Annotated in this window: 57 protein-coding genes and 1 pseudogene (1 of these 58 only partly in view); 35 read left to right on the forward strand and 23 right to left on the reverse strand. The window is 70.1% G+C overall.

Going from position 1 to position 54,138, the window contains the following annotated elements:
• The 3 genes and pseudogenes from AC16DP_RS19245 to AC16DP_RS19255 all read left to right on the forward strand — a co-directional run.
• On the forward strand, positions 1–1,264 hold a 1,264-nt coding region (locus tag AC16DP_RS19245), incomplete at its 5' end, for a DUF2380 domain-containing protein (RefSeq protein ID WP_329727495.1).
• Complete coding sequence (locus AC16DP_RS19250; protein WP_329727494.1) at positions 1,264–1,731, forward strand: NUDIX hydrolase; 468 nt, start codon at positions 1,264–1,266, stop codon at positions 1,729–1,731. The genes AC16DP_RS19245 and AC16DP_RS19250, both read left to right, overlap by 1 nt.
• Positions 1,732–1,753: 22 nt before the next feature.
• Positions 1,754–2,225 (forward strand): annotated as a pseudogene (locus AC16DP_RS19255) (NUDIX hydrolase).
• A 54-nt stretch (positions 2,226–2,279) separates the two neighbouring features.
• Here AC16DP_RS19255 and AC16DP_RS19260 read toward each other — a convergent pair.
• A complete protein-coding gene (locus AC16DP_RS19260) occupies positions 2,280–3,443 on the reverse strand; it encodes a M20 family metallopeptidase (protein WP_329727493.1) in 1,164 nt (387 codons plus the stop codon).
• A gap of 197 nt (positions 3,444–3,640) precedes the next feature.
• Between AC16DP_RS19260 and AC16DP_RS19265 the strand changes: the two genes are divergently transcribed.
• The 3 genes from AC16DP_RS19265 to AC16DP_RS19275 all read left to right on the forward strand — a co-directional run bounded on the left by AC16DP_RS19265 (position 3,641) and on the right by AC16DP_RS19275 (position 6,780).
• Positions 3,641–4,075 carry a host attachment protein gene (locus tag AC16DP_RS19265; protein WP_329727492.1) on the forward strand — a complete coding sequence of 145 codons (435 nt, stop codon included), beginning with the start codon at positions 3,641–3,643 and terminating at the stop codon, positions 4,073–4,075.
• Between the two features lie 196 nt (positions 4,076–4,271).
• A complete protein-coding gene (locus AC16DP_RS19270; protein ID WP_329727491.1) occupies positions 4,272–6,167 on the forward strand; it encodes a methyl-accepting chemotaxis protein in 1,896 nt (631 codons plus the stop codon).
• Between the two features lie 10 nt (positions 6,168–6,177).
• On the forward strand, positions 6,178–6,780 hold the full coding sequence (locus tag AC16DP_RS19275; protein WP_329727490.1) for an HAD family hydrolase: 603 nt from the start codon (positions 6,178–6,180) through the stop codon (positions 6,778–6,780).
• A gap of 3 nt (positions 6,781–6,783) precedes the next feature.
• On the opposite strand, the gene AC16DP_RS19280 is transcribed toward AC16DP_RS19275, so the two are convergent.
• A complete protein-coding gene (locus AC16DP_RS19280) occupies positions 6,784–7,437 on the reverse strand; it encodes a glutathione S-transferase family protein (RefSeq protein WP_329727489.1) in 654 nt (217 codons plus the stop codon).
• 37 nt (positions 7,438–7,474) lie between these two features.
• On the reverse strand, positions 7,475–8,071 hold the full coding sequence (locus tag AC16DP_RS19285) for an adenylate/guanylate cyclase domain-containing protein (RefSeq protein WP_483956815.1): 597 nt from the start codon (positions 8,069–8,071) through the stop codon (positions 7,475–7,477).
• A gap of 230 nt (positions 8,072–8,301) precedes the next feature.
• Here AC16DP_RS19285 and AC16DP_RS19290 point away from each other — a divergent pair, with 230 nt between their 5' ends.
• Positions 8,302–8,697, forward strand: a complete 396-nt coding sequence (locus AC16DP_RS19290) for a hypothetical protein (protein ID WP_329727488.1) — start codon at positions 8,302–8,304, stop codon at positions 8,695–8,697.
• 107 nt (positions 8,698–8,804) lie between these two features.
• On the forward strand, positions 8,805–9,347 hold the full coding sequence (locus AC16DP_RS19295; protein ID WP_329727487.1) for an OsmC family protein: 543 nt from the start codon (positions 8,805–8,807) through the stop codon (positions 9,345–9,347).
• A 37-nt stretch (positions 9,348–9,384) separates the two neighbouring features.
• Here AC16DP_RS19295 and AC16DP_RS19300 read toward each other — a convergent pair whose 3' ends face one another.
• Positions 9,385–11,382 (reverse strand): S46 family peptidase, encoded by a 1,998-nt coding sequence (locus AC16DP_RS19300; RefSeq protein ID WP_329727498.1) that lies wholly within the window; start codon positions 11,380–11,382, stop codon positions 9,385–9,387.
• Between the two features lie 193 nt (positions 11,383–11,575).
• Here AC16DP_RS19300 and AC16DP_RS19305 point away from each other — a divergent pair, with 193 nt between their 5' ends.
• Together AC16DP_RS19305 and AC16DP_RS19310 are read left to right on the forward strand one after the other, a co-directional pair.
• Positions 11,576–12,709 (forward strand): esterase/lipase family protein, encoded by a 1,134-nt coding sequence (locus AC16DP_RS19305; protein ID WP_329727486.1) that lies wholly within the window; start codon positions 11,576–11,578, stop codon positions 12,707–12,709.
• A gap of 46 nt (positions 12,710–12,755) precedes the next feature.
• Entirely contained in the window at positions 12,756–13,175 is a 420-nt protein-coding gene (locus tag AC16DP_RS19310; RefSeq protein WP_329727485.1) for a lipase family alpha/beta hydrolase, read from the forward strand.
• A gap of 12 nt (positions 13,176–13,187) precedes the next feature.
• Here the strand turns inward: AC16DP_RS19310 and AC16DP_RS19315 are convergent, their stop codons facing one another.
• Both AC16DP_RS19315 and AC16DP_RS19320 read right to left on the reverse strand, forming a co-directional pair.
• Positions 13,188–13,730: a hypothetical protein gene (locus tag AC16DP_RS19315; protein ID WP_329727484.1), complete on the reverse strand. Its 543-nt coding sequence runs from the start codon at positions 13,728–13,730 to the stop codon at positions 13,188–13,190.
• A gap of 278 nt (positions 13,731–14,008) precedes the next feature.
• A complete protein-coding gene (locus tag AC16DP_RS19320; RefSeq protein WP_329727483.1) occupies positions 14,009–14,332 on the reverse strand; it encodes a hypothetical protein in 324 nt (107 codons plus the stop codon).
• A gap of 188 nt (positions 14,333–14,520) precedes the next feature.
• On the opposite strand from AC16DP_RS19320, the gene dps reads away from it, so the two are divergent.
• From dps to AC16DP_RS19350, 6 genes are all read left to right on the forward strand, one after another.
• Positions 14,521–15,078, forward strand: a complete 558-nt coding sequence (gene dps / locus AC16DP_RS19325) for a DNA starvation/stationary phase protection protein Dps (protein WP_329727482.1) — start codon at positions 14,521–14,523, stop codon at positions 15,076–15,078.
• 100 nt (positions 15,079–15,178) lie between these two features.
• Entirely contained in the window at positions 15,179–16,027 is an 849-nt protein-coding gene (locus tag AC16DP_RS19330) for an SDR family oxidoreductase (protein WP_329727481.1), read from the forward strand.
• Complete coding sequence (locus tag AC16DP_RS19335) at positions 16,024–16,650, forward strand: glutathione S-transferase N-terminal domain-containing protein (protein WP_329727480.1); 627 nt, start codon at positions 16,024–16,026, stop codon at positions 16,648–16,650. Before AC16DP_RS19330 ends, AC16DP_RS19335 begins: the two co-directional genes overlap by 4 nt.
• A 136-nt stretch (positions 16,651–16,786) precedes the next feature.
• Positions 16,787–17,335, forward strand: coding sequence for an inorganic diphosphatase (locus AC16DP_RS19340; RefSeq protein WP_329727479.1), 549 nt, complete (start codon positions 16,787–16,789; stop codon positions 17,333–17,335).
• Between the two features lie 13 nt (positions 17,336–17,348).
• On the forward strand, positions 17,349–18,239 hold the full coding sequence (locus AC16DP_RS19345) for a CHAD domain-containing protein (RefSeq protein ID WP_329727478.1): 891 nt from the start codon (positions 17,349–17,351) through the stop codon (positions 18,237–18,239).
• 59 nt (positions 18,240–18,298) lie between these two features.
• A complete protein-coding gene (locus tag AC16DP_RS19350) occupies positions 18,299–19,549 on the forward strand; it encodes an Hsp70 family protein (RefSeq protein ID WP_329727477.1) in 1,251 nt (416 codons plus the stop codon).
• A 12-nt stretch (positions 19,550–19,561) separates the two neighbouring features.
• Here AC16DP_RS19350 and AC16DP_RS19355 read toward each other — a convergent pair whose 3' ends face one another.
• The 3 genes from AC16DP_RS19355 to def all read right to left on the reverse strand — a co-directional run bounded on the left by AC16DP_RS19355 (position 19,562) and on the right by def (position 23,029).
• The gene (locus AC16DP_RS19355; RefSeq protein ID WP_329727476.1) at positions 19,562–20,914 is read right to left on the reverse strand and encodes a hypothetical protein; all 1,353 of its coding nucleotides are present in this window, start codon (positions 20,912–20,914) and stop codon (positions 19,562–19,564) included.
• Positions 20,915–21,064: 150 nt separating this feature from the next.
• Positions 21,065–22,300, reverse strand: coding sequence for a cellulase family glycosylhydrolase (locus tag AC16DP_RS19360; protein ID WP_329727475.1), 1,236 nt, complete (start codon positions 22,298–22,300; stop codon positions 21,065–21,067).
• A 141-nt stretch (positions 22,301–22,441) separates the two neighbouring features.
• Positions 22,442–23,029 (reverse strand): peptide deformylase, encoded by a 588-nt coding sequence (gene def, locus AC16DP_RS19365; protein WP_329727474.1) that lies wholly within the window; start codon positions 23,027–23,029, stop codon positions 22,442–22,444.
• Between the two features lie 106 nt (positions 23,030–23,135).
• Here def and AC16DP_RS19370 point away from each other — a divergent pair, with 106 nt between their 5' ends.
• Positions 23,136–23,270 (forward strand): hypothetical protein, encoded by a 135-nt coding sequence (locus AC16DP_RS19370; protein WP_329727473.1) that lies wholly within the window; start codon positions 23,136–23,138, stop codon positions 23,268–23,270.
• 18 nt (positions 23,271–23,288) lie between these two features.
• On the opposite strand, the gene AC16DP_RS19375 is transcribed toward AC16DP_RS19370, so the two are convergent.
• Together AC16DP_RS19375 and AC16DP_RS19380 are read right to left on the reverse strand one after the other, a co-directional pair.
• Complete coding sequence (locus AC16DP_RS19375) at positions 23,289–23,651, reverse strand: helix-turn-helix domain-containing protein (protein ID WP_329727472.1); 363 nt, start codon at positions 23,649–23,651, stop codon at positions 23,289–23,291.
• A 941-nt stretch (positions 23,652–24,592) separates the two neighbouring features.
• A complete protein-coding gene (locus AC16DP_RS19380) occupies positions 24,593–24,844 on the reverse strand; it encodes a hypothetical protein (protein WP_329727471.1) in 252 nt (83 codons plus the stop codon).
• Positions 24,845–25,039: 195 nt separating this feature from the next.
• Between AC16DP_RS19380 and AC16DP_RS19385 the strand changes: the two genes are divergently transcribed.
• Positions 25,040–26,248: a cyclic nucleotide-binding domain-containing protein gene (locus AC16DP_RS19385; RefSeq protein WP_329727470.1), complete on the forward strand. Its 1,209-nt coding sequence runs from the start codon at positions 25,040–25,042 to the stop codon at positions 26,246–26,248.
• A gap of 6 nt (positions 26,249–26,254) precedes the next feature.
• Here AC16DP_RS19385 and AC16DP_RS19390 read toward each other — a convergent pair whose 3' ends face one another.
• Entirely contained in the window at positions 26,255–26,848 is a 594-nt protein-coding gene (locus tag AC16DP_RS19390) for a chalcone isomerase family protein (RefSeq protein ID WP_329727469.1), read from the reverse strand.
• Between the two features lie 138 nt (positions 26,849–26,986).
• Between AC16DP_RS19390 and AC16DP_RS19395 the strand changes: the two genes are divergently transcribed.
• Together AC16DP_RS19395 and AC16DP_RS19400 are read left to right on the forward strand one after the other, a co-directional pair.
• Entirely contained in the window at positions 26,987–28,348 is a 1,362-nt protein-coding gene (locus tag AC16DP_RS19395; protein WP_329727468.1) for an erythromycin esterase family protein, read from the forward strand.
• Between the two features lie 46 nt (positions 28,349–28,394).
• Complete coding sequence (locus AC16DP_RS19400; protein ID WP_329727467.1) at positions 28,395–29,174, forward strand: alpha/beta fold hydrolase; 780 nt, start codon at positions 28,395–28,397, stop codon at positions 29,172–29,174.
• A gap of 8 nt (positions 29,175–29,182) precedes the next feature.
• Here the strand turns inward: AC16DP_RS19400 and AC16DP_RS19405 are convergent, their stop codons facing one another.
• Positions 29,183–29,332, reverse strand: a complete 150-nt coding sequence (locus AC16DP_RS19405) for a hypothetical protein (RefSeq protein WP_329727466.1) — start codon at positions 29,330–29,332, stop codon at positions 29,183–29,185.
• Between the two features lie 181 nt (positions 29,333–29,513).
• Here AC16DP_RS19405 and AC16DP_RS19410 point away from each other — a divergent pair, with 181 nt between their 5' ends.
• From AC16DP_RS19410 to AC16DP_RS19435, 6 genes are all read left to right on the forward strand, one after another.
• Positions 29,514–30,305: a ZIP family metal transporter gene (locus AC16DP_RS19410; RefSeq protein WP_329727465.1), complete on the forward strand. Its 792-nt coding sequence runs from the start codon at positions 29,514–29,516 to the stop codon at positions 30,303–30,305.
• A gap of 81 nt (positions 30,306–30,386) precedes the next feature.
• Positions 30,387–30,824, forward strand: a complete 438-nt coding sequence (locus tag AC16DP_RS19415) for a hypothetical protein (RefSeq protein WP_329727464.1) — start codon at positions 30,387–30,389, stop codon at positions 30,822–30,824.
• A 99-nt stretch (positions 30,825–30,923) separates the two neighbouring features.
• The gene (locus tag AC16DP_RS19420) at positions 30,924–31,766 is read left to right on the forward strand and encodes a GspE/PulE/PilB domain-containing protein (RefSeq protein ID WP_329727463.1); all 843 of its coding nucleotides are present in this window, start codon (positions 30,924–30,926) and stop codon (positions 31,764–31,766) included.
• 114 nt (positions 31,767–31,880) lie between these two features.
• Positions 31,881–32,654 (forward strand): hypothetical protein, encoded by a 774-nt coding sequence (locus AC16DP_RS19425; RefSeq protein ID WP_329727462.1) that lies wholly within the window; start codon positions 31,881–31,883, stop codon positions 32,652–32,654.
• 184 nt (positions 32,655–32,838) lie between these two features.
• Entirely contained in the window at positions 32,839–33,072 is a 234-nt protein-coding gene (locus AC16DP_RS19430; protein ID WP_329727461.1) for a hypothetical protein, read from the forward strand.
• A 42-nt stretch (positions 33,073–33,114) separates the two neighbouring features.
• Positions 33,115–33,288, forward strand: coding sequence for a hypothetical protein (locus tag AC16DP_RS19435; protein WP_329727460.1), 174 nt, complete (start codon positions 33,115–33,117; stop codon positions 33,286–33,288).
• Positions 33,289–33,298: 10 nt separating this feature from the next.
• On the opposite strand, the gene AC16DP_RS19440 is transcribed toward AC16DP_RS19435, so the two are convergent.
• From AC16DP_RS19440 to AC16DP_RS19470, 7 genes are all read right to left on the reverse strand, one after another.
• The gene (locus tag AC16DP_RS19440) at positions 33,299–33,625 is read right to left on the reverse strand and encodes a hypothetical protein (protein WP_329727459.1); all 327 of its coding nucleotides are present in this window, start codon (positions 33,623–33,625) and stop codon (positions 33,299–33,301) included.
• A gap of 541 nt (positions 33,626–34,166) precedes the next feature.
• Complete coding sequence (locus tag AC16DP_RS19445) at positions 34,167–34,379, reverse strand: hypothetical protein (RefSeq protein ID WP_329727458.1); 213 nt, start codon at positions 34,377–34,379, stop codon at positions 34,167–34,169.
• A gap of 88 nt (positions 34,380–34,467) precedes the next feature.
• The gene (locus AC16DP_RS19450; protein WP_483956816.1) at positions 34,468–36,432 is read right to left on the reverse strand and encodes a DUF4185 domain-containing protein; all 1,965 of its coding nucleotides are present in this window, start codon (positions 36,430–36,432) and stop codon (positions 34,468–34,470) included.
• 196 nt (positions 36,433–36,628) lie between these two features.
• On the reverse strand, positions 36,629–37,150 hold the full coding sequence (locus tag AC16DP_RS19455) for a hypothetical protein (RefSeq protein ID WP_329727457.1): 522 nt from the start codon (positions 37,148–37,150) through the stop codon (positions 36,629–36,631).
• Positions 37,147–38,415, reverse strand: coding sequence for an AAA family ATPase (locus tag AC16DP_RS19460; protein ID WP_329727456.1), 1,269 nt, complete (start codon positions 38,413–38,415; stop codon positions 37,147–37,149). The genes AC16DP_RS19455 and AC16DP_RS19460 overlap by 4 nt, the downstream gene beginning before the upstream one ends.
• A gap of 168 nt (positions 38,416–38,583) precedes the next feature.
• Complete coding sequence (locus tag AC16DP_RS19465; protein ID WP_329727455.1) at positions 38,584–40,920, reverse strand: alpha-2-macroglobulin family protein; 2,337 nt, start codon at positions 40,918–40,920, stop codon at positions 38,584–38,586.
• Entirely contained in the window at positions 40,917–43,991 is a 3,075-nt protein-coding gene (locus tag AC16DP_RS19470; protein ID WP_329727454.1) for an MG2 domain-containing protein, read from the reverse strand. The genes AC16DP_RS19465 and AC16DP_RS19470 overlap by 4 nt, the downstream gene beginning before the upstream one ends.
• A gap of 152 nt (positions 43,992–44,143) precedes the next feature.
• Here AC16DP_RS19470 and AC16DP_RS19475 point away from each other — a divergent pair, with 152 nt between their 5' ends.
• On the forward strand, positions 44,144–46,018 hold the full coding sequence (locus AC16DP_RS19475; RefSeq protein WP_483956817.1) for an alginate lyase family protein: 1,875 nt from the start codon (positions 44,144–44,146) through the stop codon (positions 46,016–46,018).
• 83 nt (positions 46,019–46,101) lie between these two features.
• The gene (locus AC16DP_RS19480; protein WP_329727452.1) at positions 46,102–46,458 is read left to right on the forward strand and encodes a YciI family protein; all 357 of its coding nucleotides are present in this window, start codon (positions 46,102–46,104) and stop codon (positions 46,456–46,458) included.
• A gap of 25 nt (positions 46,459–46,483) precedes the next feature.
• On the opposite strand, the gene AC16DP_RS19485 is transcribed toward AC16DP_RS19480, so the two are convergent.
• Positions 46,484–47,245, reverse strand: coding sequence for a GNAT family N-acetyltransferase (locus AC16DP_RS19485; protein ID WP_329727451.1), 762 nt, complete (start codon positions 47,243–47,245; stop codon positions 46,484–46,486).
• A 199-nt stretch (positions 47,246–47,444) separates the two neighbouring features.
• Between AC16DP_RS19485 and AC16DP_RS19490 the strand changes: the two genes are divergently transcribed.
• The 4 genes from AC16DP_RS19490 to AC16DP_RS19505 are packed head-to-tail and all read left to right on the forward strand — an operon-like array spanning position 47,445 to position 51,239.
• A complete protein-coding gene (locus AC16DP_RS19490; protein ID WP_329727450.1) occupies positions 47,445–47,915 on the forward strand; it encodes an Lrp/AsnC family transcriptional regulator in 471 nt (156 codons plus the stop codon).
• Positions 47,916–47,917: 2 nt separating this feature from the next.
• Positions 47,918–49,135 carry an aminotransferase-like domain-containing protein gene (locus AC16DP_RS19495; RefSeq protein WP_329727449.1) on the forward strand — a complete coding sequence of 406 codons (1,218 nt, stop codon included), beginning with the start codon at positions 47,918–47,920 and terminating at the stop codon, positions 49,133–49,135.
• A gap of 16 nt (positions 49,136–49,151) precedes the next feature.
• A complete protein-coding gene (locus AC16DP_RS19500; protein WP_329727448.1) occupies positions 49,152–50,042 on the forward strand; it encodes an ATP-grasp domain-containing protein in 891 nt (296 codons plus the stop codon).
• 9 nt (positions 50,043–50,051) lie between these two features.
• Positions 50,052–51,239, forward strand: coding sequence for a hypothetical protein (locus tag AC16DP_RS19505; protein WP_329727447.1), 1,188 nt, complete (start codon positions 50,052–50,054; stop codon positions 51,237–51,239).
• Positions 51,240–51,252: 13 nt separating this feature from the next.
• On the opposite strand, the gene AC16DP_RS19510 is transcribed toward AC16DP_RS19505, so the two are convergent.
• Positions 51,253–51,537, reverse strand: a complete 285-nt coding sequence (locus tag AC16DP_RS19510; protein WP_329727446.1) for a hypothetical protein — start codon at positions 51,535–51,537, stop codon at positions 51,253–51,255.
• Between the two features lie 77 nt (positions 51,538–51,614).
• A complete protein-coding gene (locus AC16DP_RS19515) occupies positions 51,615–51,845 on the reverse strand; it encodes a hypothetical protein (protein ID WP_329727445.1) in 231 nt (76 codons plus the stop codon).
• A gap of 316 nt (positions 51,846–52,161) precedes the next feature.
• Here AC16DP_RS19515 and AC16DP_RS19520 point away from each other — a divergent pair, with 316 nt between their 5' ends.
• The 3 genes in view from AC16DP_RS19520 to AC16DP_RS19530 are tightly spaced (at most 51 nt apart) and all read left to right on the forward strand, a layout consistent with a single transcriptional unit that may run on beyond the window.
• Positions 52,162–52,626: a DUF6484 domain-containing protein gene (locus AC16DP_RS19520; RefSeq protein WP_329727444.1), complete on the forward strand. Its 465-nt coding sequence runs from the start codon at positions 52,162–52,164 to the stop codon at positions 52,624–52,626.
• 3 nt (positions 52,627–52,629) lie between these two features.
• Positions 52,630–53,910: a TIGR02270 family protein gene (locus AC16DP_RS19525; RefSeq protein ID WP_329727443.1), complete on the forward strand. Its 1,281-nt coding sequence runs from the start codon at positions 52,630–52,632 to the stop codon at positions 53,908–53,910.
• 51 nt (positions 53,911–53,961) lie between these two features.
• A protein-coding gene (locus AC16DP_RS19530) for a DUF2169 family type VI secretion system accessory protein (protein ID WP_329727442.1) crosses the window boundary here: on the forward strand, positions 53,962–54,138 show its beginning. The gene runs 978 nt beyond the window's last position; the window shows 177 of its 1,155 coding nt (coding positions 1–177); the start codon lies at positions 53,962–53,964; the stop codon falls past the right edge of the window.

The raw sequence follows: 54,138 nt of genomic DNA on the forward strand, positions 1-54,138 counted from the left end.
CCCGGGCGATGCGGACACCCAGGCACGGGGGAGCGCCCTGGCGTCCCACCTGGCTTTGCTGGGGGCCGTGGACGAGGTGTCCGCCTCCACCCGCCGCCTTTCCCGTGAGCTGCCCAGACTCCGGGCCAGCCACCAGGGCATCGCTCGTGCGGGCAACGGCATCTTCGTCCGCTACGTCGACCATGGGGAACGTCAGCTGCGGTGGATGGACGCCGAGTTGGCCGCCGCCACCCGCCTGGCCACCGCCGCCTCCCAAGTGGAGGACCCGGACATGCAGCTGGCCCTGCTGCGCCTGGCCGGCCCCCGGCTGGAGGCCGCCATGCTCGGTGCCCTGCTGGTGGCCGTCTGGTTCGACTTCCTCCTCCTCACCGACGACGCGCTCTCCCGCCGCCTCTACAGCGTGGAGTGGTTGTACGTGGACATGGACCGCTTCCAGACGCTGCTCGAGCCCGCCCTGACGGCGCTCTCCTCCCTGGAGCCCGCGCGGGTGGAGGCGACGGCGGAGGACATGCCCGCCCTGGTGGGTCACCTCACCCGCGAGTTCGAGGCATTGCGAGAGACCGTGCGCAAGGGAGCGGAGACCCTCCAGAAGATACTGGTGCTCAAGGAGGCCGCGGAGGCACTCACCCTGGTGTCGGCGCTGAAGTTCACCCTGCCCGCGCTGCGCGCGGCGGCTCCTGCGACGCTGGGCATGGGTTTCGTGGTGGGCTCGCACGGCGTGATGATGGGCACGCGCCTTGTCGTCTCCGCCGAGTGGGTGGAGATGATGCAGCGGCTGGTGCGGGCCGGCGTCCTCTCCCTTCCCGCCGTCAGCGCGGCCGTACGCATACAGGCCGGCCAGGTGATGATGGCGCACGGGGAGTTGCCGCGCGGCGTGCGCGAGGCGCTGGGCGAGGGGCCCGAGGTGCGGGGCATGCGCGTGACGGACAGAGCGGGGGCTGGCATGGCCGAGCCACCCCGGCACCACGTCATGCCGCAGGAGTTCCGCGAGTGGTTCGAGAAGCGCGGCTTTATCGGCGAGATGGACATCGACCAGTTCTGCGTGAAACTGGAGCAGGCACACCACCAGGCCATCCACGGTGGGGGGAACTGGAAGCTGGGGCGCACCTGGCCCGACGAATGGAACCAGATGATTATGAGCGTACTGCGCCAAGCTGAGTCCAAGGCAGGCCGTATGTTGACACCGAATGCGATCCTGAAGCTCATCGCAAGAGAGATGAAGCGCTATAAGATCCCGATGAACTTCGTCCCGGGGAGAAGGTGATGAGCGAGAACCGGTCCTGGCAGGGCCACTGGACAGCCCGCATGTATGAGCGGGTTCGTGCTCGCGGTTTCGGTTCGCTCACCGCCTTCGCAGACGCACACCCGACCCTCCCCCTGGTTGAGCTGGCCGATGAACTAGGGGACGACCTCAACGCGGTGCAGGTATTCAAGGGACTGGTTGATGAGGCTGAGCGAAGCCATCAGGTAACTCGCCTGGTGCGCAGCCAATTTGTGCGTGAACTCCACGAGAGCTTCCCTGACGGCTGGCCGTCCGTCATGGACGATGAAGCCCGTTTGGAAGTTGCCATGGCGCTCGGCTCCTGGTTTGGCTTCACTCCGGCGACGCACCAGGCGCGCGTCAACCGGGCCAGCGATGCGTTGCTCGCCACGCCACCACGGCCCGGCTGGCGCCCACTCGGCCCCGACGACGCGCTACTGCTCACACTCCTGCCCGACGAGGAAGTCTGAATTCCACCTACTGGAGAGGGCGATGAGCAGCGGACGGGCTTGGCGGGGCAACTGGGTGGCCCGCCTGTATGAGCGGGTACGCGAGCACGGCTACGACTCCCTCACCGCTTTCGCCGAGGCGCGCCCCGGCGTTCCTGTGTATTTGCTGGCCGAGGAGCTTGGCAAGGACGACGTCGCCGGGGTGCTGGTGTTCAGGGGGGTTGCTTGCCGAGGCAGAGCGAAGTCACCGGGTTACACGCTTTGTGCGTGATGTTCTCGTGCGCGAACTTGCGGAAAGCCTCCCTGACGGCTGGCCGTCCGTACTGGACGATGCAAACCGTGGAGAGGTTGCCTTGGCGCTCGGAGCATGGACGGCCGACGCTCCTGAAACACATAAGGAGCGTGTAAGAAGGGCTGGCGACTCGCTCCTCGCCACTCCGCCCCCTCCTGGCTGGCGCCCGCTCAACCCCGATGACGAGTTGCTGCGCACGCTCCTGCCCGACGAGGAAGTCTGAATCCCACCGCTGGAAGCGGAGCCGTTGCCAGCCCCGCTCCCGGCAACCCTCGGCCTACCCCGCGCGCGACACGAGGTAGCGCACCAGCGCCTGGGCCTTGGGAATCAGGGTGTCCACCTCGATGAACTCGTCCACCGTGTGGAAGCCCTTGCCCCGAGGGCCCAGCCCGTCGATGGACGGAATCCCCATGGCGGACGAGGTGCTCGCGTCCGAGCCACCGCCCACCAGCGGCGCCTCGCCATGGCCCAGCCCGGACGCGTGGGCACACGCGCCATACGCCGCCATCAGCGCCGCGGAGGCCTCGGTGCGCTCGAGCGGCTCACGGGCCACCCCACCCTTCACCTCGATGCGCGTGCCGGGAACGCCGGCCGCGGCCTCCTCGGCCGCCTGACCGAAGCGCCGCACCAGCTCCTCCCCGTCCGCGCGCGTGCAGAAGCGCAGGTCCACCTCCGCCACCGCGTGGTCCGGCACCGTGTTCTTCCCCTGCCCTCCCGTCACCTTGCCCACGTTGACGGTGATGCCACGCGGGTAGTCGGTGAGCTGCTGCACCCGGTCCACGAAGCGGGCAATCGCCCACAACGCGTTGGCCCCCTCCTGGTGCGCGTTGCCCGCGTGGGCGGCCTTGCCATGCGCCACCGCCACGGCCATGCCGGTGCCCTTGCGCCGGGTGATGATGGCGTCCGCCGCCCGGCCGGACTCGAACACGAGGCACGCCCCCGCTCCGGCGATCGCCTTGCGGATGACCTCGGCGCCCTCGGGCGAGCCCACCTCCTCGTCCGACACCACCACCAGCCGCAGCGGCGGCAGCTTCTCCAGGCCCCCCGACGCCGCGAGCGCCTTGAGCGCCCACGCGATGACGACGAGCCCGCCCTTCATGTCCAGCACGCCCGGCCCGCGCCGCAGCGCCCCATCCTTCCGGTAGCCCTCGAACTTGCCCGGGGGGAACACCGTGTCCAGATGGCCCACCAGCGCCACCGGCGCCAGCCCCGCCCGGCCCTCCGAGCGGAACACCAGGTGGTCCGCGTACCGCGTGCTCTTCACCACCTCCGCCGCCAGCCCCGGCATGGTGAACTGCTCGCGCAGCAGGGCACCCACCTCGCGGCCGCCCTCCGCGTTCTCCGTCCAGGAGTTCACCTCCACCAGCGCGGCGAGCGCTTCTTCCATCTCCCCCAGCCTGCCCACCAGCCAGCTGGCCGCCGCTTCACCCATCTCGCGCATCGTCCTCGGCCTCCCGCCGAAAAAGCTTCCGTCCCGGGGTGCATCCCCGGTCGCCCCCCGGGCATATGCCAGGCCCCCGGCTCCAGGGAAGGTGCCCCGGCGCCCGCCCGCCCGGCGCCCCGGCACGGGTGCCCCGGGGGAAGGAAGCTTGCCGGGGACGGTGGGGGTCCGCACCTCAAGAGGCAGGAGGATGAACGATGGCGGACGCGCTGTGGATATTGGTGGCCAATGGGAGCCGGGCCAAGCTCTTCTCGACGGATGAGCGCGCGGAGGTCTGGAACCTCAAGGAGGAGTTCCACCACGAGGAGAGCCGGTCCATGTCCCGGCAGCTGCTCAACCAGCCGGACAACCCCAACGCCGGCTCCCTGCACAAACCCCAACCCGAGAACCAGCCCGATGCTCGCCAGCAGCTGGAGATCGATCGCTTCGCCCGCGAGCTCTCCGCCCGGCTGGAGCGTGGCCTGAATGACCACGCCTACGACCGGCTCGTCATCGCCGCCCCGCCCGGACTGCTCGGCCTGCTGCGCAAGCTCATCAGCCCCCGCGTGCACCAGCGGCTGATGCTCGACTTCCGGGCGGACTACATGAACGTGCCGGACCGCGAGCTGCCCGAGCGCATCCCGCTCTCCTAGGTAGGCAGCCGCACAGGCAGGCGGCCCGGAGCTCCTTCCCGCTCCGGGCCTCGTCCGTCTGGAGCCCCCACCTGGGCCTACATCCTGGTACGTGGCCGCGCCGCTCGGGCGCGCTCCGTGGTACAGGAGGGAGGAGGCGTCGGCTGTGAGGACATTGGGGTCCTCTCGGCGCCATCCCGCGGACGTCACGAGATTCATGAAACTTCCCCTGATCGGCACCCTCAAGCTGCGCGGCCGCCTGACGCTGTACGTCACCCTGCTGGCCGTCGTGCCGCTGCTGCTCTCCACGTGGGCGGGGGTCAGCAGCACCCAACGGATGATGCAGGCGCAGGTGCACGAGATGCTCCGCATCGAGGCGGAGGGCCTGAAGGATCTGGTGGAGGCCTCGCTGGTGGAGCGCGAGACGAGCGTGCGCAGCTGGGCGGAGGACACGCTGCTGCGCGAGTCGCTGCAGCGCGACACCTACGCGCTGAGCGACGGAGTGCTGTCGCGGCTGCAGCTGCGCTACACCACCTTCACCGGGCTGGTGCTCTTCACCGAGGACGGCCGGGCCGTGTCCGCCAGCACGCCGGCCCTGCGCGACTCCTTCGCGGGACAGGAGGCGCTGGTGCGCGACGCGGCCTGGTTCAAGGCGGCCCAGGAGGGGCGCTTCACCAGCACGACGCTCACCCAGGAGGACCCCGTCTTCGGCATGCAGGTGCTGCACCTGGCGGCGCCGGTGATGGAGTCGCGGGGCGGGCGGCGGCTGGGCGTGCTGCTGGCCGCGTATGACTGGGGCCAGGTGGGCGAGGTGGTGAAGGCCGCGCTGGCCCGCGCCCGCTCGCGCAAGAACGAGAGCTTCGCCCTGGAGGTGCGCACCGCCTCGGGCGCGGTGCTCTTCGACTCGCGGGGCAAGGACGCCTGGAACATCCCCGACGCCGTGGCCGAGCAGGCCATCAACGGGCCGGAGATTCCGGACGTGGGCGATGGCTGGCGCTTCGTGGCCCTCTCGGATCCGGAGGAGGTCTACGCCCGGATGAACCAGATGCGCGCCGGCATCGCGGCGGCGGTGCTGGCCGTGGCGGGGCTGGCCGCCCTGGCCGCCCTGCTGCTGTCGCGCGGCATCACCGCCCCCATCACCCGGCTGAGCCAGGTGGTGCACCGCATCGTCCAGGAGGGAGACCTCACCCAGAAGCCCGACGTGCGCTCGGACGACGAGGTGGGCGAGCTGGCCCGCTCCTTCGTGCAGCTGGTGGACCACCTGCGCGAGACGACCGAGAGCCTGCAGCGCGGCACGCAGGTGCTCACCGACACCGTGGCCGAGCTGACGCGCGCCGCCGAGCAGGAGGAGAACAACCTCACCCGCCAGGCGGCGGCCCTGCAGCAGACGCAGGTGACGGCGCAGGAGATCAAACAGACGTCGGAGGTGGCGGCCGAGCGCGCCGCCGCGGTGCTGACGGTGGCCACGCGCGCCGATGAGCTGGGCCAGAGCGGCGCCCGCGCGCTGGCCGAGAGCATGGGGGGCTTCCAGGCGCTGCGCGACCAGGTGAACGAGATGTCCGAGCAGATCAGCGGGCTCAACGAGCGCGCCCAGCGCATCGGCGGCATCACCCAGACGGTGAAGGGGCTGGCGGACCGCTCCAACATGCTGGCGCTCAACGCGGCCATCGAGGCGGTGCGCTCCGGCGAGCACGGCAAGGGCTTTGGCATCGTGGCCAAGGAGATCCGCACCCTGGCCAACCAGTCCATCCACTCCACCGGCCAGGTGGGAGGGCTGCTCGAGGACATCACCCAGGCCATCCGCAAGACGGTGGAGCTGAGCGAGCAGGGCCAGGCGCGCATGGAGGCGGGCCTGGCGCAGGCGCGCACCAGCGGCGAGAGCATCCAGGCGCTCAGCGGCATCGTGCAGGACAACATGAACGCGGTGCGGCAGATCTCCGGCGCGGTGAGCCAGCAGAACGCGGGCATCAATGAAATCTTCGGCGCCCTGACGGACCTCTCCAGCCTGATGCACGACACCATGGTGGGACTGCAGGCCACCCAGCGCGTGACGCAGTCGTTGCGCGAGGTGGCCGAGCAGATGCAGCACGTAGCGCGCAGCTACCGGGTATAAAACCCGGTCCATGAGCCCTCCACCTCGCGCCATCATCCTGGACCTCGGCAACGTTCTCGTCTTCCACGACAATGCCCTGCTGTTCCGCAGGCTGGGGGCGAGGGCGGGGCTCCCGCCCGCGGAGGCCGAGCGCCGGTTGGCGGGCGCGGGCTGGACGGCGGCCAACCGGGGTCTCGTCGGCGCCGAGGGCATCCGGCGCGACGTGTGTGGCGCGCTGGGGGTGGACCTGCCGGCCGAGGAGTTCAACGCCCTGTGGAGCAGCCACTTCACCGTGCACGAGGCGGTGCTGCCGCGGGTGCGGGGGCTGGTGGGGCGGGTGAAGCTGGTGCTGCTGTCCAACACCAACGTGCTGCACATGGCCTGGCTGCGGCCGAGGCTGCCGGTGCTGGAGCGCTTCGATCACCTGGTGCTCAGCTGCGAGGTGGGCCTGGTGAAGCCCGAGCCCGCCATCTACCAGGAGGCCCTGAAGCACGCGGGCTGCGAGCCCCAGGAGGCCGCCTTCTTCGACGACATCCCCGAGTTCGTCCAGGCCGCGAGCGCGCTGGGCATCCGCGGCCACCTCTTCACCACCGCCCAGGCCTTCGACGCGCAGCTGAAGGCGCTGGGGCTGTAGCGGCTACTTCTTCTCGTAGCGCGCCACGGGCGGCTCGTGGCGCGCGGCCTCCGTCCAGGCCTTCATCGCCGGCAGGGCGAGCACCGCGTCCCTGTAGGCGGCGCCCACCGCGTCCAGCTCCACGTCATAGGTGACGAAGCGCGTGACGACGGGCGCGTAGAAGGCATCCGCGATGGAGAAGGCGCCGAAGAGGAACGGCCCGCCCTGGCCGAAGCGCGTGCGGCACTCCGTCCACAGCGAGGTGATGCGGGAGATGTCCTCGGCGACGCCGGGGGCGCGGCCCTCGCCGGGCCTGCGGGCGTGGAGGTTCATGGGCATGTGGTTGCGCAGGTGGGCGAAGCCCGAGTGCATCTCCGCGGTGACGGAGCGGGCCAGGGCGCGCGCGGCGCTGTCCTGGGGCCACAGCTTCGCCTGGGGGAACTGCTCGGCGAGGTACTCGCAGATGGCCAGCGAGTCCCAGATGACGAGGTCCCCGTGCAGCAGCGCCGGCACCCGGCCACTGGGCGAGTACTTCGCGATGCTCGCGGCGGTGTCCGCCTGGCCCAGCGGCACCACCACCTCGCGGAAGGGCTGCCCGGTGTGGGCGAGCGCGAGATAGGGCCGCAGCGACCAGGAGGAGTAGTTCTTCGAGGCGACGACGAGGGTGAGCTCTTTCATGGGGGCGCACCTTACAGCGCCCCCGCGCCGCGCGAGCTCAGCTCCCGGTCCGCAGCAGGTCGCGCAGGCGGGACATCCACGAGGCACGGCGCCGGCGCACGGGCGGATCGATGCGGTAGACGGGCACCGGCAGGCGGATGTTCTTCAGGTCTCCCCGGCCCAGACGCACCACGGGCGCCAGGACCTGGCTCTGCACCTGCTGCACCACCGGCTCACTGACGTAGAGGGAGCCGGGCCGGGCGAGCGACTCCAGGCGGGCGGCCACGTTGACGCCCTCGCCGAAGATGTCGCCATCCCGGTGCACCACCGAGCCCAGGTGGATGCCGATGCGCAGCTCCACCCGGCGCGTCTGCGGGACACATTCGTTGCGCGCGCACAGCGCCGACTGCAACTCCAGCGCGCAGGCCACCGCGGGCAGGGCCTCGTCGAACTCGACGAGGAAACCATCTTCCAACTGTTTGATCTCCCGGCCTCCATGACCGGTGAGCAGACCGCGTACCAGCCGGCCATGCTCCTGACGCAGCTCCTGGTTGAGCGCCTCGTCCCGCCGAGCCTCGGGGCTGAGCTCCACCATGTCCGTGAACATGATGGCCGCTACCTTCCTGGGTTCCGGTTGCGGCACTTCCGCCATCATCAACGCGTCTCCTTCTCCCCCCCGCCACGAAAGCGAATGTTACTTGAGAGACACTCACCTGGTCTGCCCGGGGGCAGCCAGACAGCCGCGCCTAATCCCACCTGTTGGCTCGGATGAACGTAAGTATTACTGACGCAGCGCACAACGCACGGGGAGAGCGAGAGTCCGGGAGCCGACACAGGGCGTCACGGGAGTGTCGCCCTGTTACTGTGGCGGGCGAGCCTGCACCCATGTCGGCACCCGAGGACCCACAGGATCCCCACGCTCCACTCTGGCCGCCGCTGCTGGCGACGGTGGGCGTGTTGTGGGTGGCCACGCACGTGCGGGAGCAGAAGCTGGTGCTCAGCGCGCTGGCCACGCTGGTGGCGCTGCCCACGCTGTGGCGGGTGCTGACGCGCCGGTGGGTGCGCGGGGACGTGCTGCGAGGGCTGGCCATGGGCTACCTCGCGTGCCACGTGCCGCTGCTGCTCGGCGCCTGCGCCACCCTGGACCGGCCCGAGTGCCGCATCCGCCTGTGCATGGAGGGCGTGCTCGCGGGAGTGCCGTACGTGCCCTGGGCGGGAGTGCTGGGCACGCTTCTGTACTGGGCGTGGGGCACCGTGGGTGCAGGCCGCCGCGCGCTGTGACGGCGGGTGGGGAGCCCGTGTCACGGAGGACCGTGCCCGGGTGGTGGGTTGCGGCCTGGAATGGCAGCGACCTAGCTTCAGCGCCCCTCGAACACCTTGGAGACAGCATGGACACCATCACCGGCAGCTGCTGCACGCTCGACCTCGACACGATGCAGAAGACGAAGGCGCACGTGGCGGCCAACCCGGAGGCGGGCAAGGGCCGCTTCGAGACGGTGACGGAGTGGCGGGACGGGGCGCAGGCGGTGACGAAGGCCCGCTCCTTCACGCTCGAGACGGACGAGCCCACGGCGCTGGGCGGAAAGGATCAGCACATCGATCCGATGGAGCTGCTGCTGGCCTCGCTGGGCACGTGCCTGACGATCGGCTGGGTGACGCAGGCGCGGATGAGGGGGCTGGACTACCGCAACCTGCGCATCAAGGTGAGCGCGCCGTTCGACCTGAGGGGCTACCTGAACCTGGACCCGAAGGTGCGCGCGGGCTTCTCCGAGCTGCAGTACACGGTGGAGGTGGACACGGACGCGGACGCCGCCACGCTGGAGGAGATCCGCAAGGCGGCGGAGAAGACGAGCCCGATGTTCGACAACATCCTCAACCCGACCGCCATCTCGGGCCGGGTGAGGAAGCTCAGCGGCTCGGTGGCGGCCTGAGCACCCTCTCCCTCTGGGAGAGGGTGGGGGCGAGGGTCTACCGCTGGTTCGCGCGCAGCTCCTTCACGAGCCGCCCGGCGCCGTAGATGTGCTCGAGGGCCCGCAGCAGGCCCTCGCCGTGCACGGCCACGGCGCGGTTGTTCTCCGGCACATAGGCATACTCGCCACCCAGCGAGTGCAGGTTGCCATCGAAGATGAGCCCCACCACGCGGCCCTCGCGGTCCACCATGGGCGAGCCCGAGTTGCCCCCGATGATGTCGTTCGTCGTGGCCATGTCGAAGGGCGTCTCGCCGGGCACCTGGCCGCGGGCCTTCATCCACGAGTCCGGCAGCCGGAAGGGCTCCTTGCCCGTGTGGCGCTCATACGCACCGGCGAACGTCGTCATCGGAGGCACCTGGCGCCCGCCCTCGTCCCAGCCCTTCACCGTGCCGTAGTTGAGGCGCAGGGTGAAGGTCGCGTCCGGGTAGCCCGTGGTGCCGTAGGCCGCCAGCCGGGCCTGCGCGAGCAACTCGCCATTCTTCTTCAGCACCGACTCCACCGTGTCCTCGTAGCGCTTGCGCACCTCGCGCGCCTGCGCGTCCACCCGGCGCGCCAGCACGATCATCGGCTCCTTCGAGGCCTCCACCGCCGCCTTGCCGCCGTCGAGCAGCCGCTTGCGCTCCTTCACGTCGAAGAGCTTCGTGCCCTTCACCAGCGCGCGCGCCAGCTCCTCCGGGGCCTCGCGGCCGAGCACCGTCTTCACGAACGCATCATCCGCGCCGAGCGTCTCGCGCAGCTTGTTGAAGCCGAAGGTGAGTGAAATCACCTCCAGCTCCGCGGGGATGGGGGCCTCGCGCAGCAGCCCCATGCGCAGGGCGGGGAGCTGTCCCTCCGTGTACTCGCGCAGCCGCTCCGGGTTGGGCTTGGGCAGCTCGTCCGCCGCGCGCACCAGCCGCTGGGCGATCTCGAAGAGCTCGGACGAGAAGCCATACCCGTCCTCCTTCAGCCGGTACTCGGCGATCATCGGCCGGTAGGTGTCCAGCGCGCGGGAGATGGCCGCCCAGGAGCCCGCGGTGGTGGCCTTGAGCTTCGGATCCGCCTCCACCTTCGCGCGGAGGTCCGCCTCGGTCTTGCGCTTGTCGGCGAGCAGCGAGGGCTCGGCCAGGGCCTGGTGCCGGCCGCGCAGGGCCTTCAGCGCGTTCTCCACCGAGCGCAACCGCGCCCGCGTGGTGCGGAAACGCTCCGGCGAGGTCGAGGCGTACTCGCGCAGCATGCCGCGCCGCTCGGCCAGGTACATCAGCGCGAACGGCAGCGCCACGTCGCGCTGGAACTCCAGCTCGGCCACGGTGAGCTGCCGCTGGGTGGCGCCGGGATGGCCGGAGACGAAGACCAGGTCCCCCTCCTTCGCGCCCACCTTCGCCCAGGGCAGGGAATTCTCCGTCTTCAGCGGCTGCCCGTTGGCGTCCCAGACGCGCAGGAAGGCCGCGTCGAAGCCGTAGCGCGGGAAGTTGAAGTTGTCCGCGTCCCCGCCGAAGGCGGCCATGGAGAACTCGGGCGCGAAGGCCAGCCGCACGTCCTGGAAGCGGCGGTACCGGTAGAGCTGGTACTTGCCCCCGTTGAAGAGCGTCACCACGTCACAGCGCACCTCGGGCCCGGTGGCGCACTCGCTCTCGATGGTGGACATCTCCGCCTTGAGCGCGGTGTTGAAGGCCGCGCCGCTCAGGCCCTTCGTGGCGCCCTGGAGGCGCGCGGTCACGTCCGTCATCGCCACGAGCTGGTTGGCCTCCACCTTGGGGCAGCGCAGCTCGTCCTTCAGCTCCTTCGCATAGAAGCCCGTGGCCAGGTAGTCGCGCTGGGGCGAGGACAGGTCCTGCACACAGGAGCGGATGCAGTGGTGGTTGGTCATCACCAGCCCGTCCGGGGACACGAAGCTCGCCGAGCACCCCCCGGCCAGGCGCACGGAGGACAGCCGCAGGGAGTCCAGCCATTCCTGCGAGGGCTCGAAACCATGGGCGGCCTTCACGGCGGCCCGGGGGAAGGCGTCATAGGTCCACATCCCCTCCTCCGCGGCGGCGGGGAGGGCGAAGAGCAGGCCAAGGGCGAGCAGTCGTTGCACGGGCGAGTGGTCCTTCCTGGGGAGGGAGAAGGGCCGGGTTGTGGCCCGGGGAGTGGCGCGCCGTCAACCCGGGCGGACGGAGGATGCACGTCGGACTTGAGTTGGAGGCGGGGACTGCGGAAGGTTGGGGACAATGGCGACGAAGCACCACATCTACCTGGTCCCCGGCTTCTTCGGCTTCGCCAACCTGGGAGAGCTGCTCTACTTCGGGCACGTGCGCGACTACTTCGTGGCGGAGATGGCGCGCCGCGGCGTGGACGTCGAGGTGGTGCAGGTGCTCTCGCACCCCACCGGCTCCATCCGCACGCGCGCCGCGGACCTCTACAAGGCCATCGAGGCGAGCGCGAAGAACGACGATGGCCCCATCCACCTCATCGGCCACTCCACCGGAGGGCTGGACTCGCGGCTGTTCGTCAGCCCGGGCGCGATGCTGGGCGATGACATCGACGTGGAGCCCTTCGCCCGCCGGGTGCGTACGGTGGTGACGGTGTCCACCCCGCACTCGGGCACCCCGCTGGCGTCCTTCTTCCTGGGGCTCTTCGGACAGAAGCTGCTGCAACTGCTGTCGCTCTTCACCGTGTACGTGCTGCGCTTCGGCCGGCTGCCGCTGACCGTGGCCTTCCGCCTGGGCAGCCTGCTGACGCGCTGGGACGAGCAGCTCGGCTTCCGCCCCACCATCCTGGACCAGCTCTTCGAGCAGCTGCTGGGCGACTTCTCCATCGAGCGCCGCGAGGAGCTCGTGCGCTTCCTGGGCGACGTGACCAACGACGCCTCGCTCGTCCCCCAGCTCACCCCCGAGGGCATCGACCTCTTCAACGCGAGCACGCTGGACCGGCCCGGGGTGCGCTACGGCTCGGTCATCACCCAGGCGCGGCCGCCGTCGCTGCGCGCGCGGGTGAGCGCGGGGTTGGACCCGTACGCCCAGATGACACACACCGTGTACGGCTTCCTCTACGGACGCACCCAGCGCATGCCCCTCACGGCGATTCCCCTGCACACCCCGGCGCAGACGGCGGCGCTGGTGGAGGCCTACGGCGCCATGCCCGGCCCGCAGGCCTGTGACGGCATCGTCCCCACGCGCTCGCAGGTGTACGGGCGGGTGCTGACGGCCGTGCGCGCGGACCACCTGGATGCGATCGGCCACTTCGACCAGCCCTCGCACCGGCCGCCCCACGTGGACTGGCTCATCTCGGGCTCCGGCTTCCGCCGGCTCCAGTTCGAGCGCCTGTGGAACACCGTGGTGGATTTCGTCCTGTTGGAGACCTGATACACAGCGGGCCTGGCCGTCGACCTGGAGCCCACCATGTGCACCCATGCGCAAGCGCACCGGCGCCGGGCGCATCGACGTGGTGGCCTTCAGCCAGGGCACGCTGTCCTCGCGCTACTGGATTCAGGAGCTGGGGGGCCAGCCGCGCGTGCGCCGCTTCGTGTCCATCTCCGGGCCGCACCACGGCACGCGGGCGGCGTACCTGAAGGCGGATCCGGCCCTGGTGCAGATGCGCCCGGACAGCGCCTTCCTGCGCGAGCTGAACCGCCGCGAGAAGCCCTTCGGAGACACCGAGGTCTTCTCCTTCTGGACGCCGCTGGACAGCACCGTCATCCCGGCCGACAGCGCGCGCCTGCCCGGTGCCACCGAGCGCACCTTCTTCGTGCCCGCGCACCCGTTCATGCTGAGCGCCCCCGCCGCCATCTCCGCGACGGTGGAGGTGCTGGCCCAGGCTCCGCGGCAGTAGCCCACTCTGGAATCAGGTGCTGGCCGCCGCCAGGACCTTGCCCACCCACTCGTGGGCGTCCTCGCAGCCTTCCATCAGGAAGTCGAAATGCCCGGCGCGCAACAGCCTCACCAGGGGCTCGTCCCGGGCAACGAGATCCGGCACCTCCCAGGGAAAGTTGATGCGCGGTCCATCCTTGGACCAGAGCTCCCGCATGGAGCCTGGGGCCGGTGGGCCGAATTCGGCTTCGAGCCTGGCATTGAATCCGGCATCCTCGCGGATGAGCTCCACCTGACGCTCCAGGGAGTGCGAGTAGGTGTCGAAGAACCGGTCGATACTCGATGCGATGGGGAGCGCATACAGGTCCTCATAGGTATCGACCCAGACGACTGGCTGTATCCCCTGCTCATCCGCCAGGCTGGGGACGGTTGCGAAATAGTAGGCAAGCGCCTGCTCCTTCGCGAAGACGAGCAGGCTCCGGAAGGGGTCGGACCCATCCCGTCGCCACTCCTCATTCACGGTGACAAGCCCCCCTCCCTCTTTGGTTTCGAGCGGAAGCAGGAAGAAGCCGTCCAACACACCAAGGGTTCCCACTCGGGAATGGACGGCTGAAAGGAGAGGATCGCAAGGGAGTCCCGCGACGGGCTCTCCTGCTCTTGGCGCAATGGAAACTGGCGGCTGCTGATGAAGCTCGATTCCATGCTTCTGGCACACCTGCAGCATCCGCTCGAAACCAGAAAGCAAACTTGCAGACGGCATCGCCTCACCCCTTTGCGAGCAGCAACTCAACATCCCGGAGAGCCTTCTCCGTAGCCGTATCCAGTGCCGACGCGGAACGTGAGTCGTCAAGCACGTCATACCAACGTGCGATGCGAGAGGAGCGTCAGCGTCCCCGCGTGCGCCCAGAAGCGCACCTCGACTCGCGCGCCCACTTCGTCCACGCCACGAACGAGTCCCCACACCTGCCCCAGCGCGCATTCCGCCTCCGCACGCCGGGCCTCGGACAGCTCCGTCTGCGCCCTGTGCGGCTCGCGGAGCAACACCCCTGCTGGAGAGCCCTCGGGACCCCATGCCGTCGAGAGCGACCACGCACTTGAAGCCCTGGGCCCCACCGCACACGCCTGCAGCAACACGGCCAGACTCCACAGCACACCGCGCGTGATGACCTTCCAGTCCATGGGCTCCTCCCGGACACAGCGGGAAAGGGAGGATACAGGCAGGCAGGAGGCTCGTACGCCCGGTCCCCCTCCACGTCCGCCTGCCCTCCGGACGTGCGTGGCCGGGTTGGCGTGCGCCCCCGCCGTCCCCACCGTCTGTGGAAACCGTCGGCTTTCCGGCCGGGCGGAACCACGACGAGGGATGACGCATGACCACGAAGTTCCCCAGCCACATCAATCTCCCACGCGAGTCCCGCGCGGAGCTCATCGAGCTGCTCAACGTCCTCCTGGCCACGGCCATCGACCTGCACTGGCAGGTGAAGCAGGCCCACTGGAACATCCGGGGCAAGGACTTCATCAGCCGCCATGAGCTCTTCGACGACGTGGCCGACCACGTGCGCAAACAGGCGGACGAGTTCGCCGAGCGCGCGGGCGCTCTCGGAGGCTATGCCCAGGGCACCATCCGCCTGGCCGTCAAGAACAGTGAGCTGGAGGAGTACGACCTGAGCGCGGTGAACGGCGACGACCACGTGCGCGTGCTCGTGGACCGCATCACCCTCTACGCCTCCACCCTCCGCGCCAGCATCCAGCGCGCGGGCGATCTCAACGACCCGGTCACCGAGGATCTGCTCACCCAGACGCTCGGCAAGGTGGAGCAGGACCTCTGGTTCCTCGAGAGCCACCTGTACGGCTCGGCCGCCTCGGGCCGCGACGAGGTCGCTCCCTCCACCATCATCGAGGAGCGCACCACCTCGCCCAATGCCTGAGCCTGAACCAGGGCTCGCGCGTCAGGGTGCGCGCGGGCCCCCCGGCGCATTATAGAGGGCGCTCATTTCGGGAGGGCCATACCAGATGACGCCGGGAAACATGCAAGGGAAGGTCTGCCTCATCACCGGAGCCACCTCGGGCATCGGGCTGGAGTCGGCCCGGGCGCTCGCGCGCGCGGGAGCCACCGTGGTGCTGTCGGGACGTGACAAGGGCCGGGGCGAGGCCGCGCTCGCCGAGGTGCGCCGCACCGTGCCCGACGCGAAGCTGGACCTGATGCTCGCCGAGCTCACCTCGCTGGCCTCCGTGCACCAGCTGGCCCGGGACTTCCAGGCCCGGTACCCGCGGCTGGACGTGCTGCTCAACAACGCCGGCCTCGTGCTCGACCGGCGCAAGGTGACGCCCGATGGCTTCGAGGCCACCTTCGCCACCAACCACCTCGCCCACTTCCTGCTCACGAATCTGCTGATGGACCTGCTCACGAAGAGCGGCCCCTCGCGCGTGGTGAACGTCTCCTCCGAGGGGCACCGCATGGGCTCGCTCGGCTTCCTCGATGACCTGCAGGCCGAGCGCGGCGGTTACAGCGGCATCAAGGTCTATGGCAACTCGAAGCTGGCCAACATCCTCTTCTCCCGGGGCCTGGCCAGGCGGCTGCAGGGCACGAAGGTGACGGTCAACAGCCTGCACCCGGGCGTGGTGCGCACCGGCTTCGGCCTCAACTCCGAGGGCTTCTTCAAGCACCTGGTGAAGCTGGCCGCGCCCTTCATGCTCTCGGCCGAGGGCGGCGCCCGCACCTCGGTGTACCTGGCCGCCTCGCCCGAGGTGGAGGGCGTGAGCGCGAAGTACTTCATCAAGAGCAAGGTGGCCCGCGAGTCCAAGGCCGCGCGGAGCGACGAGGGCGCCGAGACACTGTGGCGCAAGAGCGCCGAACTGACGGGGGTGGGACGATGATCGATCTCTACACGTTCACGACGCCCAACGGGCGCAAGGCGTCCATCGCGCTGGAGGAGCTGGGGCTGCCCTACGAGGTCCACGTGGTGGACATCACGAAGGGCGATCAGTTCAAGCCCGACTTCCTCGCCATCAATCCCAACAACAAGATTCCGGCCATCGTGGACCCCCAGGGGCCGGGCGGAAAGCCGCTGTCCGTCTTCGAGTCCGGCGCCATCCTGCTCTACCTGGCGGAGAAGACGGGGAAGCTGCTGCCGGCGGACCCGCGCGCGCGCTCCGAGGCGGTGCAGTGGCTGATGTTCCAGATGAGCGCCGTGGGGCCCATGCTGGGGCAGCTCGGCCACTTCAAGCGCTTCGCCCCGGAGAAGATTCCGTACGCCATCGAGCGCTACACGAAGGAGTCCGAGCGCATCCTGGGCGTGCTGGACAAGCACCTGGCGCAGCACGAGTTCCTCGCGCCCGAGTACTCGGTGGCGGATATCGCCACGTACCCGTGGCTGGCCGGCGCGACACAGTTCTACCCGGAGCTGCTGCCCGCGGTGCCCAACGTGCGGCGCTGGATGGACACCGTGGCCGCCCGCCCGGCCGTGCAGCGCGGCATGAAGGTGCCGGAGCTCGAGTAGCCGCCCAGGTGCCTGGCTTGAGGGGCACCATGAGTGAACCCGCCACGCCCTGAGCGCGGGCCTCGAAAGTCGTCGAGGTGAAACTCGCCCCCGGGGGCTCTTGTCCCCGGGAGCAGTCCGTCCGAGCCTCGGCACCATGACCACGGACCTCACCCGCATTCCGCTGCGCGGCAAGGACGGCTCCTTCCACGTCGTCGTCGAGTCGCCCCAGGGCGCCACGGTGAAGCTGAAGTACGAGCCGAAGCTCGGGGCCTTCACCGTCTCCAAACCGCTGGTGCACGGGCTGCGCTACCCCTTCGACTGGGGCTTCATCCCCAGCACCGAGGCCCCCGACGGAGACCCGCTCGACGCACTGGTGTATTGGGATCAATCCACCTACCCCGGCGTGGTGCTCCCCTGCCGCGCGCTCGGCGTGCTGAAGGTGGACCAGAAGAAGAAGCGGGGCGGTGGCCGGGAGCGCAATGACCGGTTGCTCGTCGTTCCCATCATCGCGGCACGCGCGGAGAACCTGAGCTCCATCCAGGAGCTGTCGCGCCGGGAGCGCCAGGAGCTGGAGCACTTCTTCACCGCCGCCGTCGCCTTCGCGGACAAGGACGTGCGCATCCTCGGCTGGGAAGGCGCGGAGGCCGCCGGGAAGATGGTCGGCAAGGCCGCCAGCGTGTACGAGATGAAGGCCCGGCGTTAGGAAGCGTGGAGTCATGCCTCACCCCACTCCCATCCGCGGGCTCGGCCCGGACAGCCGCCTGGAGGAGGCCGCCCGCCGCCTCGTCTCCAGCCGCCTGGCCGACGTGCGCCACGAGCAGGACACGCTCGACGGGCAGCTCACCGAGGACGCTATCCATGACATGCGCGTGGCCACCCGCCGCCTGCGCGCCGCGCTGAAGGTGTTCCGCCACCTGGGCGGACTGGCGCCGCTGGAGCGCGAGGTGAAGAAGCTCCAGGACGCCCTGGGCGAGGTGCGCGACATCCACGTGCAGGGAGCCTGGCTGAAACAGGCGGCCCGGAAGGAGAAGCCGGCGAAGCGGGCCGGCTTCGAGGCCCTGCGCACGAGCGTGGAGTCCCAGCTCGGTGCGAAGGAGCAGCAACTGCGGCGCGTGCTGAAGCGCTGGGACGCGCGGACGGTGCCCGCGCTCCTGGACGAGGCGGCGCGGTTGGAGGGACCCGGCCGGTATGGAGGCCAGCGTGTCCGCCGTCAGCTCCGCCGCCGCCTGCGGGAGGTGCAGCGGCTCATGGAGGACTACGCGGCCGCACCGGACGCCCCCACGGCCCATGAGCTGCGCAAGGAGGTGAAGAAGCTGCGCTACGAGGCGGAGCTCTTCCGCCCCGCCATGCGCCGGAGGATGGAGGCACTGCTGGAGGCGCTGGTTCCCCTCCAGGAGCTGCTGGGCGAGCTGCACGACTCGGATGTGCGGTTGGGGCTGCTCGAGGGTTTCGCCGCGAAGGGCACCGCCGCCGAGCGCACCGCCGCGCGCCAGTTGCAGGAGCGCGTCCGTGAGGAGCGGGCCGAGCGCGCCGCCCGGACGGCCCGTGAGCTGCAACGCTGGCACGCCGAGCGCCTGACGCGCGGCCTGCGCCAGTTGTTGGATTGAAGGGGCCCTGCACTCGGGACTACCCATGCGCACCGTTTGCGCGTAGAGGAGGCGCCCCCATGGCCGCCTGCGGACTCGACTTCGGAACCAGCAACACCGCCATCGCCCTCCCGGACGGGACGGTGCTCCCCATCTCGCCCGGTTACAGCGACCCCCGCCTCTACCGCTCCGTCATCTTCTTCCCCGAGGACGAGCGCGAGGTGTACACGGGCGCCCCGGCCATCGCCCGCTACCTCGATGACCACACGGGCCGCTTCATCCAGTCCGTGAAGTCCTTCCTGCACAGCGCCTCCTTCCGCGCCACGCAGATCCGCGGCCGCACCTGGCTCATCGAGGACCTCGTCGCCCTGCTGCTGCGCCGCGTCCGCGAGGCCGCCGCTCCCCACACCGGCGGCGCCCCCGAGTCCGTGGTGCTCGGCCGCCCCGCCCTCTTCTCCCCGGACCCCGAGGCGGATGCGCTCGCCGAGCAGCGTCTGCGCAAGGCCGCGGAGATCGCCGGCTTCACCCACATCCAGTTCCTCATCGAGCCCATCGCCGCCGCGCTCTCCTACGAGGCCCAGCTCACCCGCGACGAGCTGGTGCTGGTGGCCGACTTCGGCGCCGGCACCACGGACCTCACGCTCATGCGGCTGGGGCCCTCGCGCCGCGGCAACCCGGACCGGCGCGCGGACGTGGTGGGCTCCACCGGCGTGCGCATCGGCGGTGACCGCTTCGACGCCGAAATCATGCGCTACAAGCTGCTGCCCCGCTTCGGCGCCGGCTCCACCTACAAGGTGCGGGGCTTCAGCGACAAGCGGCTGGCGGTGCCCCAGCACGTCATGTCCAAGCTGCTCTCCTGGCACGAGATGTCCTTCATCCGTGAGAAGTCCACCCAGGAGCTGCTGGAGCTGATGCTCGAGTCCAGTGACAAGCCCGCCGAGGCCGAGGCCCTGTACGACCTCGTCATGGACAACCTCGGCTACCGGCTCTTCCGCGCCATCGAGGCCGTGAAAGTGCAGCTCTCCTCGCGGGAGGAGGCCACGCTCGACTTCGAGGAGGCCCGCATCCACCTGCACGAGCCCATCACCCGCGCCGAGTTCGAGGCCGCCTCCGAGCCCCTGCTCACCGAGCTGCGCCAGGTGACCGAGGGGCTGCTGGAGCGCTGCGCGGGCGCCGGCGAGGTGGACGCCGTCTTCCTCACCGGAGGCTCCTCGCAGATTCCCGCCGTGCGCCGGCTCTACAGCGAGCGCTTCGGCGAGGAGCGGGTGAAGACGAAGGACGCCTTCACCTCCGTGGCCGAGGGCCTGGGGCGGGCCGCGGCGTCCGCCTGAGCCCGCCGCGCCTCAGTGGCGCTGCACCCAGTCGAGGAGGGGCGTCCACACCGCGCTCTGCGCATCGCCGGCCAGGAAGAGGTCCGCGTGGCCGTAGTCCACGGCGCGGTACGTGCCCGGCAAGCGCTGCACCACATGGGCCGAGACGTCCGTGCTCCCCAGCAGGGAGAGGCTGTGCAGGCCGTAGCCGCCCACGCCTCCCGCGGCGCCCACGTACAGCACCGGCACCCGCACCTGCGCCAGGTTGTCGTCATACGGGACGTCCGGCGCACCGCACCACATGGCCAGGGTGTCCACCTGCTCGCCGATGCTCTGGTAGGGCGAGGCCTGCAGCAGGGTATCGAAGAAGAAGCGCTCGTCCGTCCAGGAGAGACCGGTGGGCAGGCCCTCCGCGCTGAACTGGCCGCCCGTCCAGTGGTAGGCCGGGATGACGGGCGGGGTCTGGAAGGCGTGGGTCGCCGCGCCGAAGAGGAGCGCCACCTCCCGGTTCGTGCTCCCCGCCAGAAGGCTCGAGGGCGCCGTGGGCTGGCTGATGGCGAGCCCCGCGAGTCCCTGCAGCGTCAGCCCCAGCATGCCGCCCTCGTACTGCCCCGAGGCCTGGGCCTGCGCGAGCGCCGCATGCGTCTGACACGCCGCCTGGCGCTCCTGCGTGGCACCGGGCGCGAACGCGTAGGCCATGTCCACGGGGATGAAGCCGCTCACGTGGCGATTGTCCGGCGGCTGCTGCGTCTCTTCATTCAGGTAGGCGTAGGAGACGGTGGCCCCCCGGCTCCAGCCCAACAGCGCTATCCGCCCCGAGCCGGCGCCCGTGTACGCACGCCACCCGCGCGCCAGGTACAGGCCCTTCCCCACGTCCCGGGCGTGCAGGCCCAGGTTCCAGTCCTTCATGAAGGAGAAGTCCGTCGTCCCGGCCGGCACGTTCACCCAGCGCAGGTCGATGCCCCACACATCCACGCCCTTGCGCGCCAGGAAGACGGCGATGGACTGACTCGCCGGCACCGCCGCGCTCCCCGCACTGGAGAGGAACGCGCCCCGGAACCCCAGGGCATCTCCATGCACCAGGAAGATCGACTTCTGCGTGCGCACCGGCGCCCACGGGCCCAGCTCGCGCACCACCCGGTGCAGGGTGATGGTGTCGTAGCTCCCAGGACCCACCCGCACGCGGTAGCTGTACTCGTAGAGGTCGTCCACCAGCTGCCGGCGCTCGGCATTGCCCAGCGTGCAGGGCTCGTCGGACGCGACCTCTCCACACTGCTCGTCGAGGCGAGCCGCGTCCCAGCGAGCCTCCCGGCGCTCCCACCTGTCGTCCTCGGCGCGAGCCTGCTGCGCGAAACCCAGCGCGCCCATGCAGAGCCACGCGGCCATCCTGCTCGAAATCCTCATACGGCGTTCCTTCCTCATGGAGCCCCCCCTATACAGGAAAACTGGTCATCCCAGTCAACCCTGACAACCCCAATCCCTGTCTTTCTTCAGCGGGATGTGAGGTCTTCTTGGAGGGCTCCGAGGAAAGACAGCTCAGCGCGTGCCGGAGAGCGCCGCGGCCTCGACGACGAGGTCCGCGTAACGGTTGCGAGGATCCGCGGGCAGGGTGCCATCGCGGGAGTAGAAGGTGAACTCGTCCCACTCATCCGGCCGCGAGTCATTCGCGAACATCCACGGGCCGCTGGCGCCCGCGCCGATGCGCCACGCACAGCGGAACCAACCGCGGTACATGGCCCGCCGCTCATCCAGCGAGAATCCCTCGGCGTTGCGCAGGGCGAACTCGCCGATGAACAGGGGTTTGCCCACCTCCCGGGCGATGGCGGCGTGCTCGGAGAACCAGTGCGCCCCGGCGCGGGCCGTGTCGTCCCGCTTCACCCCGTAGAGCTCCGGGTAGAAGTGCACGCTGGCGAAGTCGATGAAGGGCGAGGCCGTGTTGCGGCGGAAGCTGCTGCCTCCCTCGAAGAAGGGAGAGGACGCCGCGCCCCGCCAGAAGCGCTCGTCATAGCCCGCCAGCGAGGTGTCGAATCCCTCCTCCCCCGTGCCCACCAGGTGCCCGGGCGCGTACGCCTTCACCACCGCGGCCACCTCGTCCACCCAGGCGCGCATGGCCGCGCCCTCCGGATCCAATCCCTTGCCCCGGGGCTCGTTGAGCAACTCCCAGGCCAGCACGGCCGGGTGTTCCCCATAGCGCAGCCCGTCAAAGGTGTTCTCGCGCGAGAGCAGCCGGGCCACGTGCGCCTTGTAGTGGTCGATGACCGCACGCTCGGTGAAGAAGCGCGGATCTCCCTCCACCGGCGAGGGCAGCCCCGCCCACTCCACATAGCGCCGGGCTCCTCCATAGGCATCCCAGTAGTTGCCCAGTGGCAGGACGAGCTTCACGCCGTACGCGGCGGCGCGGGTGAGCACCAGGTCCAACCCGCGCAGGGAGACCTCGTCGTACTGCAGCGGTGCGAGTTGGATGGCGGAGTCGCCCCGCTTGTCGGCCGCGTCGTTGTAGCCGATGGTGCGCACGGCGTGGGCTCCGAGCGCCGACACCTTGGCGAACGTCTCCTCCACGGCGGGGGACTCGGTGCGGCCCCGCCGCAGGTCCCTCGCGGCCTCCTCCTGGAGGTAGTAGGCATTGAGCACCACCGCCGCGGAGGGCGCCGCGCCCAGGCGCATCGCGGGCGCCTCGGGGCAGTCCGAGGCCTCGTCCTGGAGCAACTCCAGGGAGTCCTCGCCACACCCCACCGCCGTGAGCAGCACTACCCACAAGACAGGAGCACGCATGCGCGACTCGCGGCGGAAGGGCACCATGCCCGAGCCACCGGAGCCTCACCTCCAGGCTACCGCGCACTCTGACACGGTGCCGCACTCCCGTGCCTGTCTTGTTGGCCCGTGCACGTCTTCATCGTCCCACAGACTCCGGGCTCACAGACCGAGCGCCTGACGCACCTCGGCCACCTGACGCGAGGCCCAATGGCGGCGGTGGTTCTCCAGGGTGGTGAAGCTGCGCGGCTCCATCCGGTCGATGTAGAGCATGCCATCCAGGTGGTCGATTTCATGCTGGAGGATGCGGGCATACCAGCCCCGCGCCTGGAGGGTGATGGGCTCGCCGTTCTCGTTGAAGGCCTCCACGCGCACGGCGCGGGCCCGCCGCACCAGCGCGGAGAAACCGCTGACGCTCAAGCAGCCCTCGAAGAACTCCACCGGCTCCGGGTCCTCCACGGTGAGGCGCGGGTTGATGATGACGTGGAAGTCCACCGGCTCGCGCTCCCGCGCGGCCAGCTCCTCGGGCGAGAGGGCCGCCTGGTACTCGGCCCGGTCCTCGATGACCGCGAGCCGCACGTCCACCCCCACCTGCGGCGCGGCCAGCCCCACTCCGGGCGCATCCCGCATCGTCTCTCGCATGAGGGAGATGAGCTGCCGCACCGCGGGGCTCGTCATCTCCTCGGGGGTGAGGTCTCTCGCGCGCCGGCGCAGCACCGGCTCTCCAGCCTGGACGATCTTCAGCATCATGGCCCACGAGGATACGCGGAGTGGCGCGCGCGCGGGCACTCCCGGCGAGCCTCGTGCCCGCTCGTGGACCTCGTGGGCTACACGCTGGAGGAGCCGCCCGGAGCCCATGGGGAGGGGCACGCGCCTCGTCTTCACGCAGGTGGGGGTACCGGCGGACAGCCACGGCTGGCTGGACGAGGACTGGCGCGGCACGTACTGGGGTCCCCTGGCGCGCTACCTGGCGATGCGGCGCCGGGGTTGAGCGCCGGGCGGCACGGCCCTACCTGTTGCCCACGGCGGTGGCCACGGCCGTAAGCGTGCGGAGCGCGGCGGGGGAGAGCGTGCGCACGAGGGAGGCGAGACGGCGCAGCTCGGGCGGGGCCTCTGGAACCGGGAGGGCGGCGAGGGCCTCGCGCTCGGAGGGATCGAGCCCCAGGAGCACATCCGAGGAGACGTTCAGGGTGGCGCACAGGCGGCAGAGCGTGGGGACGCTGGGAAGCATCTGCCCGCGCTCGATGCGGCCATAGACGGCGGGGGCGATTCCCACCCGGTTGGCGACCTCGGCCTGCGTGAGCCCGGATTGCTCCCGGGCGACCAGGACCGCACCGCCCAGCATCCGCTTCAATTTGCCGATGTCGTCCATGCGGGAGGATACTACCTCAAAAAACGGCCCGCGGGGAGTAACTTCCCAGGTTGATGCGCGTCACTCGAGCGGTGCCTTGCACACCCAGAGGTGATCGGCCGGAAATTGGGAGCAGCGCTGGTGCGGGCCACAGACCTCTCCCGCATCCGGGCCACACGTCCGCCGGCAGCCCCCCAGGAAACACACCAGGCCCTCGGGACAGGACTGCGTCTCGTCACAGGGCTTCAGGCATTCCATGGTGGCGCGCCACACTTCTCTTCCCGGCGTGTAATTCATGACGCATCGCAACCCGTCCGGGCAGGGATGCTGCTGGCAGTTGTCGCCATGGACGATCATGCATCTGGCTGCACCGGTCCTCGCCCCCACACACTCCTGGCCCGCGGGACAATCACCTCCCCTGCAGAACGGCTGGCAGGAAGGCGCATCCAGTCCAGCCCGGCAGACGAAGCCAGCGGGACAGCTCGAGGGCTCCTCCAACAGGCAGGGTCTGCCGCAATGACCACCCCCACAGAGCAACCCGGGTGCACAGGCCTCCTCCGGCTCGGCCGCGCTGTCGAAGCAGGGCTGCCCCTCTTTTTGAGAGCCAATCAGGACACACTGGCGTATCAGGGCGGCATCTCCTGGTACCTGCCGGGTCCGGCAGGTGAAGCCCTGCTTGCATTGCCGGTCCGTCTGACAATCGCTGTCGATACAAATCCGGTTTTCACCAGAGAAGAAATCCGCGCAGGCCAATGGAGGATCGCAATCCTTCGGCTCCTCGCAGGAACGCCCATACGTCAGGAGCGTGCGCCTCTCGTCCAGAGCAAGGATGGGAACGATCTTCGCGCCCTGGGGAGTGGCGGCCTGCCGCTGATACTCCAGAAGCCTGGCTCCGCAGTGATCGAACATGAACGGCAATGGCAGGAGCAGGCCAACGATGGCGCCAAGGACCGTGCGCCACTTCATCGGCACTCCCAGTGGCACTGCTTCGAATCCGCCGAACCATCACAGACCAGCTCCGCGGACTTGCCTTCGGGGCATCGCGGCGCCAGTTCCTTCTCCTGACGCCTCTGCTCCCTCCGCTCCCGCATCTGCTCCTGGATGTCCTCGCGCATCGCGTCGTCGAGGTACCCGCCCTTGCCGTAGATCTCCGGACACCCCGTCCCCAAGAACCCCGTCAGCAGCGCGATACCCAGCACGAACGGCCAACGCATGAAGCGCCCTCCTCGGTGGTGGGATGATACCCGGAAACGGACTCCGTGCCCGCGGCATCACCCATCAGGTCATGCGGTGGCACCCTACCAGAGCACGGCCTTCGCGCCACGGAGCCGACACCCCCTGTGTCTTTACCCTGCCCTCCATCTCGCCGATCATGCGGCCGCGTCCCGCAGCACCGTCTGGAGGTTCCCGTGGCGATCCCCACCGATGAGGCCTGGCAGCTGAGCCGGCAGTACAAGGAGAACGCCGCCGCCCACATCCTCCAGGGCCGGCCCGAGGAGGCCCTCGCCGGCTACCGCAAGGCCGTGGAGCTCAACCCCCACGACACCGCCGCCCGCCTCAAGGTGGCCGAGCTCCTCGCCCAGCTCGGGCACCGCCCGGAGGCCGTCCGCGAGTTCCACTCCCTCGCCATCCGCTACGCCGCCGAGGGCAACACCCTCCACGCCATCGCCGCCTGCAAGCTCATCCTCGCCATCGAGCCCCAGCACGCGGAGACCCAGGAGAACCTCGCCAGTCTCATCGCCATGCGGAGCGCCGAGGAGCGCCAGCCCCCCAGCGAACCCGAGCCGCCCGGTACGCCCCTGTTCTCCAAGCTCCCCCGCGACGTATTGCTCGCGCTGCTCGAGCTGCTCGAGATGCGCCGCGTGAACGGAGGCGAGCACATCCTCACCGAGGGCGAGCGCGGCCACTCCATGTTCATCCTCGTGCAGGGCACGGTGCGCGTGGTGCACGCCCCCGAGAACGCTCCGCCCCGCACGCTCGCCGAGCTGACCGAGGGCTCCTTCTTCGGCGAGATGGGCCTCATCTCGGACGCGCCCCGCACCGCCAGCGTCATCGCCACCCACGACTGCACCCTGCTGGAGGTGACGCGCGACATGCTCGCGCAGCTCGGTGCCCGCTTCCCCACCTTCGAGCGGGTGGTGCAGCAGTTCTACAAGGACCAGCTGCTGGACAACCTGCTCGAGTCCAACCCCGTCTTCCAGCCGCTCTCCGAGCAGCAGAAGCGCGCCATCGCCCAGCGCTTCCAGACGCGCACCGTGGAGCCGGGCACCGTGCTGCTCCAGCAGGGCCAGCGCAGCCAGGCGCTCCACCTGCTGCTGCGCGGACGCTGCTCCGTGGTGCACCAGGAGCCCGACGGCGGCGAGCGTCCCTACCCCGACATGACCGAGGGCGCCCTCTTCGGGGAGATCTCCCTGCTGCTCGACCTGCGCATCACCGCCACCGTGCGCGCCGCCACGGCGTGCCTGCTGCTGGTGTTGGATCAGGAGACCGTCAAGGAGCGGGTGCTCACCCACCCCGAGGTCCGCCGCGCGCTCACCCACCTCAGCCGCGAGCGCCTGGACCGGACCGCGGCCCTGCTCGCCGAGGGCGCCGAGGTCCGGGGCTCCTTCCTCATCTGAGCGCCGCTAGCGCTCGTAGATGGGGTTCTCCGACAGCCACGCGTCGAAGAGCGCGTCCGCGAAGGCCTTGCCGGGAATCACCGCGCCCTGGCTGCCCTCACCGGAGATCTGCAAGCCCTTGTCCGGCAGATAGGTGATGAGCAGCGTGTCGCCCTTGCGCACGCCCTTGAGCGATTGGACGAGCATCTCCGAGTGGCGCCTCATCTCCGGGGAGCGCAGCGCCCGGCTGTTGGAGAGGAACGCGCGGAAGGCATCCGCCAGCTGCTCGCGCTTGATGCTCCGCCGGAAGTGGAGCTGCAACTGCTTGGGTCCCTGGAAGGCGATGGCCTGTTGGGTGGAGTCCGGCTTCTGCTCCAGGTACAGGCCCCAGACGTAGATCTCGAAGAAGAGCTTCTTCTTGAGCTCCATGTGCTCCAACAGGAGCTGCTTGCCCTGGAGCGAGATGGCATCCGGCATCCGGACTCCCGCCATCACCTTGGCCTGGGCCGTTCCCGCCATGAGGGTCATGGCCAGCACCAGCCACCGCACACCCCGCCAACGCCTCCCCGCCGATACCGTCATGTTCTCTCGCTTGGGCTCCATGTCGTCGAAGGTGTTCATGCCCTGGAGGGTCGGCCAGCCTGCTTATTCCTGGATTGAAAGCGAGCGCCTGCCTGCCCGCCATCCTTCCCGTCTGTCAACCCTCCGGCTTGTCCGAGCCGCGTGGGCAGGTCCGGGCCGCCTGCCCACCTTCACCGCATGAATCCGTTCGATGAAGACAGACATGGCGAGCAGGAATTCCGTCCAGAGCTCATCGAAGGAGTGCGCACCGCGGCCATCCCCCTGAAGGACGACGACTCGGACTTCGACGCGCTCCTGGAGGGCATCGGTGACGCGCGCTTCGTGTTGCTGGGCGAGGCCACCCACGGCACCCACGAGTTCTACAGGGCCCGCGCCGCGCTCACCCGCCGGCTCATCGTCGAGCGGGGCTTCAGCGCGGTGGCGGTGGAGGCGGACTGGCCGGACGCGCTACGGCTCAACCAGTACGTGCAGGGCCAGGGCACGGACCCGGATGCGCGGCGGGCGCTCGACAACTTCGAGCGCTTCCCCCGGTGGATGTGGCGCAACCAGGAGGTGCTGGAGCTGGTGGAGTGGATGCGCGCGCACAACGCCGCGCGGGGCAAGGACGCGCCCCAGGTGGGCTTCTACGGACTGGACCTCTACAGCCTGCACGCCTCCATGCGCGAGGTGATCCGCTACCTGGAGACGAGAGATCCCGCGGCCGCCGAGCGGGCCCGCCACCGCTACGCGTGCTTCGACCGCTACGGCACGGACCCGCAGGCCTATGGCCACGCCACGGCGTATGGCTACGCGGACACCTGCTCGAGCGAGGTCCTCGAGCAGCTGCTGGACCTGCGGCGGCGCGAGGTGGAAGGAGTGCTGGAGCTGGATGCGCTCTTCTACGCGGAGCAGAACGCCCGGCTGGCGCAGGACGCGGAGGCCTACTACCGCACCCTGTTCGCCGGGCGCGACGAGTCCTGGAACCTGCGCGATACCCACATGGCGGACACCGCGGATGCGCTCGCGGAGTACCTCGGCCGCCGCTCCGGCGACCCGGCGCGCCTGGTCATCTGGGCGCACAACTCGCACCTGGGCGATGCGCGCGCCACGCAGATGGGAGACCAGGGCGAGCTGAACCTGGGCCAGCTGCTGCGCGAGCGCCATGGCCGGGAGACGTACAACGTGGGCTTCACCACGTACTCGGGCACCGTCATCGCCGCGCGGGAATGGGACATGCCGGGCCTGAGACGGCGGGTGCGGCCGGCACTGGGGGGCAGCTACGAGGCGCTCTTCCACGAGGTGGGCCTGCCCGGCTTCCTCCTGCGGATGGAGGACCTGGGCGAGGCGGGCGCGGGCCTGCACGAGCGGCGGTTGGAGCGCGCCATCGGCGTCATCTACGCGCCCCACAGCGAGCGCTACAGCCACTACTTCCACGCGGACCTGCCCGCACAGTTCAACGCGGTGCTGCACTACGACCTCACCAGCGCCCTGCAGCCCCTGGATCGCGATGCCGGCCATGAGGCGGAGGATGCCGCGGACACCTGGCCCTTCGGAATGTGAGCGAAGACGCTGCGAGGCGGAGGCGCTCGGGATATAGGAGGCGGCCGTGATTCTCGAGAGCTTCCAGGTGGGAGAGGGGCAGCGGCCCACGGTGCTGCTGCATGGTTTCCTCGGCACGGGGCGCAACCTGCGCTCGCTGGCCACGGCATGGAGCGCGGTGGACCCGAGCCGCCGCTTCCTCCTGCTGGACATGACGGGCCACGGCGCCTCGCCGCGGCTGCCGCCCGGGGCCACCCTGGCCACGGTGGCTGGCGACGTGCTGGAGACGGCACGCGCTGCCGGGCTCCAGGGGCCGCTGGAGCTGGTGGGGCACTCGCTGGGCGGGCGCGTGTCGCTCGCCGCGAGCCTGCGCTCCCCGGCCGACGTGGCCCGCGTGACACTGCTGGACATCACCCCCAGCCCCATTCCCACGCAGCTGTCGGAGAGCGGCAAGGTGCTGGAGATCCTCCGGGCCGCGCCTCCTGGCGCGCCGGACCGCCGGACGATGCGCACGGAGCTGACGGGGCGCGGGCTGTCCGGGCCGCTGTCGGACTGGCTCCTCATGAACCTGGAGCCGGCGCCGGACGGCACGGTGCGCTGGCGCTTCGACCGGGAGTCGCTCGCCGAGTTCCACGGGCGGGTGAATGGCGAGGACCTGTGGGCCGCGCTGACGCGTCCGGGCGCGAAGGTGCGCTGCATCCGCGGCGGCCGGGCCCACTACGTCTCCGACGCGGACCTGGCGCGGATGGAGTCCCTGGGCTGCCCGGTGGCCACGCTCCCCGGCGCGGGCCACTTCGTCCACGTGGACGCTCCCGAGGCCCTGCTGCGCTGGCTCACCGCGGGCTGAGCACCGGCTCACGCCGCAACAGGTAGAAGCCGGGCAGCAGCGGCAACCACGAGGTGGTAGGTGGCCAGCTGGAGCACCACCGCCACCAGCAGCCATCCCGGCCGGGCCTGCCGCAACAGTTGGAGGAAGCGCTCCTCCTCGGCATGGCGCGCGAGCACGAAGGCGAGCCCCCACCGCCCGCTGCCTGGGCTCTCGGGCTCGGCATCTCCTCCCCCTGGGCTCCGCCTGGTGCGGCCCTCGTGAGTACTTCCCACTCATGGAAGACGGGCTCGCACGGCGCCAGGAGCAGCAACAGGCGGGGGTGACGCCGAGCACCTCCCCACCCGCCCCCTCGCCCCCATGACGAGCCCCTCCCTCTTCATCTGGTTGGCGGTCCTCGCGGACGGGCTCGCGGGCCTGGCGGGCGGGCTCCTCTCCGAGCGTTGGCTGAAGCGGCACCTGGCGGCGCTGGTGGCCTTCGCGGCCGGGGCGCTGATTGGCGCGGTGTTCCTGGAGATCCTCCCCGAGGCGCTCGCCGTCGAGGGGCCCGGCGCCTTCCGTTGGGCACTCGCCAGCTTCCTGGCCCTCACCCTCCTCGAGTGGTTCCTCGGGCCCCATCACCATGACCACTCGGCCCACGCTCCGGGCCATCCCCACCACCATGACGGGGCCGTGAAAGCGCCCTCCACCGTGGTGCCCTCGCTGCTGGCGGCGGACGCGCTGCACAACATCGGAGACGGCGCGGCGGTGGCGGCGGCCTTCCTCGTCTCGCCCCAGGCCGGGGTGGCCACCGCGCTGGCGGTGATCGCCCACGAGCTTCCGCAGGAGGTGGGGGACTACGCGCTGCTGCGTGCCACGGGGCTGTCGCGCGCACGCTCGCTGCTGGCACTCGGAGGCGTGCAGCTCACCGCGGTGGCCGGAGCGGGGGCGGTGCTGCTGGGCTCGCGGTGGGTGGCGGGCCTGGAGGGCATCATCCTGGCGCTCGCGGGCGGCACCTTCCTCTACATCGGCGCCACGGACCTGTTGCCGGAGCTGCGCCACACGGCGGATCCGCGCTCCGCACGCGGCCGGCTGCCCGGCTTCCTCCTGGGCCTCGCGCTCGTGGCCATGGCGGGCGTCGTCGAGCGGCACGTGCTCGGCGCGCACGGCTGAGCCGTCACGTCCGGGAATCGACGCCTCCATCTTTCTTGGCAGCCCACTCCGGCTGCACTGGACACGACAGGAGGAGCACGCATGGACGCCACGATGGAAGCCGCACCCGTACACGTCATCCCGGAGACCCGCGCCGAGCCAGTAGCGCCCAACATGTTCGAGCTGTTGGGCCGGGGAGTTTCCATCCACTTCTCGACGACGAGCTTCACCGGAGAGCCGCGGTTGCACTACCAGGACTCCTGCCGGGAGGTGAACGCGAGCGGCGATGAAATCCGTCAGGAGGCGACGGAGCTGGGCACGTTGGTGACCATCACGCTCGAGCCGGACGCGGACGCGGGCTCGTTGCTCTTCACCGTGGTGATTCCGAGGGCCCGCGTCGATGGTCCCGAGCAGGAGGTACGCATCGAGACGCAGGGCTTCCTCACCCGCAGCCGGTTCTCCCGCCTGCCCACCGACGCCCAGTTGCAGACGTACATCGCCATCCCGCTCCGGGGCCGGGCCACCCGGGTCGATTTCTGACCGGAGAGCAGCCGGCGAGGCAGGGGCTCGCCCGGGTGCCCATCGCCGGGCACGCGCCGCATGGCAACGGTTACAGCCATGCAGCTCGGGTCCAGGCGCATGCTCGGTGAAATCCTGATGGAGCTGGGGCTCATCGACCGGGCCCAGCTCCGGCTCGGGCTGGTGCACCACCACGAGACCCGGGTTCCGCTCGGCCGGGCGCTGGTGCGCGAGGGGCTGTGCACCGAGGAAGACGTCCTGCGCGCCCTCTCCCTGCAGCTCGGCCTGCCCGCCATCGACCTGGATCGCGAGCGGTTGGATCCCAAGCTCACGCGCCTGGTGCCCAAGCGCATCGCCCAGAAGTACCGGGTGGTGCCGCTGCGGCTCGAGAAGGGAGAGCGCGTGGTGCTACACGTGGCCCTGCCCGCGCCGGCCTCGCTCGAGGCGCTGGACGCGGTGCGCGCGGTCTCCGGCAAGCCCCGCGTCGAGCCGCACCTCGCGTCGGACACGGCGCTGGGCCACGCGCTCGCCGCGCTCTATGGGCTCCAGGACGACGCCACCGAGCCGGCCTTCGGCACACCGGGCGCATCGGGTCCGGACTCGCCCTTGCTGCTCTACGCGTGGCCTCCCGTCACCGCCACCCTCATCTCGCGGGCGCTCGCGCGGCACGGCCTGCGCTCCAGGGTCGCCACGCCGCTGGAGGTCATGCACTCGACGTCCTCGGACATCGTGTTCGCCCCGGTGCAGGCCATGGAGGGGCTGCTGGCGGGAGAAGCACGCATCGCGGGGGCGTTGCTCCTCTCCGGCTCCTCCACGGACGAGGACCTCGAGCGGGCCCACCAGATTGGAGCGAAGGGCTACGTCGCCAACCCGTTGGACGGAGAGCTGCTGCTGCGCGCCATCCGCCGGCTGCGCTCCACACCAGGCGACACGTCGCAGCCCCTGTCGGGCCCGAACGGCTGAGCCTCCCTGCCCGGCCAGCCGTGCTCCGCCCCTTCACTCCGCGCGGCTATGGAGCCCCCGCTGGCATCCGGTAGAGTCCGCGCATCCATGAATCCGTTCCATGTGAGGGGGAAGATGCGTCCGACGTCGGCTGTCGCCAGTGGCGTGCTCTCGATGGTGTTGCTCGGCGGTTGCCCGAATCCGAGCCGCTCGCAGCTCCAGGAGCAGCCGGCGCAACCCGCCGCTCCGGCGATGAAGAGCACCCCGGCGCCGCTGTCGTCCGCTCCGGCACCGGCCCCCCAACGGCCCGTGACCGAGGGCCGCCTCATCGACTCCGGTTTGATCATCGAGACCTTCGCGACGCGGTTCGGGAAGAAGGATCTCAAGCAGGTTCCGTCGGAGGTCATCGACACCGGCATCTTCCGGCACGTCCCCTACCTCACGTACGAGACGTCCCGGGGCGAGCTCAACATCTACGGAGACCCGCAGCACCCGGCGGGCGTGGAGATCGGCATCTACGCGGGCAAGACCCGCACCAAGGAGGAGCTGCGCAGCCTGATGGCTGGACTGCTCCAGGAGGCCGCCGACCGGGAGATGGTGCACGGGCTGTCGCTCGACGAGGACAAGCTGGAGCGCGCGGGCCTCACGTTCGAGGTCACGCCGCCCACCGCGGATGAGAGCTATGGAGGCTGGTGGATCTCCATCTACGACGCGGCCGCCATCGACCGGGCCCGGGCCTCGGATGCCGAGCTGAAGACGATCGCCGTGGAAGCGCCGGCGCAGAAGGACAAGCCCCCGGCGGAGCCCAAGAAGCCGGCGCGCAAGGAGAAGGAGACGGGCACGTCGGATCGCGTCTACATCCCCGACTACAGCCGGGAAGAAGGCGCCTACGTCCGTCCGCCGCTGTAACTCGTACGAAGCCCTCGCCCGATTTCCCCTCTCCCCCCGGGAGAGGGACGGGGTGAGGGTATCGAGACTCCCGGGCTCCCACCGCTCGCCCGAGTGCCCGGGAGCCGTGCCTTGTCCGCGCTCCCGGAGGTGACGACCGTTCCAAGAGAGGCCCGGCCCGATCCCAGGCCCCGGGAGGCCGAACATGCTGCATCTCCGCGCACTGCACGCATTCCTGTGGTCGCTCTTCATCACTCCGGCGCTGGCGCTCGCCCAGCCGCCGGCCGAGCCCATCGAGCCCTACGAGGTCTACGACTCCACCCGCTGGGGTCTGGGCTGGCTCTGGCTCACGGTGCTCGCGGTCATCATCGTCGCGTTGGTGGCGTGGGGTCTGTCTCGAGACCGGACGCATCAGGGTCCGCCAGTGCCCCAGGGATGAATAGTCTTGAATCAGACCTCGAAGACAGACCAGGAGACGGTCATGGGACAAGGCAGCGGTGGAGGCAAGGGCAGTGGACAGGGCAGCAGCCAGGGCGGAGGCCAGAGTGGTAGCGGCCAGAGTGGTAGCGGCCAGAGTGGTAACAACCCCAACTGGCCGAGCACCACGGGCAACCCCTCCGGAGGCGGCCGAGGGAACGCGCCCCCGAAGAAGTAGTCCGTGACACCTACTGGTGCGCGGGAGAGCCCTCGGAGCCAGAGCCGGAGCCAAGGAGTGCATAGGGCAGGCGGACGAGCACACGGCCGATCCCGCGCACCACGACACGCCGCGCCTCCGCGTCCAGGTAGAGCTGCACACAGCAGCCCTGCGCGTAGAAGCGCAGTCCCTGCTCGTCCTGATAGGCGAGTTGCTTCCATCTGGCGTCATCCAGCGGCCAGTGCGCCGCAAGCTCCGCGATCCGCGCGAGCATCAGGTGGATGGTCGCGCACGTGCGCTCGGGCAACTCCTCCATCAAGGCGAACAGATGATCCGGCAGCTCAATGGCATAAGGCATTCCCTGAGGGTGGGAACCGCCCGTGTGCCCAAGTACTGTACTGGAGGCCGTTGACGCCCTCCGCGAGTGCCCATCCTGGCCTGCTCCCTCCCTCCCCTGTCAGTCCACCGCCATTCCTCCGCTTCAGGTTTTGACCTGAATCACGGCCGGGCCTGAGCCGCGCGTGCGGCCTCCCACGTGGGCCGGAGCGCCGTGGCAACCGCGGCCACCACCTCCCGCATCTTCCGCGCGTTGCGCGACAGGTGCGCGCCATGGGTCTCTCGAAGTAGTTCGAGGGCTGCGCCCGAGCCGTCGCGTCGTCCTCGGGAATGGGGAGCGTGCCGTGGTGGTACGAGGCCGTCATGGGCTGGAAGGGCTCGGCGCCCCGGCCCAGTTCGATGACGATGCACTTCACCGAGGCCGCGTCGCAGAACGCGCGGAAGCGCCGCAGGTCCGCCTCGGAGCGCGCGGCGACGGTGATGTGCGCCTCGAAGGCGCCTCCCTGGCTCTCGGTCTTGAACGGGTTCCCGGTGACGATCGAGCCAGACACGGCGGCACCTCTCTACGGCTGCGGCGCCTCGGGGCGCCAGTTCCACACGGCGGCCCTCCCTGTGTTCTCCGGCAGGAGGCTGCCATCCACCTTCTCCGGCCGTACATACCTGGTGAGGAACTCCACCCTGACAGCCTCGCCCTCCCGCCGCTCCACCCGCCAGACGGCCCCCTCCACCGGGTCCACGGCCCCATGGAAGCCGCCCGCCTGGAGCCGCTCCATCACCGCTGGGATACGGAAATCAGGAGCGGGACGGGGTTCCACCGGTGCGAGGGTAGCACCGATGCCGGGCCGCTCCGTCAACGCGAGCCGGTCAGTTCCGGGTCAGGCTGAAGTCATCCACCTGCATCCAGGTGTCGCTGGTGGCCCAGAGTCCCGCGAACAGCTCGACGCTGTGGTTCGCGCCGGAATTGAACTGGACCGTCACCTGGGTATAGCCAGACAGGGGTTGGGTCAGGTGGGTCTCGCTCAGGATGGGCCCACCGTTCAGCATCCGCGCGCCGAAATAGCCATCGTTGAAGTTGCCGGACGTCTTGAGCCACGCCCTCAGCGTGTAGAGCGTGTTCGGGACCACGGAGACCTCCTGCTTGAGGGCATTCCAGCCGGTGGTATTCCTCACCCAGCCGTTGTTCGCTCCCGTCCTGGCGTATCCGAGGTTGCGATCGATTCCCGCGTTGCCGTCGGCATACCAGGGTGAGGTCGCGCTCGAGGACGCCTGCTGCTCGAAGCCGGCATGGCCCACGAGGTTGGGGCCGCGGGTGAGGCTGACGTCATCGAGCTGCACCCAGGTGTCACCGTTCGCCCACATACCGCCGTACACCTCGAGCACCGAGTGGGGACCGGAGTTGAAGGACACGGTGAGCTGCGTGTAGCCCGTCAACGCGCCGAACGGAGTCTCTCCCACGATGGGGCCAGTGTTCACGCCCCTCGCCCCGAAGTAGCCCGCCGTGTTGTTGGCGGAGGTGCGCACCCAGCCTCGCAGCGTGTAGTCGGTGTAGGGCTGGACGGCAACGCTCTGTTTGAGGGCATTCCAGCCGCTGCTGGCGCGCACGTAGCCCGCGTCCTGCCCCGTCCGAGCGGTGCCCAGGTTGCGGTCGATGCCTCCGTTGCCCTGCACGTACCAGGGCGTCATCACGGGCGTGGCCGCCTGCGTCTCGAAGCCGGGCTCGGAGAGGAGGTTGTCGCCGAACGCATCGCTCGCCAGCGTGGTCCTCATCAGGAAGGTGTTGTACGGCGTCCACTGGGACATGACGAAGTACAGGTCAGTGCCACTGGTGGACCAGGGGTGGATGAACGCGTTGTAGAGGCCCGGGTAATCCGTCGCGCTCGCGAGCACCTTCTCCCCGCTCCACGGCCCCGTCAGCGTCGCCGAGTCCCGCATCACCACGGCCTGACGGTTCTCGTTCAGGTACGTCATGATGAACCGGCCGAAGTAGGAGTGGTAGGCCACCGAGAGCTCGCCCGCGCCCCCCATCGTCACGGGCACCGCCGCGCTCTGGGAGGCCGACCAGCCATTGCCATCCCAGTACCGGTAGTCATTGATGTTCAGCAGCGCGGTCTCGGGCACGCGGGCCAGGTACACGTTCCCGAAACGGCCATTCGGCGTCGCGTACAGGTAGACGAAGCCCCCGTTCTTGACGAAGGCGGCCATCTGGAAGTTGTTCGTCCAGGTGCTGGTGTTCTGCCACCGCGCACTCGGGTGTTTGAGCCAGTTCTGCCCGTTGTCGTCCGAGTACGCGATGCCGGCGTAGTTGGTGGACCACCTGCCCGCCTCGCCCCAGTTGTTGACGGACATGTAGTGGATGTAATGCCGCGCCCCCACGGTGACGCCCGCCGTCGGGATGACCGTGATCTCATCGAAGTTGATCTTCTTCGAGGGCAGGATCTCCTTCGCATGCCAGGAGTAGTCCTGGATCATCGTGGAGAAGGACAGGCCGTCCGACAGGGTCTTGTCGGCGGACCTCGCCAGCACGTTGCTGCGCCAGCCGCCTCCGCACCCGCCGTTCCCACACCAGCCATTGCCGAAGGTGTCACCAAACAGGACGAAGATCTCTCCGCCCCCCTTGTCCCACATGATGCCGAGGTCCGTTCCCATGACCTCGTAGTTCGTATGCGTTTGATTGGGATTGGGGAGGCTCTCTCCCGCCGGAGTCGCTCCCGTCACCCGTGAAACCCTCGTCACACTCGCTGGCGTGACCGCTTCGGCCGGGCTCGCATGAACGGCGGCTCCCAGGGCCAGCGTGAAGGCACACGACTTCCGCATCCACCCGTGATTCATGTCCGTCAACCTCCGTGCTTCATGACCCAGACTTAAACGAGAAAAACTTGTAGCACGTTATTTTCCAAGAAAACGTGCTTCTCATCGTCTGGGGAACACGGGCGGGGTTACCTACGTCCTCGTGAAACCGGGGGCGCGCACCGCCCAGGTGGCCGGGGGCACGTGGAAGACCCGTTCCAGACGGGCCATCAGCTCTTCAGAGCCGGCTCCTGTTCCGGCGCGGAACGAGCGGTGGAGGGGGCGGTGGCGACAGAGCCTTGAGGCCCTGGTCTCCCGTGAGCAATTCGACGTGGAACCCCCTGTCCGCGTAGAAATGAGCCACGTCCCGAATGGTAGCGTCGGCCAATGAGAGGCCCTGGGCCGCGAGCGAAGGCCACTGTCCGGCGAGCTGGCGAAGCTGAGCAGGACTCCAGAGAACGGACTGCTCGGCGAAGGCGGCATAGTGCTCCGTGCCATCCACCGCATGAAGCAGGATCTCACAGAGCTTCTGGCCCAGTTCGAAACGGTTCCCCGCGTTCTGGGCGATGTGGTTACCCGTCTCGATGATGCTCGCCAGGGGCAACACGAGCGTGGCGCCTGCCTCCAGATGCTGCTGGAAGAATGCGTCCACTCGGGTTTTGTCCCAGCGGTCCTCGTCAGGACCACACGTCTCCCGACCCGGGACTGAGAGCCAGATGCAGAGGATGGAGGTGTCGATGACGAGCACCGTCCGGCTCATGTCCTGGGCTCCTCTGCTTCGCGAGCCAGGCTCTGCTCCAACAATCCCTGCGCGGTCGTCCGCCCCAGCGGCGCCACCGCCAGCAGCCGTGGCAGCTCGCGCAAATCCTGGATGGGAGTGAGCAGGCTGGCTCCCGTCTTCGGGTCACGATGCGCGGCGATGACGAAGGGCAACATGTCCGCACCGAGCGCATCCAGGAGCGCGACGTTGTGCGTGGTGACGAGCACATCGATGCCACGCTCCGTCGCCACCTTCTTCAGCATCTCCAGAAGGAGCCGGGCCCGCGACGGGTGAAGACCATTGTCCACCTCCTCGATGACGAGAAGGCTCCCCCGCGGGCGGAGCATCAGTGCGGTCAGGATGGCTACGAAGCGCAAGGTGCCATCGGACATGCTCCGCGCGTCGATCTCCAGGGGCTCCTGGTCGGGAACCCAGCTCTCGCGACAGTAGAGCATCGCGTCCTTCTTGAACTTGCCGACAGTCTCCGCCCATACGTGGAGCGCCTCCCGCTCCGCGAGATGGGAGAGGTATTGCTCGAACGAGCGCCGAACCTGCTCGCGATCCGCATCGCCCAAAGCAGCAAGGACCCCCGCGACATTGGACCCATCGCTCAGAAGATTGCCCGCGAGCGGCACGTAGGAGCGCATGCGCGAGGGAGCGGGGTCGAGGATGAAAATGCCTCGGAGCGCATTGACGACGGCCTGGAGGCCCTGCCCAAGCGCCGCGCCCCCCAACGTACCACCCACGGCGAGTTGGCTGAGCGCAGAACTCGAGCGCTGGACGAGAACAACCACATGGGTGTCCTCATGCTTGATGAGGACAAGCTCCTCGAACATGGATACTCGAAGGTAAGGCTGCGTCACGAAGAGCCTTCCCTCGGACTGCGCGCTGCCCGCGGTGCTCTGCCGCCGAACATGGAGAGACTCATCCATCAAGACGGGATGAGATTCCTCCATGCCGACGGTCAGGCTGTAGCGATACTCAGTCCCCGCCTCGGGTCCCTCGACGAGCACGTCCAGCGTGAACCGCTTGGTCCCGATACGTGCCGCCCACTCCGTTCCGCCTCGCACCGCTGAAATCTTCGGGTCACCGCCCAGCGCCGTGGCGAAGTCCATCCCCCGCGCGCTCCGATGAAGGAACTCGAGCGCATCGAGCGCATTGGACTTACCGCTCGCGTTGAGCCCGATGACCACGGTCAGAGGGTCGATGAAGAGCGAGGCTGACTGGAAGCTCTTCCAGTCAGTGAGCTTGACTTCCTTGAGCATGGTCATCTGAAGGTAGCAGGACGAGTACCCGAGTTCAGGTGAATACGGGCCGGGCAAGACCCTCACCCCAGCCCTCTCCCAAAGGGAGAGGGGGCAGACACGGTGGCAACCCGGGGAGCTCGATACCCTCACCCCGTCCCTCTCCCGGAGGGAGAGGGGAAATCGGGCTCACCGCACCGCCCAGGTGGCCGGAGGCACGTGGAAGACCAGGTCCGGCCGGTCCACCGGTGTCAGGCTCGAAGCGCCCGCCTGCAGTGAGCCCGCCAGCGTGGGCACCACCCGGAAGCGCGCACTGAAGGGCTCGGCCGCGCCTCGGGGCGGCAGGGTGAGGCTCACCGCCCCATCCTCCACCTCGTAGGACGTCACCTTGCCCTCGTTCACCAGCGCATCCAGGCTCGCCCGGTCCACCTGCACCCCCGCGGGCAATCCCTGGCGCAGAGTGAGCGCCATCCCCGCGGGCGAGGCCGCCTGCACCGTCACCTCGGCCGGCATCCCCACCTTCACCTCCGCCGGGCCCTTCACCGCGAGCTCCAGCCCGCGCCCCGTCTCGCTCGCACGCCACGGCACGTAGGCCCCCAGCGTCAGGGAGAAGCCCAGCCCCGGCACCGCCGGCTCCGCGCGCACCGCCCACGTGTGCTTGCCCGCCGAGCCCGTGGCCGCTCCCTCCAGCGCGAGCACCTCGCGCAGGGCCTTCGCGTCGAACGTGCCCTCCGTCACCACCTTGCCGTCCCGCTCCAGCACCACGCTCACCTGGGACGGCAGCGGCTCCTTGAAGAGCGCCAGCGCCGCCTTCAGGCCCACGAGGTTGGCACGCCCATCACCCCATCCGCGCTCGGGCCGGTAGTCCGCGAGCAGCGAGGTGCCCAGGTCCGCCAGGGGCGCCTCCTTGTCATCCACGAGCGCCAGCACCGCGAGCGCCGTGGCCTCCGTCTCCGAGGGAACCAGCCCATCCGCGCGCACCACGCCCGGGCCCACCGGCAGGAACGCGGAGCCGTCCGGCCGCTTCTGGAGGGCCTCCCGCACCTGCTTGCGCAGCGAGTCCCGCACCGAGCCGGACACGCCCCCGCTCGCCAGCACCGCCGCCGCCGTGTAGCCGTCCTGCACCCGCGTCACATAGCGCTCGAAGGCACCCGCCACGCGTGCGTCGAAGCCCGAGGCCCTCCGGCGTCCCGCGTCCGAGCCCGTCCCGGCACGCACCGCCCGGGCACAGTCCGCCGTGGCCACCAGCAGCCGCTGCAACGTCCACCCGTCCGCGCCCTGGCACGTCCCATCCGGCCGCTGGGCCGAGGCCACCTGTCCCGACAGGCGCTCGCCCAGCCGCGCCAGCACCGGGTTGTCCGGGTGCACCAGCGCCGCCTCCGCCAACAGCGACGCCGTGGCCACGTCCGGCGCACGGCCCGCCCGCAGCACCCGCTGCCCGGCCAGCGCCGCCATGCGCTTCAGCGACTCCTCATCCGCCGTGCCGCCCAGCGACTTCAGCAGCTCCGGCGCGCGGCCAGCGAGCAGCAGCGCGTAGGCATCCTCGGCCGCGCCCCCGCGTCCGAACGCCGCGTTCAGCTCCGAGCGCAGCACGCCCAGCGCCCCCGGGAAGACGAGCAACCGCACCCGCTCGCTGCCGGCCACCGCGCTCTCGGGGCCCACCAGCTCCAGGGTGCGCGGCGCGGCCAGGGTGCCTCCGCGCGTCTCCACCACCGGCCGGCCCGTGGGCCACACGTCGAAGGTGCGCACCACCGAGTCCGTGCCTCCCAGCGAGGCCCGCAGCGTCACCGGCCCCGGCTGCGCCGTCCGCACCGTCACGTACTCCACCACGCTGCCCGCCGCCGGAACCGTCACCGTGCGCGAGCCGCCCTCTACCGCCGCGCCCTGCGCCTCCACCTTCAGCGGGCGCGTCACCGGCGAGCCCGTCGTGTTCACCACCTGCACCGGCACGCGCACCACGTCGCCCGCGCGCAGGAAGGGCGGCAACACCGGATCCACATAGGTGGGCAGCGTGCCCGCGAAGCTGCTCACCGCCCCGGCCTGCGCTCCCGAGCGCGAGTGCGCCAGCGCCAGCACCCGCCAGTTCGTCAGCCGGTCCGGCACCTTCACCGGCACCGTGGCGGAGCCGGACGCATCCGTCACCACCAGCGGCTCGAAGAGGAACGTCTCGGGGAACCAGGCCCGCCCCGGCGTGGCCGGCGCCTCGGGCTCGGACGCGGGCAGCGGCGGCGCGCCCGGCGCCTCGGCCTTCTTCATCGCGAAATCCTTCCCGCCTCCTCCCTTGCCGCCCCCGACCACCCGGCCCACGGACTGGGCGGGAGGGGGTGCCATCGGCGCCGCCGCCTCCTCCATCTCGTCCGCTTCATTCTGGCCGAAGGTCTGGAGGCTCTTCTTCGCGAGCATCCGGTCATCGCCCGCCAATGCGGCCGCGGAAGGGGCCTCGTAGCGCGCCAGGCCCCGCACGCACGTGTTCAGCGCGAAGCCCGCGACGAGGCACACCCCACCCAATACGAAGTAGCGCTTCATGGCGCCTCCCGGGCGACCCACGCGCCCCAGTTCTCGACGTCCTCGGGCAGCCGCGTGCCGTTCACCACCACCGCCCTCGGGTCGGTGAGGGCCAGCAGCTCCGGCGGCAGCCGCGACAGCTTCAACCGGCGGCCGTAGGCGTCCGTCACCGCCTCGCCGCGCTTCTCACAGGCCTCGAGCGCCTTCTCCCACAGCTTCGCCATCCCCGCCGGAGAGAGCGTCTCGCCCTGGGGCGCCGACTCCTCCCAGGCGCGCGCCTGCACCGTCAGCTCCGACAGCACCCGGTAGAAGGGCTCGGTCAGCTCCACGTCCGGCTCGAAGGGAGTGGACACCTGGAGCGACAGCCGCCGCTCACCGTCCTCCCGCTTCGGCACGCCCGACACCCGCAGCAGCGTGGCCGCGGCCGCGTTGGCCCCCCGGATGCGGCCCATGGCGAGCGCCGTCCCGTCCAGCACGTCGAAGGCCGGCGAGGCCACCGTGGGCGCCGGGCGCATGCCGTCCAGCGCCCCCGTCCCCGGCAGCGGCACCAGCTGAGACAGGCTCTCGTCCACGCCGAAGAGGCCCACCGCCGCCGGGCCGTCCTTGCCGTCCACCCGCGTGTGCACCTGGAGGTGCGCCAGCTCGCCGGGCGCGTAGGCCGTCTTGTCCGGCGCCACCTCGAGCGCCAGCTGCGCGCGCGGCGCCACGTACACCCGCGCCACCGCACCCGCCCAGCTCGCCTCGGCCCAGCCCTCGAAGTCCTCGGGCAGCCGGAAGCGCGCCGCCTTGTTCTCCACCTTCGCCTTCAGCTCCTTCTCCCCGGCCATGAGGAGGAGCTCCTCGGGCAGCTTCCCGTTGAAGTCCGGGCCGCGCAGCAGCTCGATGCGCACCTCGTCCCCCACCCGCGCCAGCACCGGCGTGGCCCGCAAACGCGCGGGCGGCAACCCCGCCGGGTGCACCACCCACTTCGTCGAGCCCAGCTCCTCCTTGCCCGCCTTCGCGCTCACCACCAGCTCGTAGCCGAGCAGCGTCGTCTCCTGGGCCACCTCTTCGTCGGAGCCGCTCCCCGCGGGCTCGGCGGTGAAGCGCACCACGCCCATGGCACTCCCGGGCTCGGTGCTCAGCACCAACCGGGAGAAGCGGGACTGGATGCAGGACAGGTGGGCGGAGGGCAGCATGTCCTCCTCCCGCGGCAGGGACGACCAGCCCACCTCCACCTCGCGCTGCTTCGGGCGGGTGCGCCAGGTGAGCACGGCCGGCAGCGCCGCGGACAGCGACAGGTTCGCGGGCAGGCACTCGCGCGCATCGAGCGCCGCGGCGTGCAGCGCCTCCTCCAACTCCTCGCTGGCACCGGCGACGTCGAGCACCTCGAACGTGAGCGAGGGCAGGCCCGGGTCGAGCACCGCCAGGGTGAGCCCCAGCATCCGCTCACGGCCGGGCGGCAGCGAGCGCCCACGCACCACCGAGGCGAGGCAGGAGCCCAGCGGCGAGCCATCCGGCACCACGTCCACCACCGAGCCCCCCGCGGCCACGCGCACGCCCAGCGTCACCTGGGTGGTACCCGCGTCGGGAGACACGAAGCGCGCACAGGGGCGCAGGGACTCCAGCCACCGCTCCAGGGCGAGCTGGTCCTCCAGCGCGGGCGAGCCGTCCTGCGAGAGGAGCTCCCGCACCGAGCCCAACCGCACCGGAGGCGGCGGAGGCGGGCGGCGCACCGGCATGGCGGGAAGGAGGACGTTGACGGGCGGGCCCGGGTCGAGCTGGAAGGAGGCCACGCCGTCCTCGTCCGTCACCGCGCGCACGCCCTCGTCCCGCGGGTCCCACGCGCGCTTCACGGTGAGCTCCGCGCCGGGCAGCAGCCGGCCGTCCGCGGTGGTGGCGCGCAGGTAGACGCGGTTGCTGTAGCCATCCGCCAGCCCGTCCGACAGCTCCGTCACGGCCGACACGGCGAGCGCGTCCTCGGCGAGCAGCACGGAAGCACCGCCCTGCACCTGGTCTCCCGCGGGGTCCGTGGCGGACAGCCAAGCGGAGAGGGTCGCCTGGCCGCGCAGGTCATACGGCACGCGCGGCAGGGTGAGCCGGAAGCGTCCCGAGCCATCCGTGCGCGCCTTCCGGGGCAGCGCGTCCTTCGCCTTCGCGTCGAGCCACTCGAGGGGCGCGGGCCACCGGCCCGAGGCATTCCAGGAGACGTCCACGGCCGCGTCCGCCACCGGCGCGCCCGAGCTGTAGACGACGCGGCCCTCGACGACGGGGGACTCGCCCACGCGCCAGAAGGGCCTGGTGCTGACGGCCTCCACGCGGAAGCGCGGCAGGGTGAAGGGCTTCACCTGGAAGGAGGCCTCGCCCGAGGCCTCTCCGCTCGTCCAGCGCGCCGTCCAGGTGCCGGTGGGCGCGCCGCGGTCGAGCGGGAAGTCCCCGGACACCACGCCCCACGGGCCCGCGGGCATGCGCTGCTCCAGCACCACCTCGCCGGAGGGGTCGGTGACGAACCACGTGCCCGGGCGTCCGTCGATGGGCGCGAGGTCCCTGGCGCGCAGCACCACCGCGCGGAAGCGGACCTGGTGGCCGGGCTCGTAGAGGGGCCGGTCGGTGAGGACGTGGACGCGGGCGGGAGCGTAGAGGGCCAGCGGCGCGTCCACGGTGCCGGTGCCGAGCGGCGTGGTGACGCGGGCGCGCAGCGTGTAGTCCCCATCCGGCAGTGCGGGCAGCTTCACCCGGGCGCTCAGGGCGAAGTCGGAGTCCCGCTGCTCCCAGCCCTTCTCGGGAGCGAGGGGAGACTCCTTGCCCCCGGCGTCCACGAGGAAGAGCGAGGCCTCCAGGCGCCGCACCGGGGCATTCAGCCGCACCCAGGCCTCCCCGGTGACGCCGTGGGCCTCGGCCGACACCTGGACGGTGCCCGTGGCCTCCCGGGCGAGCCCCTCGGCGCGCAGGCCCAGCGTCTGCCGGAAGTCTCCGTCCGGACAGCGGTACACCTTCACCCCCTGGAAGGCCCACGCGGACACGCACACGTCCGAGGTGGCCCACCTCACGAGCCCCACGGCGAGCACCGCGGCGATGCCGAGGGCGACCCGGCGATTGATACGGATGTTCATCAGCTCTCCCCAACCCGGCATCCTACGCCGATGGCCGTGGAATCCGCACGGGCAGGTGCCCGGACGCGCCTGCCGCCCAGGCCCGTGGGCGGAAACCACCACTGCCCCCGAGGGCGCATTGTCATCCACGCGCCACGATGAACCTTTGGCGCATGACACGCGCCTGGAGAGACCTCGCGGCCGTGGTGGTACTCCTGCTGGGGAGCACGGTCTGTCTGGCTTCCAGCCCATCGGCGAGCAGGCCCGGGCGGGAGGTCATGTACCGCTTCCTGGACGAAGGGGACCGGAAGAGCGCCGATCTCCTGCTGCTCAATCGCTGGCCGGTGACACGCTTTCCGGCCGTGGAGCTGCCCCCCTCGCCCACGTGGACGGAGAACCCCTTCAACGAGAAGTACTGGCGCTTCGAGTTCTACGGCCTGCGCCCCCTGCGCCACCTGGAGCGGGCCTGGCTCGACACCGGAGACGTCCGCTACCGGAACCGGCTCACCGCGGTGCTGGAGAGCTTCGTCGCGCACGGGCATGACTCCTCGTACGCCTGGGACAAACACACCACCGCCTTCCGGGGCATGTCGCTCGTCAACCTCTACGTGAAGCTGAAGTCGCGCGGAGCACTCACGCCCGCCCTGGAGCGCGGCTTGCGCGACCGCATCCTCGAGGTGGGCCATTTCCTCTTCGACCCGAGGAACTTCGAGTCCAATTACAACCATGGCCTCGCCCAGGCCGGAGCGCTGCTGCTCATCGCGGAGAACTTCCCGGAGCTCGCGCCCGCCTCCACCTGGCGCGCCACGGCCCTCACACGGCTGGATGGGCTGCTCGCGCGGGTGCTCGACGAGGACGGGGTGGAGGTGGAGCAATCACCCTTCTACCACTTCTATTTCCTGACGGGCTTCTGGGAGATCTACCGCTGGGCCCACGAGAACGGCATCGCGCTCTCCCCCACGGCGGAGTCCCGCATCCAGCAGATGCTCCGCTATGCCACGTACATCGTCCTGCCCGACGGAAACATCGCGATGCTGGGCACCAGCGTGATGCGCAACGTGCGCAAGTCCCAGGACACGCCCCGCTACGCGGAGATGGCCGCGCTGGACCCCTCCTTCGAGTACGTGCTCAGGGCCGGCCAGTCAGGCACACCGCCCACGCAGACCTCCATCCTCTTCCCCTCCTCGGGACAGGCGGTGCTGCGCTCCAGCTTCGGCACGGCGGCGGACTTCCTCCAGCAGACGCACGTGACGTTCGACGTGGGCCCCTACCGCACCAGCCACAGCCACCTGGATGCGCTCGCGTTGCAGCTCTACTCGGCGGGCAAGACGCTGCTGCCGGACTCGGGGCACTTCTCCCCCGAGCCCGGACCCGACTTCGACTACTTCCACGGCACCCGGGCCCACAACACCGTGGTGGTGGACGAGCGGGACCAGCGCGAGGGCTCGGCCCGGGCCGGGCTGACCACGAGCGCGGGCGGCTGGGCCTACCAGTCGGGCGCGCACGAGCTCTACGACGGCGTCCTGCACCGGCGCGCGGTGCTGTTGCTGAGGAAGGACCTGGTGCTCATCGTGGATGACCTGAGCAGCGCCACCCCCCACCTCTACGAGCAGACCTGGCACCTGCTGCCCGGCGCGGAGCTCCAGGTGGAGGGCCTGCGGGCGAAGGCCATCGAGAGCGGCTCGGGCCGGACGCTGCTCTCCGTGCACCAGTTGCTGCCCACTCCCGGCCTGGGGCTCCGCTGGCGCCGGGGAAGCACCACGCCCATGGATGGGTGGTACTCCGAGCGCTTCGAGAGCAAGGTCCCCAACTACGCACTGCGCTACCGGCGCACGGCGGCGCGGGCGCTGTACGTCACCGTGCTGGCCTCGGGCGAGCTGGCCAGCCTGCCCCTGCAAGGCGAGGTGCAGGGCAGCACCCGGAAGCTGCGGACCACGGTGTGCCTGTCCTGGGGCGAGGGCTATCTCGTCACCCTCGAGGACCTCACGGGCCCGGCGGAGCGGGTCACCGTGGAGCCGCTGCGTTCCTCCTGCCAGCTGTCCCGGTAGGCAAGCCCGGGCTTGACCGCGGGCCGGGGAGATGGTGTTTCCCCTCGGTCTCGCGGGCCGCTGAGCCCCGGAGGGAGCACGGGATGGCGTACATGCTGTTGATCATGGAGCCTGGAGAGCGGAAGCGGAAGCGGTCGCCCGAGCAGGGGCGTCGCGAGATGGAGCGGATGATGCGCTTCGGCGAGGACCTCAAGGCCCGTGGTTTGTTGAAGGCCAGCGACTCGCTCAAGCCGGATGCCGAGGGGGTGCGCATCGAGGTTCGCGGCGGCAAGCGCACCTTCAGCGATGGCCCGTTCACCGAATCCAAGGAGATCGTCGGGGGCTTCTTCCTCATCGATTGCAACACCCGCGAGGAAGCACTCGCCATCGCGAGCGACTGCCCCGCCGCCGAGTGGTCGACCGTCGAAGTGCGCGAGATCGGCCTCTGCTACGAGGGTTGAACCCCGCGCCGCGCCAGCACTTGCATCAGGGCCCGGGCAGCACGCACGTCACCTGCTCGAGCTCGCCCCACACGCGGAAGCCCGCACGCGCGTAGATGCGCTCCGCCTCGGGGTTGGACACCTGGAGGAAGAGCGGCACCGTGGCCCTGCGCTGCAGCCACGTCATCAACGCCGTCGCCAGGCCGCGCCGGCGATACCTGGGGCGCGTCGCCACCTCCTGCACCAGCGCGCAGCCCTCTCCCTCATGCAGGGCCGCCATCGCCGCGGGCACGCCGTCCACGCGGGCGAGGTAGTAGTGCGACGTGGGACTGGACACCAACCGCTCCAGGTAGCGCACCCGCCAGTCGCGTCCTTCCCACCCATCGGCCCCCGCTTGAACCTCCACCAGGGACGCGATCATCTCCGGGCCCGCCACCTCCAGCGTCACGCCCGAGAACAACACCGGAAGCGGCCGGGAAGCGCTCGGCGCCCAGTGCATGAGGCGCATCCCCTGCGAGTCCTTCTGGAAGCCTCGCGCCACCAACCGCTCCACCACGTCGCCCGGGGCGCTCAGGTCATCCACCCGCACCCGCGGCACCAGCCCTCGCGCCCGGTAGAGCGCCACCACCTCGTCGATGGCGGCCTCCGGCTCCTCCGCTCGCAGCCAGCGCGCGGTGTTCGCATCCCAGTGGCCGGGATTTCCCACCTCGTGGACGAAGAATCCCCACGGCCGTGACTCGACGGTGGCGAAGCGGCGGGCCAGCGTCAGATCGAGTCCCAGGAACTGCTGACGGAAGGCGGAATCCATGGCTGCGCTCCTCGGGGCCCACGGGCGCGAGACGTGCATTGCCAACAGAGGGGAGCCCCCGCGTTCGTGACGGGCGGGCTCCTCGAACGGAAGGGGCTCGCCTGCACGCCTGCTGCCCTCTTGCACCCCCTCTGAGAGACATATATCTTATAGGCACCAAGTCACTGGGACTTATAAAAATAAGGTCGTTACCCTCGCCATGGATGAACTGGACCACCGCCTCGTCGATCTGCTGCAGCGCGATGGGCGAGCCACGCAGCTGGAGCTCTCCCGCTCGGTGGGTCTGTCCCAGCCGGCGGTGGCCGAGCGCATCCGCAAGCTGGAGGAGCGAGGGGTCATCACCGGCTACACGGCGCGCGTGGACGCGTCGAAGCTGGGCAAGGACATCACCGCCTTCATCGGCGTGAGCATCGAGCACCCCAAGTACTTCGAGGGGTTCGCCCGCAAGGTGCTGGCCATGCCCGAGGTGCTCGAGGCGCACCGCGTCGCCGGACAGGACTCGTACATCCTCAAGGTGCGCACCCGGAACACGCGCACCCTCGACTCGCTGCTCGTGGAGACGCTGCGGACCATCTCCGGCGTCACGCGCACGCACACCACCATCGTTCTGACGTCCATCAAGGAAGAGACGTACATCCACGTCTCCTCTGAAGAGCTGAAAGGAGCCTGACCATGACCGCGGCCATCCATATCCCCGCTCCTCCGCCGTTGACGCTCGCCCAGCGCATGTCGCGGATCAAGCCCTCCGCCGTCCGGGAGATCCTCAAGGTGGCCGAGCGCCCGGACGTGCTCTCCTTCGCGGGCGGGCTGCCGGCGCCCGAGCTCTTCCCGGTGGAGGCCATCGCCCAGGCGCACGCCGAGGTGTTCGCCGAGGAGGGCCCCGCCGCGCTCCAGTACAGCACCACCGAGGGCTACGGACCGCTGCGCGAGTGGATCTGCTCGCACCTGGGCGGCCAGGGCATCCACGCGGCGACGGACCAGGTGCTCATCACCAGCGGCTCGCAGCAGGGCATCGACCTGGTGGCCAAGGTGATGCTGGACCCGGGTGACGTGGTGGTGGTGGAGAATCCCAGCTACCTCGCCGCGCTGCAGGCGTTCAGCGGCTACGAGGTCTCCTACTCCGTCGTGGGCAGCGACAAGGACGGCATGCGCGTGGACGAGCTGGAGGCGCAGCTGCACAGCGTCGCCCGCAAGCCCAAGCTCATCTACCTGGTCCCCAACTTCCAGAATCCCAAGGGCACCACCCTGTCGCTGGAGCGCCGGCACGCGCTGATCCGCTTCGCCCAGCGCCACCGCATCCTCATCCTCGAGGACAACCCCTACGGCGAGCTGCGCTTCCGGGGCGAGCACCTGCCGTCGCTGGCCTCGCTCGACACCGAGGGCGTGGTCATCAACCTGGGCACGTTCTCCAAGACGCTGGCCCCCGGACTGCGCATCGGCTGGGCCGTGGGCCCGCGCGAGCTCATCCGCGCGCTCACCGTCGTCAAGCAGTCGGCGGACCTGCACACCGCCACCGTCGCGCAGCGCGCCACGGCGCGGCTCCTGTCGCGCTTCGACTACAACGCCAACCTGGAGAAGCTGCGCACCGTCTACGGCGAGCGGTGCCAGGTGATGCTCACCTCGCTGGAGAAGCACATGCCCGAGGGCACCCGGTGGACGGAGCCGGATGGTGGCATGTTCGTGTGGGTGGAGCTGCCGCGGGGCATGAGCGCGGATGCCCTCTTCCCGCAGGCGCTCGAGAAGCGCGTCGCCTTCGTGCCCGGCGCCACCTTCTTCGCCGGTGAGCCGCGCCTGGAGTTCATGCGGTTGAACTTCTCCAACCGTCCGCCGGAGCTCATCGAGGAAGGCATGCGCCGGCTCGGCACGGTCATCGCCGCCGCCCGGAGTTGAGGTATCTCCCGCGGCCATGTCCGTGAACGAGAACACCTACGACATCGCGCTCGTCACCGCGCCCACCCTCCCCGAGTGCCTGCCCGACGAGCATCTGCTCGCCCGGGCACTCGCCGCCCGGGGCCTGAAGGCCGGGCCGGTCATCTGGGATGACCCGGCCGTGGATTGGAGCCGCTTCCGGCTCGCGCTCATCCGCACCGCCTGGGACTCGGACGCGCGCCGGGACGAGTTCGTCGCCTGGGCCGGGCGCGCCGGTGCGCGCTGCCCGCTGTGGAATCCGCCCGAGGTGCTCCGCTGGAACACACACAAGGGCTACCTGCGCGAGCTCGCGGCGCGCGGCATCGCCACCGTGCCCACCGCCTGGATGGAGCGCGGCTCGCGAGCGGACGTGAAGACGCTGCTCGCGACGCACGGTTGGAGTGACGCGGTGGTGAAGCCCGCGGTGTCCGCGGGCGCCCGGGACACGCTGCGCGTCCGCCGGCCCGAGGACCTCCCCGCCGCCCAGGCCCTGGTGGAGCGGGTGCTCCCGCACAAGGACATGATGGTGCAGCCCTACCTGCCCTCGGTGGAGGGCCATGGGGAGCGCTCCATCCTCTTCCTGGGCGGCGAGCACACCCACGCCATCAAGCGCCCACCCGCCCTCTCGGGCAACCCGGGCTACGACGCCACCGCCGCCGAGCCCGCCCCGTCCTCCGAGGACGAGCGCGCCTTCGCCCGCCGGGTGCTCGCCGCCACCGGCTTCGAGCTGCTCTACGCCCGGGTGGACGTGGCGCGGGACGAGCACGGGGGACTGCTGCTGATGGAGCTGGAAGTCACCGAGCCCAACCTCTTCCTGAGGCAGGGCGGGCCCCGGGCGGTGGAGACGCTGGCGGACGCGATAGTCCACAAGGCCCGTGGGATGGCTTAGCCTGCGGGCATGCCGACTCCGGAGAAGAAGCCCCGCGCGCCTCAGGACACGCTGCCGCCCCGGCTGAAGACGCTGCTGGAGGATCTCACCCACCGGGAGCTGGCCTCGCGGCTGGAGCGCGTGTACCGGGCCGCGGCGCTGGCCATTGATCGGCTGGGGCACCTCAACATCGTCAAGTACGAGCCCACCACCCTCGAGGAGAGCGAGGGGGCGGACCTGTCGCTGTGGGAGACGATGGCCCCGGCCATCCGGGACACGGTGGTGGACGTGAACGCCCTGGTGTCGGCCATCCACGAGGCCTTCCCGTCGTCGAAGGAGGCCGCGCGCGAGGGCGCGTGGCAGCCCCCACCGCCGGGCGTGGACGAGCGGCTGTCATGGGAGGTGGAGATGGTGCTGGGCGCGTGCGCGGGGCGGCTCTCCCGGCGCGTGGCGGACCTGGGCCAGCGGGTGCGGCGGCCCGAGGTGGTGAGCGACCGGTGGGCGCTGATGGCGGAGCTGCAGTCGTTCCGCGCGGACTTCCGCGCGCAGATGGGGGACCTCGTGTACCTCACGGCGGCGGCCTTCGCGGACGTGCGGCGCGAGGACGTGGTGCCGGGCTACCAGGGACAGGTGGCGGCGGCGGCGGTGCTGCGCGGCGCGGTGGCGGAGCTGCGGCGCTCGCTGCAGTCCCGGCTGGAGCGGGCGGCGGCCATGCTCCCCAAGGAGGGGCCGGGGCTGGCGCGGCGGCTGGAGGAGATGCTGGCGGCCTTCGCGGGGATGAACGCCTCGCTGACGATGAAGACGCGCGACAAGCGCCTGGTGGTGGAGCTGCGCGAGCGGCTGCGTGCGCTGGCCTCGCTGCCGGAGCTGACCGCGGAGGAGCTGTGGACGCTGGTGGAGCCCTTCCTCGGAGAGCTGGGACGGGTGGGCGCGGAGCTGACGCAGCGCACGCTGACGGCGCACGACCGGGCGGTGTGGGCGGCGTGCGGGGCCCGGCTGGAGCAGGCCTCCATGCACCTGTTCCTCAACTCACCGGGCGCCGAGCGGGTGATACGCGAGGCGGTGGAGGTCGCGGGAGCGCTCTACGGCCGGGCGCCGGTGTTCGACGCCTTCCTGCGCAAGGTGCGCGTGAGCCTGGAGCAGTCCTTCGATGAAGCGGAGCTGCGCGAGACGCTGGAGGTGTTCCGGGAGCGTCTCGCGGCCCTGCCCTTCACCTGAGGCGGGCGGGAGACTACTTGGACTCGGCCTTGGCGCCCTCGGGCAGCGCGGCGGCGGCCGGCACCGGGAGGCGCGGAACCACCAGGTTGCGGTACTCGGTGGCGAGGGTGTCGGGCGTCATCTCCTCCTGCCACTGCTTCGGGTTGGTGTTCCACCCGTAGTCCGCGGGCACCTTGCCGCCGCCCTGGTTCTTGTAACCAATCATCTCCGGGAACTTCGCGGACCAGCGGCCGGCTGGATCCGTCTCACGGGTGATGGGCTCGCGGTTCGGGCGGGGGGTGTAGTTGCTCTTGCTCATGAGGCGTGACTCCTAGCAGGTGCGCGGCCTCTCCGGAACCCCCACGAAGGCCCGGGAGATGCCCGGACCCCCGGGGCCTACGTGGGCCCGCTCGCCGCCCGCCCGGCGGAGGGGGCCCCGGCCCGGGAGCGCCGCCTCCGCCGCGACACCGGTGGCAACCAGCTCGGTCCCAGCTCGAACACCGCGGCGAAGTAGCGCGCCTGCGCCTCGCTCCCATAACGATAGCGCCGCACACCACCCCCCTCGAGGGTCACCTCCACCCCCCACCCCTTCCCACGCCGGCGAAGCGCGACTCGCGCAATCTCCATGCCCACCCTCCCCCCTCAGGAACGCCCTTCTCATGAAAGCGGCGTGCCAAGGCGAGCCCCTGCGTCCGGTGGGTTGCGGTGTGCGGCGGTGGACAGGTGACAGCGGGACGGTAGGTGCTACAGGCCCGCCTGCCTGCCCTCCGGCCGTGTCCGGAAATCGCGGCCCGGCGACTTGTGGCCGCACAGATGCCTGCCCTGGCCACCGGCGAACGCTCACGCCAATGACAGGAATTTTTCTCCCACATGGTGCTGTGGCAGTCTATCTATCTCTGTTAAGTACGCCACGCGCAATCGCACACACCACGGGAGCAGAATCATGGCCGCACGCAACCCATCGCTCAAGCTTGCGCCGTCGAGCTCCGCGCCAGCTCTTCCCTCCACGGTCCTCGGTTGTATCACTGCCTATGAGCCAGACCGGGGCGTCCTCGTCGACTTTCCCGGCAACCCGGGGGGTCCTGTACCAGCCCGGCTGCTCATCGGCGTCAGCATCGAGGCGCTGCGCAGGGCCGCAGCGTCGCGCTGCCCGGCGGCGTTGCTCTTCGAGAATGGAGATCCCACGCTCCCGCTCATCGCCGGACTGGTGCAACCTCCGGGCTCGCAAGAGGCCCGGGTGGATGGCGAACGAATCGTCCTGACAGGCGAGGAAGAAATCGAACTGCGCTGCGGCGATGCATCCATCTCCCTGCGCAAGGACGGCAAGCTCGTCATCCGTGGAGCCTATGTCGAAACTCGCGCCAAGGGCATGAACAGGATCAAGGGCGGCTCCGTCCAGATCAATTGAGCCATGCCAACCTCACCACATCTGCTGTTTTGGGATTTGATCGAACGGCACCTGGACGAGGCCGAGTTCCTGTGGGGGGTGTGGGAGCACAGCCTCCTCGCGCCGGACTACACCCTCGATGACGTGGCGAAGGAGTCCGAGGAGCGGTTGCTGGCGCACGTCGATGGACTCGTTGCCAATGGGCCAGAGGCCGCGCGCCGACTGTTGTTCCCAGCGCTCGAACATGGCGAGCCACACCGTGTGAGCGCGGCGGCCTTGGCGCTGCTGCAGAGCCCCGGGGAAGCGGGTGTCGAGGTCGTGATGACGGCACTGCGCACGCGGCCCAAACAACGCGGGCCGCTGACGCGAGCCCTGACCTGCGCGGAGCGGCCCGACCTCCTGGGGCGCCTGCGCGGACTACTCGCGGAGCTGGATCTGGACGTTGTCGCCGCAGCGGCCGAGGTCCTAGCCTTCCACCATGAACCACTGGGTACGACCCTTCCGGTGTTGCTGGCGAGCGACTCCCCGGTGGCGGCGCGGGCACTCGCCCTCCAGGCGCTGCCGCATGAGCCAGCCCCGGCACGGTACATGGCCGCGCTGCAAGCGGGTCTGGTGGATGAAAACCCCCGCGTTGCCGCGGCCGCCATGGAGGCGGGCTGCCGGCTCGGCGTGCCTGCGGCATGGCAGCGTGTGCGGGCACGCGCTGCGGACGCGGACAAGATGGCGATGCTACTGCTCGCGCTCGGTGGAGGGCCTGCTGAGCATGCGGCACTGAAAGCCGCGCTCGCCCATGCCGCGCATCGGCCAGCGGCCCTCTGGGCGCTTGGCTTCGTGGGAACGCCCGAGGCCGTGGATACGAGTCTCGAGCTGATCAATGACAAACAGTCCGGGCACCTCGCGGGGGAAGTCTTCTCGGTGGTGACAGGCGTCAACCTCGTGGAAGCACACTTGGTGGCGCCGCCCCCCGAGGAAGACGAGCCGCTCGACCACACGGCGGAGGATGACTTGCCTCGCCCGGACCCGGTGAAGGTGCGGCATTGGTGGATGCGGCACCGCGAGAAGTTCACCCCGGGTCAACGCTATCTCATGGGTGAGCCGCGCTCGCTCGCGGGAGTGTACGCGGCGCTCGCTCATGGACCGATGCGCCGCCGCCCGGCCCTGCTCCTGGATCTCCAGCTCCGTAGCTCCGCGAAGCCCGGCCCACTTCTTCAAACACGCGCTCCCACCTGGCGGCAATACAAAGCACTCGCGGCCCTGCGTGCTCTGGCGGCTACAGAAATCGACGTGCTCCGCCCACTCCTCTGATGCAGCGCTGGGCCTCCTCCTCGATGACTGAAGGACCTCTCCAGTTTCGCCATGGAACTCGTCAATAAATCCCGCCTCCCCATGGAAGTGACGACGGCACTCGACAAGAGTGGCCGGGAACACCTCCTGCTGGTCGCGAAAGCGACCTACCGCTTCGGCGACAGCGGTCACCCTCCCGAGCTCGCGGAGGAGTCCCATCCCATCTCCCATACCGATGCCTTCGTAGGT

The sequence above is a fragment of the Archangium sp. genome, from assembly GCF_057119385.1.

What these genes read in the sequence shown, in the direction of transcription:
- AC16DP_RS19250 (WP_329727494.1), top strand. Translation starts at nt 1,264, where the DNA reads ATGAGCGAGAACCGGTCCTGGCAGGGCCACTGGACAGCCCGCATGTAT.
- AC16DP_RS19260 (WP_329727493.1), bottom strand. Translation starts at nt 3,443, where the DNA reads ATGCGCGAGATGGGTGAAGCGGCGGCCAGCTGGCTGGTGGGCAGGCTG.
- AC16DP_RS19265 (WP_329727492.1), top strand. Translation starts at nt 3,641, where the DNA reads ATGGCGGACGCGCTGTGGATATTGGTGGCCAATGGGAGCCGGGCCAAG.
- AC16DP_RS19270 (WP_329727491.1), top strand. Translation starts at nt 4,272, where the DNA reads ATGAAACTTCCCCTGATCGGCACCCTCAAGCTGCGCGGCCGCCTGACG.
- AC16DP_RS19275 (WP_329727490.1), top strand. Translation starts at nt 6,178, where the DNA reads ATGAGCCCTCCACCTCGCGCCATCATCCTGGACCTCGGCAACGTTCTC.
- AC16DP_RS19280 (WP_329727489.1), bottom strand. Translation starts at nt 7,437, where the DNA reads ATGAAAGAGCTCACCCTCGTCGTCGCCTCGAAGAACTACTCCTCCTGG.
- AC16DP_RS19285 (WP_483956815.1), bottom strand. Translation starts at nt 8,071, where the DNA reads ATGATGGCGGAAGTGCCGCAACCGGAACCCAGGAAGGTAGCGGCCATC.
- AC16DP_RS19290 (WP_329727488.1), top strand. Translation starts at nt 8,302, where the DNA reads ATGTCGGCACCCGAGGACCCACAGGATCCCCACGCTCCACTCTGGCCG.
- AC16DP_RS19295 (WP_329727487.1), top strand. Translation starts at nt 8,805, where the DNA reads ATGGACACCATCACCGGCAGCTGCTGCACGCTCGACCTCGACACGATG.
- AC16DP_RS19300 (WP_329727498.1), bottom strand. Translation starts at nt 11,382, where the DNA reads ATGTGGACCTATGACGCCTTCCCCCGGGCCGCCGTGAAGGCCGCCCAT.
- AC16DP_RS19305 (WP_329727486.1), top strand. Translation starts at nt 11,576, where the DNA reads ATGGCGACGAAGCACCACATCTACCTGGTCCCCGGCTTCTTCGGCTTC.
- AC16DP_RS19310 (WP_329727485.1), top strand. Translation starts at nt 12,756, where the DNA reads ATGCGCAAGCGCACCGGCGCCGGGCGCATCGACGTGGTGGCCTTCAGC.
- AC16DP_RS19320 (WP_329727483.1), bottom strand. Translation starts at nt 14,332, where the DNA reads ATGGACTGGAAGGTCATCACGCGCGGTGTGCTGTGGAGTCTGGCCGTG.
- dps (WP_329727482.1), top strand. Translation starts at nt 14,521, where the DNA reads ATGACCACGAAGTTCCCCAGCCACATCAATCTCCCACGCGAGTCCCGC.
- AC16DP_RS19330 (WP_329727481.1), top strand. Translation starts at nt 15,179, where the DNA reads ATGCAAGGGAAGGTCTGCCTCATCACCGGAGCCACCTCGGGCATCGGG.
- AC16DP_RS19335 (WP_329727480.1), top strand. Translation starts at nt 16,024, where the DNA reads ATGATCGATCTCTACACGTTCACGACGCCCAACGGGCGCAAGGCGTCC.
- AC16DP_RS19340 (WP_329727479.1), top strand. Translation starts at nt 16,787, where the DNA reads ATGACCACGGACCTCACCCGCATTCCGCTGCGCGGCAAGGACGGCTCC.
- AC16DP_RS19345 (WP_329727478.1), top strand. Translation starts at nt 17,349, where the DNA reads ATGCCTCACCCCACTCCCATCCGCGGGCTCGGCCCGGACAGCCGCCTG.
- AC16DP_RS19350 (WP_329727477.1), top strand. Translation starts at nt 18,299, where the DNA reads ATGGCCGCCTGCGGACTCGACTTCGGAACCAGCAACACCGCCATCGCC.
- AC16DP_RS19355 (WP_329727476.1), bottom strand. Translation starts at nt 20,914, where the DNA reads ATGGCCGCGTGGCTCTGCATGGGCGCGCTGGGTTTCGCGCAGCAGGCT.
- AC16DP_RS19360 (WP_329727475.1), bottom strand. Translation starts at nt 22,300, where the DNA reads ATGCGTGCTCCTGTCTTGTGGGTAGTGCTGCTCACGGCGGTGGGGTGT.
- def (WP_329727474.1), bottom strand. Translation starts at nt 23,029, where the DNA reads ATGATGCTGAAGATCGTCCAGGCTGGAGAGCCGGTGCTGCGCCGGCGC.
- AC16DP_RS19370 (WP_329727473.1), top strand. Translation starts at nt 23,136, where the DNA reads ATGGGGAGGGGCACGCGCCTCGTCTTCACGCAGGTGGGGGTACCGGCG.
- AC16DP_RS19375 (WP_329727472.1), bottom strand. Translation starts at nt 23,651, where the DNA reads ATGGACGACATCGGCAAATTGAAGCGGATGCTGGGCGGTGCGGTCCTG.
- AC16DP_RS19380 (WP_329727471.1), bottom strand. Translation starts at nt 24,844, where the DNA reads ATGCGTTGGCCGTTCGTGCTGGGTATCGCGCTGCTGACGGGGTTCTTG.
- AC16DP_RS19390 (WP_329727469.1), bottom strand. Translation starts at nt 26,848, where the DNA reads ATGAACACCTTCGACGACATGGAGCCCAAGCGAGAGAACATGACGGTA.
- AC16DP_RS19395 (WP_329727468.1), top strand. Translation starts at nt 26,987, where the DNA reads ATGAATCCGTTCGATGAAGACAGACATGGCGAGCAGGAATTCCGTCCA.
- AC16DP_RS19410 (WP_329727465.1), top strand. Translation starts at nt 29,514, where the DNA reads ATGACGAGCCCCTCCCTCTTCATCTGGTTGGCGGTCCTCGCGGACGGG.
- AC16DP_RS19415 (WP_329727464.1), top strand. Translation starts at nt 30,387, where the DNA reads ATGGACGCCACGATGGAAGCCGCACCCGTACACGTCATCCCGGAGACC.
- AC16DP_RS19420 (WP_329727463.1), top strand. Translation starts at nt 30,924, where the DNA reads ATGCTCGGTGAAATCCTGATGGAGCTGGGGCTCATCGACCGGGCCCAG.
- AC16DP_RS19425 (WP_329727462.1), top strand. Translation starts at nt 31,881, where the DNA reads ATGCGTCCGACGTCGGCTGTCGCCAGTGGCGTGCTCTCGATGGTGTTG.
- AC16DP_RS19430 (WP_329727461.1), top strand. Translation starts at nt 32,839, where the DNA reads ATGCTGCATCTCCGCGCACTGCACGCATTCCTGTGGTCGCTCTTCATC.
- AC16DP_RS19435 (WP_329727460.1), top strand. Translation starts at nt 33,115, where the DNA reads ATGGGACAAGGCAGCGGTGGAGGCAAGGGCAGTGGACAGGGCAGCAGC.
- AC16DP_RS19440 (WP_329727459.1), bottom strand. Translation starts at nt 33,625, where the DNA reads ATGCCTTATGCCATTGAGCTGCCGGATCATCTGTTCGCCTTGATGGAG.
- AC16DP_RS19450 (WP_483956816.1), bottom strand. Translation starts at nt 36,432, where the DNA reads ATGAATCACGGGTGGATGCGGAAGTCGTGTGCCTTCACGCTGGCCCTG.
- AC16DP_RS19455 (WP_329727457.1), bottom strand. Translation starts at nt 37,150, where the DNA reads ATGAGCCGGACGGTGCTCGTCATCGACACCTCCATCCTCTGCATCTGG.
- AC16DP_RS19460 (WP_329727456.1), bottom strand. Translation starts at nt 38,415, where the DNA reads ATGCTCAAGGAAGTCAAGCTCACTGACTGGAAGAGCTTCCAGTCAGCC.
- AC16DP_RS19465 (WP_329727455.1), bottom strand. Translation starts at nt 40,920, where the DNA reads ATGAAGCGCTACTTCGTATTGGGTGGGGTGTGCCTCGTCGCGGGCTTC.
- AC16DP_RS19470 (WP_329727454.1), bottom strand. Translation starts at nt 43,991, where the DNA reads ATGAACATCCGTATCAATCGCCGGGTCGCCCTCGGCATCGCCGCGGTG.
- AC16DP_RS19475 (WP_483956817.1), top strand. Translation starts at nt 44,144, where the DNA reads ATGACACGCGCCTGGAGAGACCTCGCGGCCGTGGTGGTACTCCTGCTG.
- AC16DP_RS19480 (WP_329727452.1), top strand. Translation starts at nt 46,102, where the DNA reads ATGGCGTACATGCTGTTGATCATGGAGCCTGGAGAGCGGAAGCGGAAG.
- AC16DP_RS19485 (WP_329727451.1), bottom strand. Translation starts at nt 47,245, where the DNA reads ATGGATTCCGCCTTCCGTCAGCAGTTCCTGGGACTCGATCTGACGCTG.
- AC16DP_RS19490 (WP_329727450.1), top strand. Translation starts at nt 47,445, where the DNA reads ATGGATGAACTGGACCACCGCCTCGTCGATCTGCTGCAGCGCGATGGG.
- AC16DP_RS19495 (WP_329727449.1), top strand. Translation starts at nt 47,918, where the DNA reads ATGACCGCGGCCATCCATATCCCCGCTCCTCCGCCGTTGACGCTCGCC.
- AC16DP_RS19500 (WP_329727448.1), top strand. Translation starts at nt 49,152, where the DNA reads ATGTCCGTGAACGAGAACACCTACGACATCGCGCTCGTCACCGCGCCC.
- AC16DP_RS19505 (WP_329727447.1), top strand. Translation starts at nt 50,052, where the DNA reads ATGCCGACTCCGGAGAAGAAGCCCCGCGCGCCTCAGGACACGCTGCCG.
- AC16DP_RS19510 (WP_329727446.1), bottom strand. Translation starts at nt 51,537, where the DNA reads ATGAGCAAGAGCAACTACACCCCCCGCCCGAACCGCGAGCCCATCACC.
- AC16DP_RS19515 (WP_329727445.1), bottom strand. Translation starts at nt 51,845, where the DNA reads ATGGAGATTGCGCGAGTCGCGCTTCGCCGGCGTGGGAAGGGGTGGGGG.
- AC16DP_RS19520 (WP_329727444.1), top strand. Translation starts at nt 52,162, where the DNA reads ATGGCCGCACGCAACCCATCGCTCAAGCTTGCGCCGTCGAGCTCCGCG.
- AC16DP_RS19525 (WP_329727443.1), top strand. Translation starts at nt 52,630, where the DNA reads ATGCCAACCTCACCACATCTGCTGTTTTGGGATTTGATCGAACGGCAC.